The 56,150-nt window shown below is 67.7% G+C and carries 50 protein-coding genes and 1 pseudogene (1 of these 51 running past the window's edge); 25 read left to right on the top strand and 26 right to left on the bottom strand.

The window, feature by feature from the left end:
• Window positions 1–228, top strand: partial view of a RidA family protein gene (locus tag KHO18_RS10990; RefSeq protein ID WP_144196441.1) — the end only. It extends 249 nt beyond the left edge of the window; only the last 228 of its 477 coding nucleotides appear in the window; its start codon lies beyond the left edge, outside the window; it ends in the stop codon at window positions 226–228.
• 66 nt (window positions 229–294) lie between these two features.
• On the opposite strand, the gene KHO18_RS10985 is transcribed toward KHO18_RS10990, so the two are convergent.
• Window positions 295–1,458 carry an MFS transporter gene (locus KHO18_RS10985; protein WP_211943169.1) on the bottom strand — a complete coding sequence of 388 codons (1,164 nt, stop codon included), beginning with the start codon at window positions 1,456–1,458 and terminating at the stop codon, window positions 295–297.
• Window positions 1,459–1,493: 35 nt separating this feature from the next.
• The gene (locus KHO18_RS10980; protein WP_211943168.1) at window positions 1,494–2,507 is read right to left on the bottom strand and encodes an aldo/keto reductase; all 1,014 of its coding nucleotides are present in this window, start codon (window positions 2,505–2,507) and stop codon (window positions 1,494–1,496) included.
• Window positions 2,508–2,614: 107 nt separating this feature from the next.
• Here KHO18_RS10980 and KHO18_RS10975 point away from each other — a divergent pair, with 107 nt between their 5' ends.
• Window positions 2,615–3,511: a LysR family transcriptional regulator gene (locus tag KHO18_RS10975; protein ID WP_144196777.1), complete on the top strand. Its 897-nt coding sequence runs from the start codon at window positions 2,615–2,617 to the stop codon at window positions 3,509–3,511.
• Between the two features lie 62 nt (window positions 3,512–3,573).
• Here the strand turns inward: KHO18_RS10975 and KHO18_RS10970 are convergent, their stop codons facing one another.
• A complete protein-coding gene (locus tag KHO18_RS10970) occupies window positions 3,574–4,578 on the bottom strand; it encodes a porin family protein (protein ID WP_144196444.1) in 1,005 nt (334 codons plus the stop codon).
• 123 nt (window positions 4,579–4,701) lie between these two features.
• Between KHO18_RS10970 and KHO18_RS10965 the strand changes: the two genes are divergently transcribed.
• Window positions 4,702–5,406, top strand: coding sequence for a dihydrofolate reductase family protein (locus KHO18_RS10965; RefSeq protein WP_144196445.1), 705 nt, complete (start codon window positions 4,702–4,704; stop codon window positions 5,404–5,406).
• Between the two features lie 282 nt (window positions 5,407–5,688).
• Here KHO18_RS10965 and KHO18_RS10960 read toward each other — a convergent pair whose 3' ends face one another.
• A complete protein-coding gene (locus KHO18_RS10960; RefSeq protein WP_144196446.1) occupies window positions 5,689–6,630 on the bottom strand; it encodes a LysR family transcriptional regulator in 942 nt (313 codons plus the stop codon).
• 111 nt (window positions 6,631–6,741) lie between these two features.
• Here KHO18_RS10960 and KHO18_RS10955 point away from each other — a divergent pair, with 111 nt between their 5' ends.
• From KHO18_RS10955 to KHO18_RS10945, 3 genes are all read left to right on the top strand, one after another.
• On the top strand, window positions 6,742–8,571 hold the full coding sequence (locus KHO18_RS10955; RefSeq protein ID WP_144196447.1) for a gamma-glutamyltransferase family protein: 1,830 nt from the start codon (window positions 6,742–6,744) through the stop codon (window positions 8,569–8,571).
• A 96-nt stretch (window positions 8,572–8,667) separates the two neighbouring features.
• Entirely contained in the window at window positions 8,668–9,651 is a 984-nt protein-coding gene (locus KHO18_RS10950; RefSeq protein WP_144196448.1) for a Bug family tripartite tricarboxylate transporter substrate binding protein, read from the top strand.
• 6 nt (window positions 9,652–9,657) lie between these two features.
• Window positions 9,658–10,179 carry a GAF domain-containing protein gene (locus KHO18_RS10945; RefSeq protein ID WP_186296772.1) on the top strand — a complete coding sequence of 174 codons (522 nt, stop codon included), beginning with the start codon at window positions 9,658–9,660 and terminating at the stop codon, window positions 10,177–10,179.
• Between the two features lie 51 nt (window positions 10,180–10,230).
• Here KHO18_RS10945 and KHO18_RS10940 read toward each other — a convergent pair whose 3' ends face one another.
• The 8 genes from KHO18_RS10940 to KHO18_RS10905 form a co-directional block, all read right to left on the bottom strand.
• The gene (locus KHO18_RS10940) at window positions 10,231–10,953 is read right to left on the bottom strand and encodes an MgtC/SapB family protein (protein ID WP_149138121.1); all 723 of its coding nucleotides are present in this window, start codon (window positions 10,951–10,953) and stop codon (window positions 10,231–10,233) included.
• A gap of 45 nt (window positions 10,954–10,998) precedes the next feature.
• Window positions 10,999–11,949 carry a pyridoxamine 5'-phosphate oxidase family protein gene (locus tag KHO18_RS10935; RefSeq protein WP_211943167.1) on the bottom strand — a complete coding sequence of 317 codons (951 nt, stop codon included), beginning with the start codon at window positions 11,947–11,949 and terminating at the stop codon, window positions 10,999–11,001.
• Window positions 11,950–11,985: 36 nt separating this feature from the next.
• On the bottom strand, window positions 11,986–12,597 hold the full coding sequence (locus KHO18_RS10930) for a glutathione S-transferase family protein (RefSeq protein ID WP_144196450.1): 612 nt from the start codon (window positions 12,595–12,597) through the stop codon (window positions 11,986–11,988).
• Window positions 12,598–12,720: 123 nt separating this feature from the next.
• Window positions 12,721–13,620 (bottom strand): LysR family transcriptional regulator, encoded by a 900-nt coding sequence (locus KHO18_RS10925; protein WP_211943166.1) that lies wholly within the window; start codon window positions 13,618–13,620, stop codon window positions 12,721–12,723.
• Window positions 13,621–13,681: 61 nt separating this feature from the next.
• Window positions 13,682–14,674, bottom strand: a complete 993-nt coding sequence (locus KHO18_RS10920) for a Bug family tripartite tricarboxylate transporter substrate binding protein (protein ID WP_144196452.1) — start codon at window positions 14,672–14,674, stop codon at window positions 13,682–13,684.
• A gap of 32 nt (window positions 14,675–14,706) precedes the next feature.
• Window positions 14,707–16,428, bottom strand: a complete 1,722-nt coding sequence (locus KHO18_RS10915) for an AMP-binding protein (RefSeq protein WP_211943165.1) — start codon at window positions 16,426–16,428, stop codon at window positions 14,707–14,709.
• A 55-nt stretch (window positions 16,429–16,483) separates the two neighbouring features.
• Entirely contained in the window at window positions 16,484–19,789 is a 3,306-nt protein-coding gene (locus tag KHO18_RS10910; RefSeq protein ID WP_211943164.1) for a carboxyl transferase domain-containing protein, read from the bottom strand.
• A 151-nt stretch (window positions 19,790–19,940) separates the two neighbouring features.
• Complete coding sequence (locus KHO18_RS10905; RefSeq protein WP_149138116.1) at window positions 19,941–20,837, bottom strand: LysR family transcriptional regulator; 897 nt, start codon at window positions 20,835–20,837, stop codon at window positions 19,941–19,943.
• A gap of 105 nt (window positions 20,838–20,942) precedes the next feature.
• Here KHO18_RS10905 and KHO18_RS10900 point away from each other — a divergent pair, with 105 nt between their 5' ends.
• From KHO18_RS10900 to KHO18_RS10880, 5 genes are read left to right on the top strand one after another with little or no spacing between them, the layout of a single operon-like run.
• Window positions 20,943–22,142 (top strand): CaiB/BaiF CoA transferase family protein, encoded by a 1,200-nt coding sequence (locus KHO18_RS10900; RefSeq protein ID WP_144196456.1) that lies wholly within the window; start codon window positions 20,943–20,945, stop codon window positions 22,140–22,142.
• A 36-nt stretch (window positions 22,143–22,178) separates the two neighbouring features.
• Complete coding sequence (locus KHO18_RS10895) at window positions 22,179–22,640, top strand: MaoC family dehydratase (RefSeq protein WP_144196457.1); 462 nt, start codon at window positions 22,179–22,181, stop codon at window positions 22,638–22,640.
• 41 nt (window positions 22,641–22,681) lie between these two features.
• The gene (locus KHO18_RS10890) at window positions 22,682–23,683 is read left to right on the top strand and encodes a tripartite tricarboxylate transporter substrate binding protein (protein ID WP_211943163.1); all 1,002 of its coding nucleotides are present in this window, start codon (window positions 22,682–22,684) and stop codon (window positions 23,681–23,683) included.
• 15 nt (window positions 23,684–23,698) lie between these two features.
• The gene (locus KHO18_RS10885) at window positions 23,699–24,859 is read left to right on the top strand and encodes an acyl-CoA dehydrogenase family protein (RefSeq protein WP_211943162.1); all 1,161 of its coding nucleotides are present in this window, start codon (window positions 23,699–23,701) and stop codon (window positions 24,857–24,859) included.
• 12 nt (window positions 24,860–24,871) lie between these two features.
• The gene (locus KHO18_RS10880) at window positions 24,872–25,849 is read left to right on the top strand and encodes an acyl-CoA dehydrogenase family protein (protein ID WP_144196460.1); all 978 of its coding nucleotides are present in this window, start codon (window positions 24,872–24,874) and stop codon (window positions 25,847–25,849) included.
• Window positions 25,850–25,854: 5 nt separating this feature from the next.
• Here the strand turns inward: KHO18_RS10880 and KHO18_RS10875 are convergent, their stop codons facing one another.
• The 3 genes from KHO18_RS10875 to KHO18_RS10865 are packed head-to-tail and all read right to left on the bottom strand — an operon-like array spanning window position 25,855 to window position 27,365.
• Window positions 25,855–26,466: a glutathione S-transferase family protein gene (locus tag KHO18_RS10875; RefSeq protein WP_244844701.1), complete on the bottom strand. Its 612-nt coding sequence runs from the start codon at window positions 26,464–26,466 to the stop codon at window positions 25,855–25,857.
• Between the two features lies 1 nt (window position 26,467).
• Window positions 26,468–26,794, bottom strand: coding sequence for a tripartite tricarboxylate transporter substrate-binding protein (locus tag KHO18_RS10870; RefSeq protein ID WP_144196461.1), 327 nt, complete (start codon window positions 26,792–26,794; stop codon window positions 26,468–26,470).
• A gap of 16 nt (window positions 26,795–26,810) precedes the next feature.
• Entirely contained in the window at window positions 26,811–27,365 is a 555-nt protein-coding gene (locus KHO18_RS10865) for a carboxymuconolactone decarboxylase family protein (RefSeq protein ID WP_144196462.1), read from the bottom strand.
• 154 nt (window positions 27,366–27,519) lie between these two features.
• On the opposite strand from KHO18_RS10865, the gene KHO18_RS10860 reads away from it, so the two are divergent.
• Window positions 27,520–28,410 carry a LysR substrate-binding domain-containing protein gene (locus KHO18_RS10860; protein ID WP_211943161.1) on the top strand — a complete coding sequence of 297 codons (891 nt, stop codon included), beginning with the start codon at window positions 27,520–27,522 and terminating at the stop codon, window positions 28,408–28,410.
• Between the two features lie 13 nt (window positions 28,411–28,423).
• Here KHO18_RS10860 and KHO18_RS10855 read toward each other — a convergent pair whose 3' ends face one another.
• The 4 genes from KHO18_RS10855 to KHO18_RS10840 form a co-directional block, all read right to left on the bottom strand.
• Window positions 28,424–29,218 carry an SDR family NAD(P)-dependent oxidoreductase gene (locus KHO18_RS10855; RefSeq protein ID WP_144196464.1) on the bottom strand — a complete coding sequence of 265 codons (795 nt, stop codon included), beginning with the start codon at window positions 29,216–29,218 and terminating at the stop codon, window positions 28,424–28,426.
• Window positions 29,219–29,372: 154 nt separating this feature from the next.
• Entirely contained in the window at window positions 29,373–29,504 is a 132-nt protein-coding gene (locus KHO18_RS10850) for an MFS transporter small subunit (RefSeq protein ID WP_144196465.1), read from the bottom strand.
• A 21-nt stretch (window positions 29,505–29,525) separates the two neighbouring features.
• Window positions 29,526–30,953 (bottom strand): L-lactate MFS transporter, encoded by a 1,428-nt coding sequence (locus KHO18_RS10845; RefSeq protein WP_144196466.1) that lies wholly within the window; start codon window positions 30,951–30,953, stop codon window positions 29,526–29,528.
• Between the two features lie 539 nt (window positions 30,954–31,492).
• Window positions 31,493–33,481, bottom strand: coding sequence for a PhoX family protein (locus KHO18_RS10840; protein ID WP_144196467.1), 1,989 nt, complete (start codon window positions 33,479–33,481; stop codon window positions 31,493–31,495).
• 365 nt (window positions 33,482–33,846) lie between these two features.
• Between KHO18_RS10840 and KHO18_RS10835 the strand changes: the two genes are divergently transcribed.
• The 3 genes from KHO18_RS10835 (at window position 33,847) to KHO18_RS10825 (ending at window position 37,850) form a co-directional block, all read left to right on the top strand.
• Window positions 33,847–35,712, top strand: a complete 1,866-nt coding sequence (locus tag KHO18_RS10835) for a PhoX family protein (protein ID WP_144196468.1) — start codon at window positions 33,847–33,849, stop codon at window positions 35,710–35,712.
• A 199-nt stretch (window positions 35,713–35,911) separates the two neighbouring features.
• Window positions 35,912–37,231, top strand: coding sequence for an NAD(P)/FAD-dependent oxidoreductase (locus KHO18_RS10830; protein WP_144196469.1), 1,320 nt, complete (start codon window positions 35,912–35,914; stop codon window positions 37,229–37,231).
• 55 nt (window positions 37,232–37,286) lie between these two features.
• Window positions 37,287–37,850 (top strand): J domain-containing protein, encoded by a 564-nt coding sequence (locus KHO18_RS10825; protein ID WP_144196783.1) that lies wholly within the window; start codon window positions 37,287–37,289, stop codon window positions 37,848–37,850.
• 12 nt (window positions 37,851–37,862) lie between these two features.
• Here KHO18_RS10825 and KHO18_RS10820 read toward each other — a convergent pair whose 3' ends face one another.
• The 5 genes from KHO18_RS10820 to KHO18_RS10800 form a co-directional block, all read right to left on the bottom strand.
• A complete protein-coding gene (locus tag KHO18_RS10820; RefSeq protein WP_144196470.1) occupies window positions 37,863–38,852 on the bottom strand; it encodes a Bug family tripartite tricarboxylate transporter substrate binding protein in 990 nt (329 codons plus the stop codon).
• A 123-nt stretch (window positions 38,853–38,975) separates the two neighbouring features.
• The gene (locus KHO18_RS10815) at window positions 38,976–39,770 is read right to left on the bottom strand and encodes an SDR family oxidoreductase (protein WP_211943160.1); all 795 of its coding nucleotides are present in this window, start codon (window positions 39,768–39,770) and stop codon (window positions 38,976–38,978) included.
• A 9-nt stretch (window positions 39,771–39,779) separates the two neighbouring features.
• Window positions 39,780–40,745 (bottom strand): tripartite tricarboxylate transporter substrate binding protein, encoded by a 966-nt coding sequence (locus KHO18_RS10810; protein ID WP_144196472.1) that lies wholly within the window; start codon window positions 40,743–40,745, stop codon window positions 39,780–39,782.
• Between the two features lie 62 nt (window positions 40,746–40,807).
• On the bottom strand, window positions 40,808–41,752 hold the full coding sequence (locus KHO18_RS10805; protein WP_144196473.1) for a hydroxymethylglutaryl-CoA lyase: 945 nt from the start codon (window positions 41,750–41,752) through the stop codon (window positions 40,808–40,810).
• Entirely contained in the window at window positions 41,749–42,948 is a 1,200-nt protein-coding gene (locus tag KHO18_RS10800) for a CaiB/BaiF CoA transferase family protein (RefSeq protein WP_211943159.1), read from the bottom strand. Before KHO18_RS10800 ends, KHO18_RS10805 begins: the two co-directional genes overlap by 4 nt.
• Window positions 42,949–43,167: 219 nt before the next feature.
• Between KHO18_RS10800 and prpR the strand changes: the two genes are divergently transcribed.
• Together prpR and KHO18_RS10790 are read left to right on the top strand one after the other, a co-directional pair.
• Window positions 43,168–45,117 carry a propionate catabolism operon regulatory protein PrpR gene (prpR, locus tag KHO18_RS10795; protein ID WP_144196475.1) on the top strand — a complete coding sequence of 650 codons (1,950 nt, stop codon included), beginning with the start codon at window positions 43,168–43,170 and terminating at the stop codon, window positions 45,115–45,117.
• Between the two features lie 109 nt (window positions 45,118–45,226).
• Window positions 45,227–45,742, top strand: coding sequence for a metal-dependent hydrolase (locus tag KHO18_RS10790; RefSeq protein WP_144196476.1), 516 nt, complete (start codon window positions 45,227–45,229; stop codon window positions 45,740–45,742).
• 17 nt (window positions 45,743–45,759) lie between these two features.
• Here KHO18_RS10790 and KHO18_RS10785 read toward each other — a convergent pair whose 3' ends face one another.
• On the bottom strand, window positions 45,760–46,107 hold the full coding sequence (locus tag KHO18_RS10785; RefSeq protein WP_244844699.1) for a hypothetical protein: 348 nt from the start codon (window positions 46,105–46,107) through the stop codon (window positions 45,760–45,762).
• Between the two features lie 262 nt (window positions 46,108–46,369).
• Here KHO18_RS10785 and KHO18_RS10780 point away from each other — a divergent pair, with 262 nt between their 5' ends.
• The 7 genes from KHO18_RS10780 (at window position 46,370) to KHO18_RS10750 (ending at window position 55,126) form a co-directional block, all read left to right on the top strand.
• A complete protein-coding gene (locus KHO18_RS10780) occupies window positions 46,370–46,780 on the top strand; it encodes an auxiliary protein of the heavy metal cation-transporting efflux system HmyCBA (protein WP_211943158.1) in 411 nt (136 codons plus the stop codon).
• A 250-nt stretch (window positions 46,781–47,030) separates the two neighbouring features.
• On the top strand, window positions 47,031–48,464 hold the full coding sequence (locus KHO18_RS10775; RefSeq protein ID WP_211943157.1) for a TolC family protein: 1,434 nt from the start codon (window positions 47,031–47,033) through the stop codon (window positions 48,462–48,464).
• A gap of 2 nt (window positions 48,465–48,466) precedes the next feature.
• Window positions 48,467–49,639 (top strand): efflux RND transporter periplasmic adaptor subunit, encoded by a 1,173-nt coding sequence (locus KHO18_RS10770; RefSeq protein WP_144196479.1) that lies wholly within the window; start codon window positions 48,467–48,469, stop codon window positions 49,637–49,639.
• A 6-nt stretch (window positions 49,640–49,645) separates the two neighbouring features.
• Entirely contained in the window at window positions 49,646–52,762 is a 3,117-nt protein-coding gene (locus KHO18_RS10765) for an efflux RND transporter permease subunit (RefSeq protein WP_144196480.1), read from the top strand.
• A gap of 108 nt (window positions 52,763–52,870) precedes the next feature.
• A complete protein-coding gene (locus KHO18_RS10760) occupies window positions 52,871–53,272 on the top strand; it encodes a DUF2880 domain-containing protein (protein WP_144196481.1) in 402 nt (133 codons plus the stop codon).
• Window positions 53,273–53,440: 168 nt separating this feature from the next.
• Window positions 53,441–53,938 (top strand): DUF1579 domain-containing protein, encoded by a 498-nt coding sequence (locus tag KHO18_RS10755; protein ID WP_144196482.1) that lies wholly within the window; start codon window positions 53,441–53,443, stop codon window positions 53,936–53,938.
• A 114-nt stretch (window positions 53,939–54,052) separates the two neighbouring features.
• Window positions 54,053–55,126, top strand: a complete 1,074-nt coding sequence (locus tag KHO18_RS10750) for a hypothetical protein (protein ID WP_144196483.1) — start codon at window positions 54,053–54,055, stop codon at window positions 55,124–55,126.
• A gap of 9 nt (window positions 55,127–55,135) precedes the next feature.
• On the opposite strand, the gene KHO18_RS10745 is transcribed toward KHO18_RS10750, so the two are convergent.
• The gene (locus KHO18_RS10745; protein ID WP_144196484.1) at window positions 55,136–55,459 is read right to left on the bottom strand and encodes a hypothetical protein; all 324 of its coding nucleotides are present in this window, start codon (window positions 55,457–55,459) and stop codon (window positions 55,136–55,138) included.
• Window positions 55,460–55,718: 259 nt separating this feature from the next.
• Here KHO18_RS10745 and KHO18_RS10740 point away from each other — a divergent pair.
• Window positions 55,719–56,150 (top strand): annotated as a pseudogene (locus tag KHO18_RS10740) (translesion DNA synthesis-associated protein ImuA); the annotation flags it as partial.

Below are 56,150 nucleotides of genomic sequence, written 5' to 3'. Positions count from 1 at the left end.
AGCTGCGGAACGCTCGACGCCATCCAGGCGGTGCCGCGCATCACCGTATTTGTGCGCAGCGCGCCAGACTTCACGATGCAGAGCGAAGTGGCCGACGGCGCATCCGACGTCCTGTATTCGGTGCTGGGCGACGTCGGCATACACACTCGCTCGTCTGTTGGTGTACTGCAATTGCCAAAAGGCGCGTCGATAGAAGTGGATTTTATTTTTACGATACGGCCTGCGTAGTGGCGTCAATCGTTTGGTGAGATTGCTTGCGGGAAATCCGCAGGAACCACACAAGACCGGCCAGCGTCAGGGCAGAGCCGGCCCACACGGCTGACAGCAGCCCGTGGCCCTGCGCGATGGCCTGCCCGCCCGTCCACGCGCCAATGGCGTTGGCCACGTTGAGCGCGCCAGGTTCATTGCGCCCATCAGCGTCGGCGCATCCGGAGCGGCCTGGGTGAGCCGGACCTGGATGGTCGGGATCGCCACCATCATCGTTGCGCCCACCGCAAACAGGCCCGCCATCAGGACACCGGCGTTCTGGCCGCCCATCGCCAGCAGCGCCATGGCGACCAGCGCGCTGCCGAAGCCGGCTGCCACGCCCCGCGTGGGATGACGGTCGGCCAGCCAGCCACCGAGGACGTTGCCCAGCGTCATGCCGACGCCGAAGAGGGCCAGCGCAATCGGAATCCAGTGCTCGCCGAGCCGGGCGCCGTCGGTGACGAAGGGGCCAATAAAGGTGTAGACGGCGAAGATGCTGGCCACGCCCAGGGCGGCCACGGCCACCATCGCCCAGACGGCCGGGCGGTTCAGGGCCCGAAGCTCCTGCAGCACCGGCCCGCCGTCCAGCGCGCTGGAGCGCGGCACCCAGGCCCATAGCGCCACCAGCGACAACAGGCCCAGTGCCGACACGGCCAGATAGGCATTGCGCCAGCCAAGGGTCTGGCCCATCAGCGTGGCCAGCGGCGACCCCACGATGGTGGCGACGGTCAGGCCCGTCATCACCAGCGCAAAGGCCCGCCCACCCTGACCCGGCCCGACGATGTAGGAGGCCACCACGGCGCCCGCGCCGAAGTAGGCCCCTTGCGGAATGCCGCTCAGGAAGCGCGCCAGCGTGAAGCTGACCAGGCCGGTTGCCACCGACGACAGCACATTGCCCAGCACGAAGACCCCCATCAAGGCCAGCAACAGGTGCTTGCGGTTCAGCTTGGCGGCCAGGATCGTGACGGCGGGGCCGCCCAGCACCACGCCCAGGGCATAGGCCTCGATGGCGTGCGTGGCGGTGGTCAGGTCGAGTTCCAGGCCCGCGGCAAACTGCTGGAGCAGGCCCATGCTGGCGAATTCGGACGTACCGATCGAGAAGGTGCCGAGTGCCAGTGCCAGCAGCGTCAAGGTCCTGCGGCTGATCTGGCGGGCGTCGGTGCAGTGCGTCTTCGTCGAGTTGCACTGGGGTTCGTAGGCTTGGTTGTGCATGGCGGTTCTCCCGGGCGGTGGTTCAAGACAGGGTGTCAGACGCCATGCGGCAGCGGTGCATCCGGATGCACCAGTCCGGCCTGGCGCAGTTCGCGCCAGAAGTCGGCCGGCACCTGGGCCGCCAAAGCGGCGCGGTCTTCGGCGATGCGTTCCGGCCGGCTGGCGCCGGGGATCACGGCTGCCACGGCCGGATGAGCCAGCGAGAACTGCAGGCCGGCCGCCTTCATGGTCACGCCGTGGCGATCGGCGATTGCCTTGATCGCCTGCACCCGGTCCAGGATCGCCGGCGTCGCCGGGGCGTACTCGAAGTTGGGGCCGCCGACCAGCGCGCCGGAGCTGTAGGGTCCGCCGACCACGATGCCCAGGCCGCGGGCGGCCACCTGCGGCATCACCCGCTGCAGGGCCCGCGAATGGTCCAGCAGCGTGTAGCGGCCGGCGAGCAGGAAGCCGTCCGGCCGCGGGCCCTGCAGGTCGAGCAGCAGCTCAATGGGCTCGACCCGGTTCACGCCCAGTCCCCAGGCGCGGATCACGCCTTCGTCACGCAGCCGGTCCAGCGCCTTGAAGGCCCCCTTGCGTGCGGTCTCGAACACGCCGAGCCACTCGTCACCGTAGAAGTCCTGCGCAACATCGTGCACCCACACGATGTCGAGCCGGTCGGTCTTCAGGCGCTGCAGGCTGTCCTCGATCGAGCGCAGCGTCGCCGCCTCGGAGTAGTCGTTGACGATCCGGTTGGCGCGGCCGTGCCGGAACACGTCGCCCTTCTCGCCCAGGTCACGGGCGGTGACGTCCTCCACCTCGTCCAGGACCAGGCGCCCGACCTTGGTGGCCAGCACGACGCTGTCGCGGTCGCGGCCGGCCAGCGCGTCGCCCAGGCGCGCTTCCGCCAGGCCGGCGCCGTAGAACGGCGCGGTGTCGAAGAAGCGGATGCCGTCCTGCCAGGCGGCATCGACGGTCGCCTGCGCCTCGGCTTCGGGAATGGCGCGGAACATGTTGCCCAGCGGTGCGGTGCCGAAGCCCAGGTGGCCGGGGATGAGGTTCTTGAGGGACATGGTGCTCTCCGTTTCGGTGGTGGTATGAGCGAATGATCGGCGGTAGCCAGTGATTCATCCAATTTATTTCCTATAATTCAGTTTTATTGACGACGATATATGTCCGGATGCGGTACGACCTGAACCTGTTGCCGATCTTCGTGGCGCTGATGGAGGAGCGCAGCGTGACCCGCGCCGCCGACCGCCTGGGCATGACGCAAGCGGCGCTTTCCAACGCACTGTCGCGCCTGCGCATCGTGCTGCAGGACCCGCTGTTCATCCGTGAGCGCTATGGCATGCGGCCCACCGCGAAGGCCGAGCAACTCGCACCCGCGCTGACCCAGGCGCTGGCTGCGATGGACACGGTGGTGCTGGGGCAGCGGGACTTCGACCCGTCGCGCGCCGATGAGGTCGTCACGATCGCCCCGAACAGCTACGTGGAGTTTGTGCTGGTGCCCGCGCTGGTCGCCCGGCTGAGCGTGCTCGCGCCAGGCATTCAACTGCGCACGCTGCCCTTCGGCACCGACCTCGCCGAGACGGGCGTGACCTCAGGCACCACCGCGATGGTGCTGGGCCGGATCAGCGATGCGCCAGACAATCTCGTCGTACAACACATTGCGGACGATGGCCTGGCCTGCGTGGTGCGCGCTGATCATCCGACGATCGACAGCCGGATCACGAAGGCGCAGTACGAGCGACTGAAGCACGTCAACGTGCTGCCCCCGGGCCGCCTGCGCGCCGGCCTCTTCCAGGCCCTGGACCGTCAGGGGCTCAAGCGTGAAGTGGTGGTGTCGGTCACGCACTTCGCGACCATCTCCGAGATTGTCGCGGCCACCGACTACTGCGCTACGCTCCCCCAACTAATTTGCCGACGCCTGGCCCACGACCCGCGCCTGAAAGTAGTGCCTGCGCCGGTCGACCTCGGAACGTTTCCGCTGCACATGGCATGGCACGTGCGCTATCGGCAGGACCCGGCGCACATGTGGCTGCGGACCCTGGTCGCCGAGGTGGCGGGTTCACTATGATGGTTGGGGCGGTCAGCCGCCGTCAGCCGCCGTCAGGAACAGTCAGAAGCCATAAGAAGCCGTCAGAAGCGGTAGCCGAGCCCGGCGAGGAACATGTCCGTATCGCGGTTGTATCCGGTCAGGGTTCGGTTCCATGACAGGCGTGCCAGCCAGTGATCACCGACCCGGTAGCTCGTGGACAGCGTCAACAGGCCGGCCCAATGGGACGGCGAGGGGTCCGCGCCGGGGCCGCTGACCTGCAGGCTGGTCGCGTAGTAAGGCCCGGCACCGAAACCCAGCGTCAGCCGGTCTCCCAGGAAGGCCCCGGATACCCAGGCCTGCGATGCCACGCCCCGGCGCCGGACGGCGTTGGCGCTGCCTTCGTCGAGGTAGCTGACCGTCCCTTCCACATAACGCCAAAGCTGGCGCCGATATTCGAGCGCACCGCCAAAGACCATGTCCGAATCGAAGTCGTTGACGACAACGCCACCCAGCAGGACGGTCAGTTCGTTGGGCGTGGCGTCTTTGCCGCGGGAAGCCGATCCCACGACGGGCCCTGGCAGGTGGTCGCGGTCGAGCTGATAGCCCACGCCAAGGAGGAGCGTGTTGGACTGGAAGCCCGAGGTCTGCCACGTCCGGTTAAAGCGCACCTGCAACATCCAGGGGCCCCCGACGTACCAGGTGGCCGCCGCGCTGGCCAACACCCCGACGCCGTGCTGGTTTTCGTAGCTGCCATCGGGCTGGTGGCTGGTGGTGTCGAAATAGAGATAGGGGCCGGCGCCCAGCGAGAGCGCCAACTGCCTGTCCAGCGCGAGGTAGCGCCACCAGAGCTGGGCACTGTGCCCGTCGCGGTGATGGCCGGTGATATGGCCCTCGTTCAGGTAGGTATAGCTGGCGTACCAGTGCTCCGTCAGGTTTTGCTGATAGACGTAGGCATAGGCGTAGCTACGGTCGTCGTCGGCCTGGATTGGCGGGTGGGTGTAGAAGCCGCCGAGCAGCAGCACTTCCTGGCCATGTGCGGCAAGGGGTGCCAGCCACAGGAGTCCTGCGGCGAAGGGCGTCAACCAATGACAACGGGCGCTGGACATCGGTCTCCGCCTTGACGTGGTGTGAACTCGAATTATCCTAGCAGCGGAAAATGGGGAACCCCAAGAAAGTGGCGTATGCTCCACCCTTCATTCACCTGTCAGGCGTCTACACGGAGGACAACCATGGCACGCGTTCGCGTTGAGGGCTTCACTATCTCGCTCGATGGATACGGAGCAGGTCCGGATCAGGACATCAACAATCCGCTCGGCGTTGGCGGGACGGATCTGCACCACTGGCTATTCCCAACACGCACCTTTCAGCAGACCTTGTTCGGCAAGGACGGCGGTACGGCCGGGGTGGACGACGATTTTGCTGCCCGCGGCTTTCAGAATGTCGGGGCATGGATTCTTGGGCGGAACATGTTCGGGCCCATTCGCGGGGACTGGCCGGACGCAAACTGGAAAGGCTGGTGGGGAGATAATCCGCCGTATCACGTTCCAGCCTTCGTCTTGACCCATCATCCTCGTCCTTCCATCGAGATGGAGGGCGGCACGACGTTCCATTTCGTAACCGGAGGCATTCACGAGGCGCTCCGCCGTGCACGCGAGGCCGCTGGCGGAATGGACGTGCGGATCGGCGGTGGGGCGGACACAATCCGGCAATATCTTCGCGAGGGCCTTGTTGACGAACTGCACATCGCCATCGCGCCGGTCTTGCTCGGCCGGGGAGAATCGCTGTTCGGAGGGCTCGACTTGCGGGCGCTGGGATACGCATGCGTTCAATCCGTAGCGTCGGAGAAGGCCACGCATGTCGTGCTACGGCGCCAAGGGCCCAAGGACGCCGCAACGGACGCCGCAACGGACGCCGGCTTGCCGCTGTCTTCCTGAGAGGATTCCGTGAACATTCGTCGGTTCGTCAGCAAGACGGCCGAGCTTTTTTCGCGCGCCACGGCTTTCATGTGGTCGAGCGAAACTTTCCAGTCTGTCGGGGCGTGACGCTGGAAAACGCCCTGATGCGAAAGGTGCTTTGACCAAAAAAAATCCCGCGACGAAGCCGTCGCGGGTGCGGGTACAAATGTCGAGGGGTCAATCACGACAGGCTCATTGTCCATGAATGTATGAGACATTGTCGTCCCCACGCACGGAGGGCACGCACTCCAAGTTAAGTGATTATTTGGCCGCTTCTCTCAGTGCCTCCACCAGCGACGTCATCAGTTCGTTGTCTTCCAGCCCCCGCCGCCACATGATGCCGACGGGCGGCAAGTCCCAGCTCAGCGCAAAGGGCAGGGTAGCGGCGCCGCCCAGCTCCACCAGTTCGGCCGCCACCGAGCGCGGCACGATGGTGATGGCGTCCGGCTGGCGGCGCAGCAGGGTGGCCATCGGCTTGATCGAGTAGGTCTCCACCGTGGGCAGCGGCGGGGCCACGCCGGCCACCGCGAACATCGTATTTATCGTGCGGCGCACCGGCGTATGCGGGGGCGGCAGGATCCAGTCCCGTTCCGCCAGCCGCTTCCAGTCCAGTCCGGCACGGGAGAGCCGCGCGGCGGCGTCCGCCGGCACTACCAGCACCGGCTCCTCCCGATACAGCGGCTGCTGGGCGATGTCCTCGCCGGCCAGGTAGAACGAGCGCGCGATCACGCAATCGAGTTCGTGCTGGCGCAGCGCGTTGACCAGTTCATCGGTGGTCCCTTCCCGCACCAGCATCGAGATACGCGGCGTGTGGCGCAGGCCGAAGTCCAGCGCGGCATCGAGCACGCCGCGCGCCACGTAGGGAATCACGCCGATCCGCAGCCGCCCGCGCAGGCCGGCTTCGATCACCGTCAGCTCGCGCCCCAGCGCCTCCGCGTCGGCCAGCGCCGTGCGCGCGTGGGCCAGCACGGCCACACCGGTGGGCGTCGGCTCCAGGCCCTGGCGCGTGCGGGTGAACAGCGGTGTCAGGAAGATGTCCTCGATCTCGCGCAGCGCCTTGGTCACGGCCGGCTGGGAGAGATTGAGTTCGGCGGCCACGCGCGAGACGGAACGCTGGCGCTCGAGCGCCAGCAGCAGCGGCAGATGCCGCAGGCGCAGGCGCGAAACGACGTTGTGGAGCAGCTTGTCGGACGAAATCGGCATGATGGGCGAAGGAGCGATATAACCAAATGGTAATGCAACAATAATTTTTTCGCCGTTTGCAGTTATTCCGGACTCCTATACTCAAATGCATTCGATACCAGTCATTACGCCATGTTCACCACCCGTCCGGAAATCGTTGGCACCTTCGGCGTTGCCGCTTCCACCCACTGGCTTGCCACGCAGACCGCGATGGGCGTGCTCGAGCGCGGCGGCAATGCCTACGACGCAGCCGTGGCCGGCGGCTTCGTGCTCCAGGTGGTGGAACCGCACCTGAACGGCCCGGGCGGCGAAGTGCCGATCCTCTATTGGGATGAAAAGACACGCGCGATGCGGTCAGTCTGCGGCCAGGGCCCGGCGCCCGCGCTGGCGGACCCCGAGGCGCTGCGCGCCCAGGGCATGGAACTGATGCCCGGCATCGGCCTGATGCCCGCCACCGTGCCCGGCGCGTTCGGCGCGTGGCTGACCATGCTGCGCGACCACGGCACGTGGTCGCTGGCGGACGTGCTCGCGCCTGCCATCGGCTATGCGCGCGATGGCTTCCCGCTGGTGCCGCGCATCTCGCAGGCCATCCTGGCCGTGCAGGCGCTGTTCCGCGACGAATGGCACAGCTCTGCCGACACCTGGCTGCCCGATGGCAAGGTGCCGCGCCCCGGCGCGCTCCATCGGCTGCCGGTACTGGCCGATACCTATACGCGTATCGTCGAGACCGCCCAGTCCAGGAGCGACTCCCGCACGGGCCAGATCGACGCCGCCATGGATTGCTGGTACCGCGGCTTCGTGGCCGAGGCGATCGACGCCTACTGCCGCGACACCCCGGTGCGCGACACCACCGGCGAGAAGCACACCGGCCTGCTGCGTTACGACGACCTCGCCCAGTGGGCGCCCACGGTGGAGGCCCCGGTAACGCTGGACTTCGGCCGCTACACCGTGGCCAAGTGCGATATCTGGAGTCAGGGGCCGATGTTCCTGCAGCAGCTCGGCATGCTGCGCCACGCCGGGCTGGAGGCCCACGCGCCCACGTCCCCCGAATTCGTCCACAAGATTGCCGAGGCCGCCAAGCTGGCGATGGCCGACCGCACCGCCTGGTACGGCGACCCGCGCTTTACGGAAAGCCAGCTCTGCGCGCTGCTCGATCCGCACTACCTGGCCGCGCGCGCGGCGGGCATCGGCGAGCAGGCCGCGCTGACCATGACGGCGGGCACGCTGAACGGCCAGGCGCCGCGCATGCCGGACCTCGACGTGGCCACGCGCACGCTGGCCACCGCCGACGTGCGCTTCGGCGTGGGCGAGCCCACCTTCGCCGCGCTGCCGCCCGTGACCGAATGGGCCGAGCGCGAGCTGTTCGTGGGCGATACCTGCCATATCGACGTGATCGACCGCCACGGCAACATGGTGGCGGCCACGCCGTCCGGCGGCTGGCTGTCGTCGAGCCCGACGATTCCGTCGCTCGGCTTCGCGCTGAACACCCGCCTGCAGATGACCTGGCTCGAGCCGGGCCTGCCGAACACGCTGGCACCGGGCAAGCGCCCGTGCACCACGCTGTCGCCGTCGATGGCGCTGCGCGACGGGGAGCCGTACATGGTTTTCGGCACGCCCGGCGGCGACCAGCAGGACCAGTGGTCCCTGGCATTCTTCCTGCGTCATGCCGTGCATGGCATGAACCTCCAGGAGGCCATCGACGCGCCGGCCTGGCATATCGATCATTTCCCGGGTTCGTTCTGGCCGCGCCAGACCGTGCTCAACCGCATCAGCATCGAGTCGCGCTTTCCGGCGGCCACGCTGGAGGCGCTGCGCGCGCGCGGGCACGAGGTGCGCGTGGGCGACGACTGGTCCGAAGGCCGCATGTCGGCCTGCTCGCGCGAGCGCGATGCCCAGGGCCGGCTGGTGCTGCGCGCGGGCGCCAATGCGCGTGGGATGCAAGGCTATGCCGTGGGCCGCTGACGGGGCGGCAGGCATGGGAAGTATCGCGGAAGCGGTATCGCACAAACAGTCGGCCCGCACGGGGCGGTCCGCACGAAGACAGAGGGAGTTGCAGTCATGAGGTCCGTAGTCAAGAACCTGCTGCGCGGTGCCGCCGCGCTGGCATTGTCGTTCGCCGCCATCTCGGGGGCTGGTGCCGCCGATGCCTATCCGACGAAGCCGATCACGCTGATTGTGCCCTGGGCCGCCGGCGGCTCCACGGACATCCTGGCGCGCGTGCTGTCCGAACACCTGACCAAGTCGCTCGGCCAGCCGGTCATCGTCGACAACCGCCCCGGCGCCTCGGGCAATATCGGCTCGGCCACGGTGGCGCGCGCCCAGCCGGACGGCTACACGCTACTGGTCGGCTCGATGAGCACCCACGCGATGAACCCCTCGCTGATGCCCAACATGCCGTTCAAGGGCGTGGAGGACTTCACCCCGCTGGGGCTGCTGGCCTATGTGACGAACACCATGGTGGTGCATCCGTCCGTGCCGGCGAAGAACGTCAAGGAGCTGATTGCCTACGCCAAGGCCAATCCGGGCAAGCTGGCCTACGCCAGCGCCGGCTCCGGCTCCACCAACCACCTGAGCGCGGTGCTGTTCGCCAAGATGGCCGGCGTGGACATGCTCCACGTGCCTTACAAGGGCGGCGCCCCGGCCGTGGTGGACCTGGTGGCGGGCCAGACGCAACTGCTGTTCTCCGCCGGCACCCAGACGCTGCCGCACGTGAAGGCCGGCAAGCTGCGCCTGCTGGCGGTGACCGAAGCCAAGCGCTCGCCGCTGCTGCCGGACGTACCCACGGTGGGCGAGACCCTGCCCGGCTATGAGCTGTCCGTGTGGTACGGCGCCTTCGGCCCGAAGAACATGCCGGCCGAGCTGGTGACGCGCCTGAACAGCGAGATCAACCGGATCATGACGCTGCCCGAAGTGAAGGCCAAGATGGACAGCATCGGCGTGGAAACCACCACGTCCACGCCGCAGGCGTTCGGCAAGATCCTGCGCCGCGACGCTGACCGCTACGGCAAGCTGATCCGCGAGCTCGGCATCAAGGCGGAGTAAGGGTCGATGGTTGCGAATGTCGCGATGGTCAATCTAGCCAATCTGGCGCGGCTTAACACGCTGTGCGACCAGTTGCGCCACGCGGCGACGCCGGTGGCCGTGCTGGATGCGGTGGGGCAGGCCACGCTGGACCTGCTCGGCCCCGGCCTGCTGACGATCAACACGTGGCAGGCCGAGACCGGCGAAATCGGGCGGCTGTGGTCGTCCGACCCGGCCGCCTACCCGGTGGGCGGCAAGAAGGTCAAGGGCGACACCGCGTGGACGCGCCAGCTGCTGGTGCGCGGCGAGGTCTTCGTCGGCGAGGGCGACGCGGCGCTGGCCGCCGTCTTCGACGACATCGCCGTGATCCGTGGGCTGCGCCTGAATGGCGTGGTCAACGTGCCGCTCTGCGAGGGTGGCCGGGTGATCGGCACCTTCAACTACCTGACCGCCGTGGAAAGCTGGACGGGCGACCAGATCACCGTGCTGCGGGTGCTCGGCCAGATGGCCCTGCCTGCGGTGGCGGCACTGGCCCCGGCCAGCCGCTGAGCCGGCCGCCGAGCCAGCCGCCGAGCCAGCCGAACCCCGGCGCCGGCACCGCTACTCGGTAGTGCTGGCGCTCCAGAAGGCCTGGCTGACCACGCTCGTGGCGCCCAGCCTGGCGACCATCGCGTCGAGCGCGTCGCCATCCACCGACGCAGCGGCCAGCACCGCTTCGATCTCCACATCCTGTTCGCCGAACGCCCGCACCTCCAGGTCGCGGGTGGGGTAGGCGGCCGCTTCCAGCGCTTCTTCCAGCAGCCGCATGGCGAGTTTCTGGTGCTCGCGCGCGGTAATCACGTGCACGGTATGGGTGACTTCCACGGCGGGCGTGTCGATGGGCTGGCGGTTGATGCGGTCCACCACGGGCCGCAGCAGCGTGTTGGCGGCCAGCACGAACAGCGCGCCGATAGCCGCCTCCATGATCAGGTCCGCCCCGGCGCACGCGCCGACCGCCGCCGACCCCCACAGCGTGGCCGCCGTGTTCAGGCCACGCACATTGCCTTCCTCGCGCATGATCACGCCGGCGCCCAGGAAGCCGATGCCGGACACCACGTAGGCCACCACGCGCACCGCCCCATCGTGGCCGGCAAGGTGGTTGGCCATATCCACGAAGATGGCCGCACCCACGGCCACCAGCACGTTGGTGCGCAGCCCGGCCGTGCGCTGGCGGTACTGGCGCTCGTAGCCGATCATGCCGCCGAGCACGAACGCGGCGGCGAGGCTGATCGCGGTATCGAGCAGCGATTGCGGATTGATGTTTTGCAGCGCTTCCAGGGACATGATCGCGGACTCCGGGGCCAGGCGTCGCGCGATTGTGTCACAGGGCTATGGCCGGGGCAAAGCGTCCGGGGCGTGCCAGACCAGCGGCAGCGCCGCCTCGCGCCAGATCACGCGGTCCGGTATCACGCGCCAGAGGCGCTCGGCGCCTTCCCAACCCGGGTGTAGGGCGATCTCCGGGGAGTCGGTCAGCACCTCGGCCCGGCCCGAGAGCTGGAGCAGGTTGCCCGTGGTGTAGTCCACGAAGGCCAGCCCGGCGATCGGGTTGGCGGCCAGGTTCCCGAGCGTATTGAAGAAGCGGTTGCCCGAGAAGTCAGGAATCGTCAGCCCGCCGTCCGCATCGAGCCGCACGAAGCCGCGCGGCCCGCCCCGGTGCGACACATCCACCTGCCGGCTGCCATCGGCCAGATCCACGTAAGACGCCACGAAGAAGGTATCCGCGCCGGCGATCAGCGCGCGCGCCCGCTCGTCCAGGGCGGGCAGGACCTGCGGCGGCTGGTCGGCCGCCACGCCGGGATCGCGCGTGAAATCGAACGCGCGCTGCTGGATGTACTGCGGGCAGTTGCCGAAGCTCTGGCCCACGGCCAGCCGGAAGCCGTCCGGGCCGGTGCGCTCCACCCGGCCGTTCATGCGGTTGCGGCGCCGCGTCATGGGGTCGATGCCGAGCAGGCCGAGGGCGTTGCCGTCATCCATGCCGGCGTCGGCCGGGTCGGCGGGCTCGCGCGCCACCGCCACGTTCAGCGCGCGCGGGTCCGGCGAGTGCAGGAAGCCGGGCGCCCCGGCGCGCAGCGTGGCCCAGACCCGCCCATCCGGCGCCACCGCGCCGAGCACGACCAGCGGCAGCTGGGCGAAGAAGTCGCGGTGCTGGTCAGGCATGTAGTCCCGCACCACGCGCGGGCCGATCTCGGCCATGCGCGCCTGCACGCCGGCGCGCGCCTGGAGCAGGCGTTCGCCGGTGTGCCAGGGCAGATCGGGGAGGAGGGCGGCGTGGGGGGGCATGTTGGGCTCCGGTAGGGTGGACAGCGGGGGCAGCAATCAGGCGGCGAGCCCGACGGCGGTCTTCTGGAACGGCACGAATCCGGGCAGCGCTTCCACGCGGGCCAGCCATTGCCGCACGTGGGCGTAGTCGGCCAAGTCCACAAAGCCTTCGGGCGCGCTGGCGGTGTAGCTGTACAGCGCCACGTCGGCAATCGTCGGCTGATCGGCGGCAATCCACTGGCGGCCGGCCAGCGCGCGGTCCATGCGGCCCAGCACCAGATGCGCCCGGGCAATGACCTGCTCGCTGTTCAGCGGCGCGCCGAACACGGTAATCAGCCGTGCCGAGGCCGGCCCGGCCGCGAGGTCGCCCGCCGCCACGGACAGCCAGCGCTGCACGGCGGCGGCGCCGGCGGGGGTCTCAGGGAGCCAGTCAGTGCGGCCCAGCGTCTTGGCCAGATAGACCATGATTGCGTTGGAGTCCGGCAGCACGGTGTCGCCGTCCACCAGTACCGGCACCTGGCCGAACGGGTTCAGGGCCAGGAATTCGGGCGTCTTGTGCGCACCGGCGCGCAGGTCCACGTCGATGAGATCGACCGGCTGGCCGATCAGGCCGAGGAACAGCCGAACGCGGTGGGAGTGGCCGGAGAGGGGGTAGGCGTACAGTTTCATGTCGGATCCTGGTTGGGGATGCTTCCGACTATAGGTGCCTTCCAGCGCACGAAAAACCGCCGCCGCCAGAAGGCACTCTTGCGCCAACGCGAAGAATGCCGGGTTGCCGCCTGCCGAGCCGCCCTAGCGCAGGGACGGCGCGGCGCGCAGGGTCTCGATGGCGAGGTCCAGGAAGGCGCGCACCTTGTGCATCGCGTGGCGGCCCTCGCGATGGATCACGTTGATCGGCAGCGGCGCCGGCTCGAAGTCCGCCATCACGATCTGCAGGCGGCCGTCGCGCAGTTCATCGGCAATCTGGTACGAGAGCACGCGCGCCAGCCCGAAGCCGTCCACGGCCGCCGCGATGGCGGAATCGTTGGTGGTAGTGGCCATGCGCGGGGAGAGCCGCGTGGGCGTGATCTCGCCGCCGGTCAGGAAGCGCCATTCCGGCAGGGTGGAGATGCCGGTGGTCTGGATCACGGTGTGCGCCGCCAGGTCCGCCGGCTTTGCCGGCACGCCTTGCCGCGCCAGGTAGGCGGGCGACGCGCAGACCACGCGCCGCACATGGCCGACCGCCACCGCCTGGAGCGAGGAGGCGGGCAGGTCGCCAATGCGGATGCCGACGTCGATGCCCTCGTCCACGAAATTGACGATGCGGTCGATAAACAGGCAGTTGACGTCCACCTCCGGGTAGCGCCGCAGGTACTCGACCACGATCGGCGTGACGAAACGGCGCCCGAACAGCACCGACGCCGTGATCGACAACTGCCCGCGCGGCGCCAGGTGTGCGCCCGTGGTGGCCAGTTCGGCCTCGTCGATCTCGGCCAGGATGCGCCGGCAGTTCTCGTAGTAGGCGGCGCCGGTGTCCGTGGGACGCACCAGCCGCGTGGTGCGCGTGAGCAGCCGCACGCCCAGGTGGGCTTCGAGGTCGGTGACGATGCGGCTGACCACCGACAGCGAAATATCGAGCTTGCGCGCGGCCGCGGTGAAGCCTCCGCTTTCCACCACGGTGACAAAGGTCTTCATGGCCTGCAATCGATCCACGCGTGCTCTCCCCGAAACGATCCGGGGAGTATATCGGGAGACGCGGGCTTACAGCGTGGCCTTACGAAGCCACCTTGATCCCCGACTGGCTGACCAGCGCTTGCCACACCTGCTGGTCGCGCTTGAGCAGGGCGCCAAACTCCGGCGCCGTGGTGCCGCGCGGCAGCATGCCGCTATCCGCCAGCATCCTGGCGCCGGCCGGGGACTTGACGATGGTCGCGATCTCGGCGGACAGCCGCTGCACCAGCGGGGCGGGCGTTTTGGCCGGGGCCAGCATGCCGATCCAGCCGATCGACTCGAAGCCCGTGAAGCCGGCTTCGGTAAAGGTCGGCACGTTCGGCATGGACGGCACGCGCGCCGGTCCCAGCGTGGCGAGCACCTTGATCCGGCCGGCGTCGCCATAGGTCTTGGCCATCACCGTGGAGACGAAGCCGGCGGGCAACTGCTTGGCGAGCAGATCCGCGATGGCGGCGGTGTCGCCCTTGTACGCCGCGTGCACGATGTTGAGGTTGGCCTTGCGTTTGAGCAGTTCGCCGTACAGATGGCCGGTGGAGCCCACGCCGAGGCTGCCGTAGGCCGAGCCGGGGTTCTGGCGCGCGTACTCGACGTACTCCGCCAGCGTTTTGGCCGGCGTGGCATCGCTGGCGACGAAGACCTGCGCGGCATCGGCCACCAGCGTCAGCGGCTCGAAATCGGTCATCGGGTTGTAGAGCGGCTGCGGCTGGATCAGGGGGCTCTGGATCAGCGCGGTGTTGGTGAACAGCAGCGTGCGCCCGTCCGGCGCCGCCGAGGCCACGGCTGCCGCGCCGATCATGCCGGCTGCGCCGGGGCGGTTGTCCACGATCACGCTGGTCTTCAGCGAGGCGCCGAGCTTGTCCGCGATAAAGCGCGTGATGGCGTCCGTGGAGCCGCCGGGCGGGTAGGGCAGCACGATCCGGATCGGGCCGCTGGGCGCCGTGGAGGCGGGCTGCTGCGCCCAGGCGGGGCGGCCGAGGGCCAGGCCGCCGAGCGTGGCGGCGGACAGTTTGAGCAGGGTGCGTCGCGGCGTGTTCATGGGTGTCTCCTCTTGATCTTGTTGTTCCGGGCCTACTGTTCGAGCTGCGCCTGCAGTTCCACCTTGCGGACCTTGCCGGTGGCCGTCATCGGCAGCTCCGCCACCACGCGGATCTCCGGCACCTTGTAGCTCGCCATATGCTCCCGGCACCAGGTAAGGAGGTCGTCGCCGGAGACGGCGGCATGCTCGGGGCGCAGCCGGATGAATGCCACTGGCACCTGCCCGCGCTCCGGATCGGGGCGCGGCACCACGGCCGAGCCGAGCACAGCCGGATGCCGGCCCAGCAGCACTTCCAGCTCGGACGGAAACACGCTCATGCCGCGCACCTTGATCATCTCCTTGCGCCGGCCGAGGAAGTGGAGATAGCCGGCCTCGTCATAGGCGCCGATGTCGCCGGTATGGAACCAGCCGTTGCGGAACACCTCGGCGTTGGCCTCCGGGCGGCCCCAGTAGCCCTTGAACAGCGAGGGCGTGCTGACCACGATCTCGCCTTCCCCGCCCACCGGCAGCACTGCGCCGGTCTCGAAATCGCAGATCTTGATGCGGGTGCCGGGCACGGGCAGGCCCACGAAGATCGGGCGGCCGTGCAGGTCCATGTCGTCGGTCTGCATGCCGGTGGTGAAGGTGTCGCTGGTGTGGGTCTCGGTCATGCCCCAGGCGCCTTCGGCCAGGATGCCGCCGGTCAGCGCCAGCCACTGGCGGCGCAGGTCTGGCGTGAGCTTGCGGATGAACGACGCCACGCGCGTGTGTTGCAGCGTGCGCAGGTCGTGCCGGGGGAGGTCCGGGTGCTGGAGCAGTTCGACGATGCTGTCCACCACCATGAAGGTCCGGTTCACGCGGTAGCGCTCCACGGCGGCCATCACCGCCGCGGGGTCCCAGCGCGCCAGCAGCACCAGCGTGGCGCCGCTGAAGATCGGGTAGATCAGGCCGAGGTTCTCACCGGCGATCCAGAACATCGGCAGGAAATTCAGCATCACGTCCGGTGAGGGCTGGGCCGGGTCGCGGCCCGCCTGCCCGCTGGCCACCGCCAGCGAGGCAGCGGCGGTGTACAGCATGTCCCGCTGCGTATGCATGCAGCCTTTGGGCATGCCGGTGGTGCCGCCGGTGTAGTTGAGCGCCGCCAGGGCGTCCAGGTCCACCTGCGCGTCGCGCACGTTGCCCGTGCACAGGCGCACGGCGGTCATCAGGTCGATGGTGCCGGCGTGCTCGACGGGCGGCGCGCCCAGTCCGGCCGGCACCGGCAGCGTGGGCTCGGCCGGCAGGAACTCGCCCGGCGCGGTGCGGAACACCGTGGCCACGGGCGTCTGCGCCTTCACGGCCATCAGCATCGGCACCAGCGAATCGAGGGCGATGACGGTGGTGGCGCCGGCATCGTTCAGTTCGTAGGCCAGCTCGTGTTCCTTGAACAGCGGGTTGACCGGCACGTACACCGCGCCAATCTTGAGGATCGCGTAGAACACGATATGGAACTGCGGGCAGTTGCCGAGCAGCACGGCCACGCGCTCGCCCGGTCCCGCGCCGTGGCCGCGCAGCAACTCCGCGCAGCGTTCGCTGAGGTCGTCGAGTTCGGCATAGGTGAGCGTGGTGCCGTAGTAGACCAGCGCCGGGCGGTCTGGCTGCACGCGCGCCCAGGCGCGCAGGGTGTCACCCAGGCCGATCTCGCCGTGCGGGTAGTGCGGCGCGGTGGGCAGGCCCGCCGGCCAGATGCGGGCGTGGCGGGCGTCCAGGTCGGCAAAGAAGGCGGTCTCTTCCATCGTGTCTCCGGGGCGTTGGACGAACAAGCGCAGGGGAAGGGGGCTTCCCCGGGGGTTACCAGGCGTCTACGTAGCGGCGCGGCGGGGTGTCGCGCGGGGCGGGCTCCAGTCCCGCCAGCAGCCAGCGGCGTGTCTCGGCGGGATCGATCACGGCGTCGATCTCCAGCCCGGCGGCGGCGTTGATCGCGTGGCCGCGCTCATACATCTGCGCCACCAGCTGTTGGTAGAGCGCGTCGCGCTCGGGGCCTTCGGGCAGCGCTTCGAGTTCCTTGCGGAAGCCGAGCCGCACGGCGCCCTCGATCCCCATGCCGCCGAACTCGCCGGTGGGCCAGGAGATCGTGAAGGCCGGCGCGCGGAAGCCGCCGGCTGCCATCGCCATCGCGCCGAGTCCGTAGCCCTTGCGCAGCACCACGGCCATGAACGGCACGCGCAGCTTGGCGCCCAGCACGAACAGGCGGGACACGTGCCGCACCTGCGCGCGCGCCTCGATCTCGGGGCCGACCATGAAGCCCGGTGTGTCGATCAGGGAGACGATGGGCAGCCCGTGCGTGTCGCACAGTTGCATGAAGCGCGCGGCCTTGTCGGCGGCGTCCACATCGATGGCGCCGCCGAGGTGGCGCGGGTTGTTGGCGACGATGCCGACCGGGCGCCCCTCGATGCGCGCGAGCGCCGTATGCACGCCGGTGCCGTACCCGGCGCGTAGTTCCAGCAGGCTGTCCACGTCCGCAATGCCCTGCATGGCCGCGCGCGTGTCGTACACGCGCAGGCGGTTTTCCGGCACCACGCCGCGCAGCAGCAGCGGGCCCGGGGCCTGCCAGTCGCGCGTGCGGCCCTGGAACATCGACAGGTAGTGCTTGGCGGCCTGCACGGCAGCGGCCTCGTCGTCGACGAGCAGGTCCACTACGCCGTTCTGGTACTGCACCGCAGCGGGGCCGATGTCCTCGGGGCGGTACACGCCCAGCCCGCCGCCCTCGATCATCGCCGGGCCCGCCATGCCGATGTTGGCATCGCGCGTGGCGATGATCACGTCGCAGCAGCCGAGCAGCGCGGCATTGCCGGCAAAGCAGCGGCCCGCCGCGATGCCGATCACCGGCACTTCGCCGCTCAGGCTGGCGAATGCCGCGAACGAGGGCTGGTAGAGGCCGGCCACGGTCGGGAAATCGACGTCGCCGGGCCGGCCGCCGCCGCCTTCGGCAAAGATCACCGTGGGCAGCTTCTGGTCGGCGGCGACTTGCAGGATGCGGTCGGTCTTGATGTGGTTGCGCTTGCCCTGCGTGCCGGCCAGCACGGTGGCGTCATAGGCCAGCACCGCGCAGCGGGCTGCCTCGGGTGCGAAGCGGGCGCCGTTGACGCGCCCCGTGCCGGTGATCAGGCCATCGGCAGGGGTGTTGGCGATCAGGTCCTCGGCGCTGCGCCGGCTGGCCTGCGCCGCCACCGCGTAGGCGCCGTACTCGACGAAGCTGTCGGCATCGCACAGGTCCGCCACGTTCTCGCGCGCGGTGCGCTGGCCACGGGCGTGGCGCTTGGCCACGGCGTCAGGGCGGGCGGTGTCGGCGAGGTAGGCGTCGCGGTCGAACACGCGTTGCAGGTCTGGCCGCACCGCGCGCGGATCGGCGCCTGCCGTGCGGTGCTGCTGCGCCCCGGTGGTTTCCATCGGCTCCAGCACCAGCAGGATCTGGTTCTCGGTGGTCTGGGCGCCGGCCCCAAGGCGCACGTCGATCACGCGGCCGGCGGCTTCGGCGACGATGGTGTGCTCCATCTTCATGGCGTCGAGGATGGCCACGGTCTGGCCCGGCTGCACGATGGCGTCCTCGTTGACGCGCATCTCGACCACGCGCCCGTTCATCGGCGCGCGGATGGCGATGAGGCCTTCGCCGGGCGCTGCTTCGCTGCCCGCTGCCAGCGCACTGGCCGGTACGCCGGCAGGCTGGCCGCTCGTGGCATCGCGGGTGGCAGCCGTGGCAGCGATGCGTTTCGCGTGCTCCAGCAGTTCCGGCAGGATCGCCTCGAAATGGCGCGTATGCACGTGCTGCGTGGCGAAGTCCTCGCGCGCGACCAGCGCCCGCAACAAGTTGATATTGGTCGGCACGCCGTCGATGCGGAACTCGGCCAGCGCGCGGCGCAGACGCCGTACCGCGTCGTCGAAGCGCGGCGCGGCGGCGGTGACGATGAGCTTGGCCAGCAGCGAGTCATAGCCGGGCGGCGGGGCATAGCCGGTATAGCCGTGGGTATCCACGCGCACGTCCGGGCCGCTGGGCGGATCGAAGCGCTCGAGCCGGCCCTGCGCGGGCCGCGCGAAACCCTGGGCGTCGGTGGCCTCGGCATTGATCCGCAGCTGGATGGCAAAGCCGCGCGGTGCCGGCGGCGCCTGCGGGTCGAGCCCCGCCTCGCGCAGCGAGCGCCCCTGGGCAAGGGCAAGCTGCGTCGCCACCAGATCCACGCCGGTCACCTGCTCGGTGATCGTGTGCTCCACCTGGAGACGCGGGTTGGCTTCGATAAAGACGAAGCCGCGCGGCTCGCCGGCCTCCGTGGTCTCCACGAGGAACTCGAACGTCCCAAGGCTGCGGTAGCCCACCTCGCGCGCCATCACCGTGGCGGCATGGAGGATACGCTCGCGCAGGCCCGCCGTGAGTACCGGGCTCGGCGCGATCTCGACCAGCTTCTGGAAGCGCCGCTGCAGCGTGCAGTCGCGCTCGCCCAGCGCCACCACGTCGCGCCCATCGCCAACGATCTGTACTTCGATGTGGCGCGCGCGTTCCACCAGCCGTTCCGCGTAGATCTGGTCCACGCCGAAGGCGCTGCGCGCCTCGGAACGGCAGCGCGCGTAGGCTTCCGCGAGCCCCTGCGCCTCCCGCACGATGCGCATGCCGCGCCCACCACCGCCGCCCACGGCCTTCAGCACGATCCCGTTGCCGTGCTGGGCGTGGAAGAACGCGGTGATGGCGTCGAGGGTGGCCCCGCCCGGCGTGGCCGGCATGACCGGCACGTCGCACTGCGCCGCCAGCGCCAGCGCGCGTCCCTTGTCGCCGAACAGCCCGAGCTGCTCGGGCGTAGGGCCGACGAAGAGGATGCCCGCATCCGCACATGCCTGCGCAAAGTCGGCGCGCTCGCTCAGGAAGCCGTAGCCGGGGTGGATCGCATCGGCGCCGCTGGCGCGCGCGGCGTCGAGCATCGCGTCGATATCGAGATAGGCCGCCGGGCCGCAACCGGGCAGCGCCACCGATTCGTCGGCCAGCATGCGGTGGCGGCACTGGGTGTCGTCGGCGGCGTGGACGGCCACCGTGGCGATGCCAAGATCCTGGGCCGCCCGCTGGACACGCAGCGCAATCTCGCCGCGATTTGCAATCAGAAGCTTCTTCACTGGCTGGATTCCCGAGGTTGACGACGTGGGATGCAAGCCAGACTGTAAGGGGCGGCGGCCACGGTCCACAACGTGAACCGGACACCCATGGCGCAAGTTTCATTACGGCCATGCACGGCCTGTATGACCGGTGCTGCGCTGCGGAACGGCCTCAGCCGTCCTGCATCATGCCGCGCGCCACGGTGGTGAAGTGCTGCACGTGGCGGTCATCGGCACCCTCGCGCGTGGCCAGCGCAATGCCGATGCGCGCGGTGGGCCGGGGGCTCGACAGCCGCAGGAAGCGCACGCGCCGATTGGTGTAGCGCGCCGTCACGCCGGGCACCAGCGCCACGCCAAGTCCGCTTTCCACCAGACTGACCATGGTCTGCACCTGCACCGCCTCCTGCGTTACGCGCGGCACAAAGCCGGCCTGCTGGCACAGCAGCATCGCCACGGCCTGCTGGTTGGGCACCTCGGCGCTGGGATGCATGATGAAGGGCTCGTCGGCCAGTGCCTTGAGCGCGATGGACTCCTGCGCGGCGAAGCGGCTGTCGGCCGGCACGGCGGCCACGAAGGTGTCTTCCTCCAGCGGCGTCAGCGTGAACGGTCCGGCGCTCAGGATCGGGAAGCGTACGAGGCCAGCATCCACCTGGCCACGTTCGAGCCGGTCCAGGATCGAGGCCGACGTCGACTCATGCAGGATCAGCTCGATGCCGGGATGCGCCGCGCGGAAAGCCGGAATCAGCCGGGGCAGCAGCGCGTAGGTGGCCGAGCCGATAAAGCCCACGCGCAGCGCGCCACGCTCGCCATGTGCGGCGGAGAGCGCAGCCGCGCGGGCCTGTTCGGCGTGAAACAGCGCACGCCGGGCGTCGGCCAGCGCCGCCTCCCCGGCCTGGGTGAGGCGCACCCCGCGCGTGGTGCGCACGAACAGCGGCGTGCCCAGATCCGCCTCCAGCTTGCGGATGGAGATCGATAGCGGCGGCTGCGCCATATGCAGGCGCTCGGCCGCCCGGTGGAAGTTGCCGGTCTCGGCGAGCACGACGAATTGCTGGAGTTGACGCAGGTCCATGGTGATATCCAATCGATATCGGTTCCTAAAAAACTAATATTAGACGGAAAGGTGCCGCCGGCGGTAACCTCGTCGCTCAAAGCCAAAAGATATAAGGAGACGCCCATGCTGCCGCTGTCTGGCATTCGCGTGGTAGACCTGTCCACGGTCGTGATGGGCCCGTACGCCAGCCAGTGGCTGGCCGACCTGGGCGCCGAGGTCATCAAGGTGGAGCCGCCCGAGGGGGATTCCACGCGTCGCACCGGCCCCGCCACCGAAGACGGCATGTCGGCCATCTTCCTGGGCGTAAACCGCAGCAAGAAGAGCGTGGTGCTGAACCTGAAGCTGCCGGCCGCGCAGGCCGCGCTGCACCGGCTGCTGGCCACGGCTGACGTGTTCATGCACAGCATGCGGCCGCAGAAGCTGGCCAAGCTCGACCTGGACCCCGCCAGCGTGATGGCGCGGCATCCGCAACTGGTCTACGTGAGCCTGCTGGGCTTTGCGGAGGAGGGCCCCTATGGCGGGCGCCCCGCGTACGACGACATCATCCAGGGCCTGTCCGGCAATGCCGCGCTGATGGCCGCGCAGACCGGCACGGTGCGCTACTTCCCGACCATTGCGGCGGACAAGACCAGCGGGCTGGTGGCGGCGCTGTCGATCTCGGCGGCGCTTACCGGGCGCGCGCGGCAGGGTGGCAAGGGGTCGATGGTGGAAGTGCCGATGTTCGAGTCGATGGTGGCCTTCAATATGGTCGAGCATCTCTACGGCCAGCATTTCGAGCCGCCGCGCGGCACCGCCGGCTATCCGCGCGTGCTGGCGCCGCTGCGCCGGCCCTACCAGACCGCCGACGGCTACGTCTGCATGATGCCGTACACCGACGCGCACTGGCGTGACTTCTTCCGCAGCGCGGGGCGTGACGACCTGGCCGCCGACGCGCGCTTCACTGACATCGCGGCGCGCACGCGCCATATCGAAACGCTCTACGAAATCACCGGCGAACTGGTGCGGGAGCGCTCCACGGACGACTGGCTCGAGATCTGCGAGGGCCTGCAGATTCCCGTGGCGCGCGTGAACGACCTCGACGAACTGATCGACGACCCGCATTTGCAGGCCACCGGCTTCTTCGAGCAGGTCAGCGATCCGTCGATGGGCACGCTGCGCTTTCCGGGCGCGCCGGTGCGCTTCGACGGTGAACGCGCCCGTGCGGCGCTGCCGCCCCGGCTCGGCGAACACACGCGCGCCGTGCTCGGTGACGCGGGGCTGGACGCCAAGGACATCGACGCCCTGACGCGCGATGGCGCGGCGTTCGCGGCCAAGCCGCGCTGACACCCCATTCCAGACAAGATCCACAAGGAGACGAACATGACCCAAGCGCAGCCCCAACGCCTCGGGCAGGGCTACTACTGGCAGGACATCGAGGTCGGGCAGGTTTTCGAGACCTTCCGCCGCACGGTGACGGAGACCGATCTGGTCAACTTCATCTCCACCACCGGCATGCTGGAGGCCATCTTCATCGAGGCCGGCTACGAGGGCGGTGCGATTCAGGGCCGCCCGGTCCCGGCCGCGCTGACCTACGCGCTGATCGAAGGCTTCATCCTGCAGACCATGATCCAGGGTACCGGGCTGGCGATGCTGGAGCTGACGCAGAAGATCCACGGCCCGGTGGTGGTGGGCGACACGATCCGCGCCACTGTGACCGTGACCGGCATCCGCCCGACGTCGAAGAGCGGCCGCGCGGTGGTGGATTCGAGCATCGAGGTCTTCAACCAGCGCAACGAGCTGGTGATGACCTACACCGCGCGCCGCCTGCTGGCAGGCAGGTAGCCCGCTGGCGGCGGCCCCACGCATTTACAGGAGGAGACAACATGCCAGTTCAGAGCAAAAATGCCAGGCATCACCGTACGCTGCGACGCCTCTGCGCCGTAGCCGCGCTGGTCTGCGCGCCGGCCGCCATGCCGGCGCACGCAGCGGAATTTCCCGATCATCCGATCAAGCTCGTGGTGCCGTTCCCGCCGGGGGGGCCGACCGACCTCGTCTCGCGCGTGATTGCCAAGAAGATGTCGGAAGACCTCGGCCAGCAGGTGGTGGTGGACAACCGCCCCGGCGCCAACGGCAATATCGGCGGCGAGATGGTGGCCAAGGCGACTGCCGACGGCTACACGGTGCTGTACAACACCTCGTCCATCGCGCTGAGCCCCGCGCTGTACAAGAAGCTGCCCTACGACGTGAAGCGTGACTTCGCGCCGGTGGCGATGACCGCCATGGTGCCGCTGGTGCTGGAGGTGAACGCGAAGGTGCCCGCGAACACCGTGGCCGAGTTCGTCAGCTGGCTCAAGGCCAACCCCGGCAAGATGACCTACGGGTCGGCCGGCAATGGCAACGTCACGCATCTGGCCGCCTTCCTGTTCCTGCAGGCCAACGGGCTGGACGCTGTACATGCACCCTACAAGGGCAGCGCGCCGGCCCTGACCGACCTCGCCGGCGGGCAGGTGCAGTTCATGACGGACACCATCAACTCGTCGCTGCCGTTCATCCGCGACAAGCGCATGAAGGCGCTGGCGGTGACCAGCCTCACGCGCAGTTCCCAATTGCCTGACGTGCCGACCGTGGCCGAGACCGTGATGCCCGGCTTCGAGGTAGGCGCCTGGCAGGGGATGATGGTGCCGGCCAAGACGCCGCCCGAGATCGTCAGGAAGCTCAATGCCGCCACGCTGAAGGCGCTGGCCGCGCCCGAGGTACGCGCCAGCCTGGCTGCGCAGGGCGCCGAGCCGCGCGGGACCAGCCCGGAGGCCTACGGCAAGTACGTGGCCCAGGAGCTGGAACGCTGGCGCAAGGTGGTCAAGGATTCCGGCGTCACGCTGGATTGAAACAGGAGTGTCGATGTGAGTGCGCTGTTTGCAACCTTCCAGCTCACGGCGCTGCCGCCACAGGCGGCGGCCTTCCGTGCCGAGGTCAAGGCCTTCCTCGCCGAACATCTGCCGGCGCTGCCGCCCGATGTGCGCGCGCGCTCGTGGATGGGCTTCGACGCCAGCTTCAGCCGCGCGCTGGCGCGGCGCGGCTGGGTGGGCATCACGCTGCCCGCGGCCCACGGCGGCGCCGGGCTCGACGCCTTCTCGCGCTTCGTGCTCGTGGAGGAGTTGCTGGCCTGCGGCGCGCCGGTCTCCGCGCACTGGATCGCGGACCGGCAGAGCGGGCCGCTGATCCTGCGCTACGGTAACGACGCCCAGCGCGACTTCTACCTGCCGCGCATCTGCCGGGGCGAGGCGTTCTTCTGCATCGGCATGAGCGAGCCGAACGCCGGCTCCGACCTGGCCAGCGTCAGCACGCGCGCCGTACCGCTGCCCGAAGGCGGCTGGAGGCTGAATGGCCGCAAGATCTGGACGACCAACGCCGACCGCTGCCAGTACATGCTGGCGCTGGTGCGCACCTCCGGCGAGGCGGGTGACCGCCAGAAGGGCCTGTCGCAGGTCATCGTGGACCTTGCCGCGCCGGGCGTGACGATCCGGCCGATCCACGACCTGGCTGGTGACGCGCATTTCTCGGAGGTGAGCTTCGACGATGTGACCCTGCCGCCCGATGCGCTGGTGGGGCAGGAGGGCGCGGGCTGGGAGCAGGTCAACGCGGAACTGGCGTTCGAGCGCAGCGGCCCGGAGCGGCTTTATTCGAGCGTGGTGCTGCTCGACGCATGGATTGCCGCGCTGCGCCGCCTGCCGTCGATTCGGCGCGACACGGTCACCGTTGGCCGGCTGGTCGGCAGGCTGGCCACGCTGCGCGCGATGTCGCTGGCGGTAACGGCGCGGCTCGCCGCCGGGGAAAGCCCGCTGGTGGAGGCCGCGCTGGTCAAGGATCTCGGCACCGAACTGGAGCAGTCCGTGGGCGCGCTGGCGGAAGCGGCGCTCGGGGATGAACCGGAGCTGGCCGCCGACACGGCGCTGTATCGCACGGCGGCTTACGTCAGCCAGACTTCGCCGACCTATTCGCTGCGGGGCGGTACCCGCGAGATCCTGCGCGGCATGATTGCGCGCGGCCTTGGCCTGCGCTGAAGGAGTTTCGAGATGGATAACGCCTATTCCGACGCGCTGACAGCCCTGCTGCGCGACCACTGCACGCCGGCGCATGTGCGCGCCGTGGAAGCCGGGCAGGGTGCGGCGCCGCTGTGGAGCGTGCTGCGCGACAGCGGCTTTGCGGACTGCCTGCTGCCCGAGGATGCCGGTGGCGCGGGGCTTTCGCTGGCGGAGGTCGCCCCGCTGCTATTTGCGATGGGCTGGCACGCAATGCCGCTGCCGCTGGCCCAGACGATGTTCGCGCGGGCGGTGCTGCATCAGGCCGGCATCGACATACCGGAGGGCCCGATTGCGCTGGCGACGTTCGACGCCGCGCCGCGCACCCATGCGCCGTGCGGAGCCGCCGCCGCGTGGTTCCTCGTGCAGGACGGCGGCCAGGGGGCGCTGGTTGCCCGCGCAGCCGCGGATCTGGCAGATACCGGCGTGCACGGCGACCTGACGGTCTCCATCGGCCGGTCCCCGTCCGCCGCCTTTCCGCTGGCGCCGGGGCTGCTGCGTACGCTGGGCGCCTGCCTGCACGCCGCCCAGATGGCCGGTGCGATGGCCCGCGTGTTCGACATGACCTTGCAGTACGCCAACGACCGCGCGCAGTTTGGCCGGCCCATCGGCAAGTTTCAGGCGATCCAGCATCAAGTCAGTGTGATGGCCGAGCAGGTGGCGGCGGCGCGCGTGGCGGCGCAGATCGCGTGCGCGTCCGACGACGCCTGGCCGGACCGCATGCGCGCGGCGGTGGGCAAGCTCAATGCCTGCGAGGCGGTGACTCCGGTCACTGGCAGCGCCCATGCCGTACACGGCGCAATGGGCGTCACCGGGGAATACGACCTGCAACTGTTCACGCGGCGCCTGCACGCGTGGCGGCTGGCCGATGGCTCGGAGCGCTACTGGGGCCGGGAGATTGGCGAGGCGGCCTGCGCGGCGGATGCCGGCACGGTCGATCTGATCCGGTCTTGGAGTACCGACGCGGCCTGACGTCGCTACGCCGACGGCATGGTCTCCCGCATCGACAGGCGCTGGTCGAACGTCGCGAACCACTGCGCCAGCGCCGGCGCCTGCGCGCGCCAGTCGAGTTCCTTAAAGCGGAAGTCCAGATAGCCCAGCGCGCAGCCGATGGCGACATGCCCGAGCGACACGGCTGAGGCGCGCAAGGTGGCCGCTTCGGCATCGAGTACCGACAGCGTGGCCGCCAGCTTGGCGGCCCAGGCGTCGAGGATGGGCGCCGACTGCTGCGCCGCCGGCCGCAGCCGCTCGTTGCGCCACAGCACCAGCAGATCGGTCAGGCCATGGCCCATCCCGTGCCAGCGCAGCGCGCGCAGGCGGGCGGCGCGCTCGCCCGGCACCAGCGCGGAGCCAGCGGCAAGGTACTCGCAGATCAGTGTCGATTCCGACAGCACGCTGCCGTCCTCAAGCACCAGCGTCGGGATCTTGTTGAGCGGGTTCATGCGCATCACGTCCGCGTTGCAGCCAGTCATGGCCACCACCGCGTCCGTGCAGCGGATGCGGTCGGCGATGCCCAGTTCGTGCGCGGTCACCATCACGCGCCGCACGAACGGCGAGCGGGGCGACCAGTACAGCGTCATCGTGCCCATGTCATTCTCCGTGGATGTTGTGTTCCTTGACCACGCGGCCCCACTTGGCGGTGTCGTTGCGGATCAGCGTGGTGAACTCGGCGGCGCTGCCCGGGGCGGGGACCAGGCCCAGTTGTTCGAGGTTGGTGCGCACGCCGGGGTGGTCGAGCGTGCGGCGCAGGGCCTCGTTCACGCGCTTCACCACGTCAGGCGGCGTGCCGGCCGGCCCCATCATCCCGTACCAGTTGCTGGCAACGGCGCGGCCGTTGCCCCAGCCCGGGCCGACGCAGCCCGCGCCGGTCACGATGACAACTTTTCCTTCGAGCCTCTTGGGCGAATTGGATGACATGTTGCGGATTTCCTGTTCAGAGCGGATCGAGTTCGTTGGGCGTGCCTGCCGGCGGCACCACCTCGAACGCGTTGATGGTCATCGAGATCAGCGTGTAGTAGCCGGCGAGGCCGACGAGGTCCACCACGCCGTCCTGGCCGAGCACGTCGATGGCGTGCTTGTAGAGCGTGTCGGGAATGCGGCGGGTCTGGTCGAGGCTCTGCATCACGGCGTGGACCACGGCCTCGTCCTCGTTGGCGAAGGCCGGGGTGCGGCCGGTGCGGATGGCCTCGACCACCTCGGGCTGCACGCCGGCCTTCAGCGCCAGCGGCTTGTGGGCGTACCACTCGTACTCGGCGCGCCAGGCGCGGGCCATGCAGAGGATGGCCAGCTCGGACAGGCGCGGTGGCAGGGAGGAGTCGTAGCGGCAGTACTGACCCAGCGCCTGGGCGGTGGCGGCCAGCTGGGGGCGTTGCAGCCAGACCGCCAGCGGCCCGCGCACGCCGCCGCGCGGGCCGCCGGCAATGGTGTCGTGCACGGCGCGCTGGGCAGGGGTCATGGCGTCCAGCGCCGGGGTGGGGATGCGTGGCATGCGCCTGTCTCCGGAATCTTAGGGTTGTTGTCTTGGAATCCGGCCATTGTGCGAATGGCGTTTGGATGCGTCCAATATATTTTTGGGAAGAGACTGATTCCAAAATAGAATGACTGGCGCTGCCGTCTGGCGGCGCACGCAAGGGGGCGGAAGCATGAAAGCGACGATGGAGATTCGGGACCTGCGCATGTTCATGGCGCTGGCGGAGGAGTTGCATTTCGGCCGCGCGGCGGAGCGGCTGCGCATCTCGCAGCCGCCGCTGACCAAGCACATCCAGCAGCTCGAGGAACAACTCGGCGTCATGCTGTTCGACCGCAACAAGCGCAGTGTGCGGCTGACGCCGGCCGGCGCGGCGCTGGTGCAGGAGGCGCGGCGCATCCTGAACCAGGCCGAGGTGGCCTTGCAGGTGGTGCGGCGCGCACAGCAGGGCGAGACTGGCACGCTGCGGATTGGCTTCGTGGCAGCGGTGGTCTATATCGGCATCGAGACGCTGTTCGCCCGGCTGCATCGGGAGCTGGCGGGTGTGGAGACGGTTTGGGAGGAAATGGGCTCGTCAGAGCAGGTGGAGGCGCTGCGCAAGGACCGCATCGACCTGGGCTTCGCGCAGGTGCCGATGGGGGTGGGCGAGATGGCGGCGCACCTTGTGGCCAGCGTGCCGCTGGCGGCGGCGCTGCCTGCCACGCACCGGCTGGCGGGCCGCGCGAAGATCGATGTGGCGGCGCTGGCCGACGAGCCGTTCATCGTGATTCCGCGGGAGAGCGCGCCGGGGTATTTCGACCTGACGGCGGCCACCTGCCTGGCCGGCGGCTTCAGCCCGAACTTCCGCCACTACGCCAAGCACCTGCTGTCCGTCATCAGCCTGGTGGCGCTGGGCCGGGGCGTGGCACTGGTGCCGCGCACGCTGGGCACGGCGGCGGTGCCCGGTGTGGTGCTCAAGCCGCTCACCGGGGCGCCGGCGCACGCGCAGTACTCGGCAATCTGGCATCCGGAGAACCCGTCGCCGGTGCTGGCGCGTGCGGTGGCGTTGCTGGGCGCGGGCGGCTGAGCCGGCTGGCTGTTCAGATGATCGTATCGACCACGCCGCCATCCACCCGCAGCGCCGCGCCGGTGGTGGCCGATGCCTGCTTCGAGCACGCATAGACGACCATATTGGCCACTTCCTCCACCGTGGCCGCGCGCTGGATCAGCGACGAACTGCGGTGCGCCTTGACGAAGTCAGCCGCCACTTCCTCGGCGCTCTTGCCGCTCTTGGCAATCTCGTCCTTGAGCATTGCCTCCACCCCTTCGGACAGCGTCGGTCCCGGCAGCACCGCATTGACCGTCACGCCGGTCCCCGCCAACTGCTTGGCCAGCCCGCGCGAGACGGCCAGCTGGGCGGTCTTGGTGACCCCGTAGTGGATCATTTCCACCGGGATATTGATGCCGGATTCCGACGCGATGAACACGATCCGGCCCCATTTCCGGGCGGCCATGCCCTTGGCGTAGGCGCGCGAGAGCCGTACGCCGGTCAGCACGTTGACCTCGAAGAAGCGCGTCCACTCGCTGTCGGGGATGTCGAAGAAGTCCTGCGGCTGGAAGATGCCAAGGTTGTTCACGAGGATGTCGATGTCGGGATGGGTGCCGACCAGCTTGTCGCACACCGCCGCATCGACCAGGTCGCCGGCAAAGCCTACCGCCTGGGCGTCTGGCACGGCGGCTTTCAGCTTGGCCAGCGCCTGCTCCACGCTGGCGCTGCTGCGGCCGTTGACGATAACGCGTGCGCCGGCCTCGGCAAGCCCCTTGGCCGTGGCAAAGCCGATGCCGGCCGTGGAACCCGTGACGAGGGCGGTCTTGCCCGATAGATCGATCTTCATGGCGACTCCATTCAACTGGGTGGGAAGGGGCGAGGGGGGAAGGGGCCCCGCGCGGGGCAACCCGACAAGTGTAGGAGGAAATGAAAAGGGCCGCGGTTGCCGCGGCCCTTTCGTCACTGCCTCACTGCGTCACTGCCTCATTGGCTGTCCGGTGTTACTGGAACAGCTTCAGCGCCTGGGTAATGGTGTTGGACACCCCCCAGACCAGCGGCACCAGCACATAGAGCCAGAACACCGCCAGCAGACCGGTGTTGGTCGGTTGCGCGTCAAGAGATTGGTTTTCCATGGATGACTCCGTTCTAGGTGCTTAGTGCGCGCCGCCCGCCACACCGGCCATGCCGGCTACTTCGGCGTCGCTCATGTGGTGCTTGTCGCTGACGCGCGAGACCAGCAGGTTGGCCAGGAAGCCGATGACCAGCAGGCCAGCCATGATGTGCAGCGTCATGGTGTACGCCGCGCCACCGGTTACGCCGTGCGCCACCTGGTATTCGCGGATGTAGTTCACCAGCACCGGGCCGGCAATGCCGGCGGCGGCCCAGGCGGTCAGCAGACGGCCATGGATACCGCCCACGTAGGCCGTGCCGAACATGTCGGCCAGGTAGGCCGGGATGGTGGCAAAGCCGCCGCCGTACATCGACATGATCACGCAGTAGGCCAGCACGAACAGCGCGATGCTGCCGGCGCCACCCAGTTGCGGCACCAGCCAGTACAGCACGGCGCCCAGCGCGAAGAACACGAAGTAGGTGTTCTTGCGGCCGATCCAGTCCGACGACGAGGCCCAGAAGAAGCGGCCGCCCATGTTGAACAGCGACAGCAGCCCCACGAAGCCCGCGGCGGCGGCCGGCGTGACCGAGCCCTTGAAGCTTTCCTGGATCATCAGCGAGGCCTGGCCGAGCACGCCGATGCCGGCGGTCACGTTCAGGAACAGCACCACCCACAGCAGGTAGAACTGGGGCGTCTTCAGAGCCTGGTCGATGTGCACGTGGTTACGCGTGATCATCTTGTTGGTGGTGACCGGCGGGGTCCAGCCGGCGGGCTTCCAGCCGGGCGGCGGGACGCGGATCGCCAGCGAGCCGATGGTCATCGAGATGAAGTAGCCCACGCCCATGACCAGGAAGGTCTGGGTCACGCCGACCGAGGTGGCGCTCTTGAAGGTGTTCATCAGCGCCACGGACAGCGGCGCGGCGATCATGGCGCCGCCGCCGAAGCCCATGATGGCCATGCCGGTGGCCATGCCGCGGCGGTCCGGGAACCAGCGGATCAGTGTGGAGACCGGCGAGACATAGCCGAGGCCCAGCCCAATCCCGCCGAGCACGCCATAGCCGAGGTAGAGCAGCACGATCTGGTGCGTATAGACCCCGAGCGCGGAGATCAGGAAACCGCCGCCAAAGCAGCAGGCCGCCGTGAACATGGTCTTGCGCGGGCCCACGCGTTCCAGCCATTTGCCGGCGAAGGCGGCTGAAATGCCGAGGAAGAAAATGGCCAGCGAGAAAATCCAACCCAGCGTGGTCAGTTTCCAGTCGTCAGGTGCGGATTCGGTAATACCGATTACCCTGGACAGGGGGGCATTGAATACCGAGAAAGCATAGGCCTGGCCAATGCAGAGGTGCACCGCCAACGCGGCGGGCGGGACCATCCAACGGGAAAATCCCGGTTTGGCGTAGGTCGCTTCCTTGGAAAAGAACGGCGCTCGCCCGTAGGACGGGCTGCCACCATCGTTGATCACGCTGCTCATTTTGAACATTCTCCGGGACATGGGAATACCGGGTAGTTCGTCCCCACTGGCCTGGCGCGCCCGGCTGCTCTGGCGGCAGCGCGGTTGACCCCGTCACGCCCTGGACGAATTACCCCCAGCTATGTCGGTGCCCCCGGGCTTTGAGAGGGTTTGTGGCCCCGGGGCAGTCCGACTAGTTACTACGCGGTGGAAACGGGGGCGGCGCACACTGGACGTGCGTGTGCAACGGACCTGGGCGGTCCGGCATCGAGGGCAAACAAAGACGTGCTGCGTCCCGTTTCGAAAAGACTCATTTGGATTTCCAGATTGGGGCGTGCAATATATGTCGCGAATAACATATATCACCGTGGAAAATATTATTCGCCGAACCTTATCCGCCCTTATTCAGGACTTCAATAGGCTAAAGATGACATATTCCCGTTCCGCGTGAATTGCGGGCGTTGATCGGGAATGAGACTGGGTGGTGCCCGTGGGGCGTGGGATTTTTGCCACATGACCGGGCCACCCGGCAGTGCGGATGGCCCGGGTACTTCAGGACATCAACCCAGCTTGACGCTGGTGGCATCCGCGGTCAGGTAACCGACGGCGGAGCCGAACTTGTCCTTGTAGTTGGCGCGCACCAGCGGATCGAGCGTGGTCTTCACGCCGGCGGGCATGGTGCCGATGAATTCGCCCGCGTGCTGGAAGTTGCTCATGATGTAGGTCCAGCCGTTGAGTTCGTCCACGGCGTGCAGGCCCGTCGATTCGCCGCCAGCCGGTACCGACATCAGGCGGCTCAGCTTCTTCGTATCGATGTTGTACGCCCACAGGAAGTTGTTGGCGTGCTGGCCGCTGTCTTCGCCGATGAACAGCGTGCGCAGCTTTTCCGAGAACTTCAGGTTGTCCGGGTTGCCAATCGTTTCCGGATCTGCCGTGTTGCCCAGCGCGTCAGCGGCGATGTCCTTGCCGGCGATCAGCGCCTTGGTGTGCACCGGCACCCATTCGCTGCGGATGGCAGCGCCGCTGGTGTCGGTCTGGCCACCGGTCAGGTTGTGCTGCATCACCACGCCAGCCTTCAGCGCGGCCGGCAAGCTGATGTTGCTGGCGGCGTTCCAGCCCTTGGCGTTGTTCAGCACCATCGAGTCCTGAACGTTTTGCAGGGCGGAGTAGGCGATCTTGTCCTTGATGTTGACAGTGGTGCCTTCCATCTTGGTGAAGCCCATGCTGCCGCCGGCCAGGTAGGCGTAGCGGTGGGTTTCCAGGAACGCGGCCACGCGCTCCTTGCCCGGTACGACCTTGACCCACTGGGCAATGCCGTTCGCGAAAATCTTGGTGTAGCTGGTGTCCACCGGGTCTGCCCACTTCACGTCCATGATGTCCTGCGGACGGTGGGACTTGGCCATCGCTTCCACTTCGGCGCTGGTGGCGTGGCCGAGCTTGATCCAGGTCAGCGCGGCGCCGGCGGCAGCCGGATCGACCGAGAAGCCCGAACCCACCTTCGCCACGTACAGCGTGCCGGCGGACAGGTCCTTCTCCTTGTCGGCGATGAACATGAACATGGCGCTGTTGGTGGCGTCATCGCCCATCAGCACGGTGCGGTTGTCCGGCATTACCTGCACGAGTTCGTGCGAGATGCGGCCCAGGCAGTAGTGCTTCTTGATCGAGCCCGTGCCGTCCGCGTTCACCGTGACTTCCGGCAGATGGCCGTACAGATAGTGGTTCAGCGGAATGCTCGCGTTGCCGTACAGGTTGGTGGCATAGGCGGTGTACTGCGTGAGCAGGGCGGCGTCCGCGGTCCACGGATCCGGCTCGTACTCTTCGCTGGAGAGGTGGGTGTTCCACGGCGACAGGCTCGCGCCGCAGGTGATCCACAGGCCGTTGGCGCTGGAGGTATCGACGTTGTGGTACTTGACCAGCGTCAGTTTGCCGGTGGTCGGGTTCTGGTCGAGCGTGAGGACGGCGATCGGCGACGGCAGGCAGCCGTAGGTGGAGACGCCGGCCTGGTCGGCCGTGTTGTATTCGAACTGGACCACGGCGAACACGGTGTTGCCGGTGACGCCGGCCACCTTGGCGCCGTCGATCTTCAGCAGCGACGTGCCATCCGGCGAGTCGGAGAAGAACTGGCGTTCCTTGCCGGCCACCGAGCGGTCGATGATCGGCTGGTTGTTGATGTCGACGTAGCCGCCGGCCAGGATCTTGCCGCCGTTGCCGTCGGACACTTCGTCGCCGGTGATGAAGAACGGCTGGTAGGCCAGCTTGTAGGTCTGGCTGGTACCGTCGCTCATGGTCACCTTGAGCGACGAGCCCACCGTGGTGGTGGACATCGCGGCCGGGTCGGCCAGCGTCGGCGCGGCCATGCCCGTGAATTCGGCGGAGGCGAACGTCGCGGGGGTGGCGCCCGGCGTGGCGGGCGTGCCCGGCGTGGCAGCGTCGCTGTCGCCGCCACAACCGGCCAGCAGGGAAACGGAACCCAGGCCCAGCGGCAGCATCGGCGCGCCGGCGAGGAGTTTCAGGGCCTTGCGGCGCGATGCATTGAGTTTGTCCAACATTTTCTCGTCCTTTTTTGTGTGGGTCGGCAACCGGATGGCAAGGCTCGCCATGTCGCCGCAGTGGGAACGACCTCTAATCGTTCAGGCCGGACGCCATCCTATGAACGGACTGTGACAAGGTGTTGAAAGCGCAATAACCATCACTTGGACTACCGCCGGGCGCTGGCGGAGCGTCGCAAAAATGCAAAAAAGGGCTGCGATCATCGCCGCTGAAATGTCTCTCAACCTCATTTGCCGGGAATGCATCGCTGTGCAGACATGATGTAACGAAACCGTCATTTGTGATCGCTAGTATCTGGGCCGGCAAGTCGCCTCCGGGACATCAGAAGCCCGGTGGTTTCCCATACAACTGGAGGTCTCTACTCATGTCGTACATCACCGATAAGTTCCGCGCGCCGCGCCGTGAAGCCCAGGGCTCGGTCACCGTTCCGGGCCAGACGCTGGAGGAAATCGTCGCCGCCAACCCCGAGCGCCGCAAGGTACTGCGTGGCGGTCTGGGCCTGTCGCTGCTGTCGGCCTTCGGCGGCGGCAGCCTGCTGGCGGCCTGTGGTGGCGATGATGATCCCGCTCCGGCGCCGGCACCGGCCCCGGGACCCGGCGCGGCCCCCACGCCGACCCCGGTGCAGCCGCTGGACTACAGCATCAATTTCACGCCGGTGGCCGACAAGGTGACCGCTGACACCGTGACGCTGCCGACCAACTATTCGTATACCGTGCTGTTCTCGGCGGGCGACCCGGTGGAAGCGGGCTCGGTGGGCTACACGGGCGCGTTCCAGTCGTCGGCGGAAACCGAACGCCAGGCCGGCGGCAACCACGACGGCATGCACTACTTCGAGATCCCGGGCACGGACCCGCAGAAGGGCGGCCTGCTCGTGATGAACCACGAGGCCATGGACAGCGCCATCCTGTTCTCGGGCTCCTACAACGCCGGCACCGCCACGCCCGAGCAGAAGCGGCTGGCGCTGTCGTCGGTTGGCGTGTCGGTGATCGAGGTCGAATTCGTCGCCAATGCCTGGCAGGTCAAGAAAAACTCGACGTACAACAAGCGCTACACCGGCAACTCGCTGTATCGCGTCTCGGGCCCGGCCGCCAGCGTGGTGGGCGGCACCGTGGTTGGCACGCTGAACAACTGCTCCAGCGGCCATACGCCGTGGGGCACCTACCTGACCTGCGAGGAAACCACCGACAACTACCTGGACCCGACGCAAGCCGACGAAGGCTACGGCTGGGTGGTGGAGATCGACCCCCTCCAGCAGATCTCGGGCATGCCGGTCAAGCGCACCGCCATGGGCCGCTTCGACCATGAGAACACCGCGTTCATGACCGATTCGAGCAATCGCGTGGCGTTCTACATGGGCGACGATGGCACGCCGGGCTGCATCTACAAGTTCATCCCCAGCGCCGCCTTCGACGCGACCAACCGCCTGAACAACGCCAGCCTGCTCGACAACGGCACGCTGTACGTGGCCAAGTTCAACGCCGACGGATCGGGCGACTGGGTCGAACTGACCCAGGGCAAGAACGGCCTCGTGGCGGGCGCCTCGGACCCGGGCAACTTCACGCAGTCGGTCGTGCCGCCGGCGCCGGTAGCCATCGACTTCAACACCCAGGCCGACGTGCTGATCAACACCAAGGCCGCCGCCCGCGTGGCCGGTGGCACGCTGATGGACCGCCCGGAGTGGATCACGGTGGGCCTGGACAAGACCGTCTACTGCACGCTGACCAACAACGGCGGCCGTCAGGTGACGGACGCGGCCAACCCGCGCGTGACCAACTCCCACGGCCATATCGTCCGCTGGAAGGAAACCGGCGATTCGCCGCTGGCGGTCAAGTTCACGTGGGAAATCCTGCTGCTGGCCGGCGACCCGTCCATCGCGGCGGCGAACCTGAAGGGCAACATGGTGGGCGACACGTTCTCGAGCCCCGACGGCATCCGCGTGGACCCGAAGGGCCGCCTGTGGGTGCAGACCGATGCGGGCACGGGCACCAGCACCACCGACATCTTCGGTGCCAATTCGATGCACTACGTGGACCAGGTCACGCGCGAGGTGAAGCGCTTCCTGGTCGGCCCGCACGGCTGCGAAATCACCGGTCTCGCATACACGCCGGATCTGACGACGTTCTTCGTGAACATCCAGCATCCGAACGACAAATGGCCGAGCGCCAGCCTCCCGGCACGCTCATCCACGGTCGTCATCCGGCACAACCAAGGCAAGCCGATCGGCGCCTGATGCAGGCGCGAAGGGCGGCATAGTGGGTGCCGCCTGATCGGCAATTGACACGCCGCGGTCCGCAGGGATCGTGGCGTTTTTTTATCTTCCCTCGACTTTGGCGGAGACCAGCTCCGCAGCGCCGCCAACTCAGGGTCTGGGCCCCTTGCCGCGCCAACGCCTTACAATGCCGTTCGCGCCTCACGCGCAGATCGACGCCATGCCCCAGATTCGCAAACTTCCCGCCATCGACGGCCAGCTCGGCTGGTTCGAAACATCGCCTTCCCGTCACGCGGCCATCGGCCAGCGGCTGCGCGGACATCATCATTTCCATTACGCCGTGGTGGGCGCCGGCTTTACCGGCGTGGCGCTGGCACGGCGCCTGGCCGAACTGCATCCGCAAGCGCGCATTGCGCTGGTGGATGCGCTGGAAGTGGGGCAGGGTGCATCGGGCCGGAACGCTGGCTTCATCATCGATGTGCCGCACAACGTGGATGGGGGCGAGGCGGACGTCGAATCGAACCGCAAGCTCCACACGCTGAACCTGTTCGCCATCGAGCGGCTGCGCAGCCTCAAGGATCGCCATGGCATCGATTGCGCATGGCAGGACGCCGGCAAGTACATGGCCGCCCATGAAGCGCGGCACATGGACGCGCTGGAACGCTTCGCGCAAGGCCTGAAGCGGGCCGGCTTTGACTACGAGTTGGTAGAAGGCGCCGCGCTGTCGCGGCGGCTGGGCACGGCGTACTATCAGGCCGCCGTCTACACACCCGGCAACGTGCTGGTGAATCCGGCATCGCTGGTGCGCGGCCTGGCGGCAAGCCTTCCTGAATCGGTCACGCTGTTTACAGGCAGTCCGGTGACGGCATGCCATGACGGCCCTCCGCATGTGCTGGAATTCGCCGGTGGCACCGTGCGGGCGGACAAGCTTGTGCTGACGGTGGGCAGCTTCAGCGAGACCTTCGGCAAGGTGCGTAACCGCCTGGCCACCGTCTTCACCTACGCCAGCCTGAGCGAGCCGCTGACGCCCGATGAGATGGGCCTGTTCGATGATGTGGCGCCCTGGGGCACCACATCCGCGCATCCTGCCGGCACTACCGTCCGCTACACCCCGGATCAGCGGCTCTTCGTGCGCAACACATTCCACTACCGTCCCGCGCTGCTTGCGTCTGACGCCGACCTGCGCCAGGCCATGCACCAGCACCGGCTGTCATTTGAGGCGCGTTTCCCGGCACTGGCGACCAAGCCATTCGCACACACCTGGGGTGGCATGATCAGCGTGACGCGAAATCATCATTCGATCTTCCGGCAGGAAGCGGAGGGCGTCTACAGCGTGGTGGGCTGCAACGGTGTGGGTGTGGCCAAAGGCACTTACCTGGGCCATTACATGGCGGAGTTCATGGCCGGCATGCAAAGTCCCGCGCTCGACTTCATCCTCGCCAACAGCCAGCCCAACTGGATTCCGCCCGACCCATTCAAGCGAATCGGGGCTGCCATGCGGATGCGCAAGGAACTGGCGGGGGCCGGCGGCGAGATTTGATGCAGTGCGGCATGCTAGGATGGACACCTCCGTTTTTCGCCCTGCCCCGCTCCCCATGAATACGCTCTACGCGACGCTTGGCGTACAGTCCGATGCCACCCTCGACGAGATCAAGCTCGCCTATCGCCGCGCGGCGATGAAGTGGCATCCGGACCGCAACCCCGGTCGCGAAGCCGAGGCGCATGCGGCCTTCCAGCAGATTCGCGATGCCTATTCGATCCTGTCCGATGCCGAGCAGCGGCAGGTCTACGACGACGTCTTCGAACGCGAAATGCGCCGCTGGGAAGCCGAGCAAGCGGCCGAGGAAGCCGAGGCGCGCGAGGCACAGGAAGCGGCCAGGCGTGCGGCGCAGGAGCACTACGAGAAGATGGTCGCCATCGCCATGCGCTTTGCCGACGATGGGCACACCCGCGACGTCCTGTTCGGTGTGCTGCTGGGCCGGGATTGTGAGGCGGACCTTGCCGGACGCATTGCCGACAGCGTCTGGGCGCTGCATGAGTCGCGCAGGGCGGTGGACAAAGCCGGGGTCGCCCCGTCACCCGGGGCCGCCCCAGCGGAAGCGGAAAAACCCGTCAGTGCGTTCGAGACGTTCTGGCAAGGGATGTTCCGGTTCCGCTAGCCGCGCCGCGTCTCACTCGACCTTGATGTTGGCGGTCTTGACGACCTCGCCGTACTTCTTCAGGTCCGCCTGGATCTGCTTGCCAAACGCCTCCGATGAATTGCCGACCGGATCGATGCCCAGCGTGGCGAGCCGTTCGCGCGTCTCGGGCTGGTTGACCACGACATTCAACTCCTTCGACAGCCGGTCGACGATCTCCTTTGGCGTCTTGGCGGGGGCCAGCAATCCCACCCACGAGTCGCTGACCAGACCTGGGGCGCCTGATTCCTCCAGCGTCGGCACATCCGGCAGCGTCGATACGCGGCTCGCGCCGGAAACTGCAATCGCCGTGGCCTTGCCGGTTTTCACGTATTGCTGCGCGCCGGCCACGGCCGTGTACAGCACCGGCAGCGTGCCGCCCACCAGATCCCCCATCGCCTGGCCGCCGCCCTTGTAGGGGATGTGCGTCATCTTCAGGCCGGTGCGGGCCTTGAGCAGCTCCCCGGCCAGGTGCGGCGTGCTGCCGGTGCCGGCGCTGCCATATGACAACCCTTCGGGCCGGGTCTGCGAATACGCGACGAGTTCCTTCAGGTTCTTCGCCGGGACGGACGGGTGGGTAATCAGGATCAGCGCCGCATCGCCAATCTTTCCGACGGGCACGAAGTCCTTGACCGGGTCGAATGGCACCTTGGGAAAGACATGCGGATTGATGACGATGGTGCCGTCGAACCCGAGCAGCAGCGTGTAGCCATCGGGCGCCGACTGGGCCACCATCGCGCTGCCGATATTTCCCGAGGCACCGGGCTTGTTGTCGACCACGATCTGCTGGCCAAGGCGCTGGCCCAGCCTGTCCGCAATCACACGGGCGCTGGTATCCGAAACGCCGCCCGGCGCGAACGGCACGATCAGCCGGATCGGGCGCGACGGGTAGTCTTGCGCGAAGGCGCTGGTGCCGGATATGGCCGGCGTGGCGACGGTGACGGCAACGGCGCATAGCGCCTTGACGAGGGTACGGCGGTGCATAGGGTCTCCTCCTGCTGCAACAGTGAGTTCGGCGTTATTCGCCTGTTATCTGCAATCTGGTACTGCGGAACGACGGGTACGGCTTCGGTGCAATCAGACGACATCAGACGACATCGGGCGACATCAGACGACGATGGGCGTGGTGGCGCCGTCGATCGACAGGATCGCCCCCGAAATGTAGGACGCGCGTGCCGACGCGAAAAACAGCACGGCATCGGCGATCTCTTCGGGCGCGGCAAGCCGCCCGAGCCCGGTGCGTTCGTTGGCTTTGCCGAGGGCCTCCTCGACGGTTGTGCCAGCCAGTTTCGCTTCGGCTTCCAGGCCCTGTTGAAGCCGCTCGGTGCGCGTGGCTGATGGGTTGAGGGCGTTCACCCGCACCCCGAACCGGCCGTACGCGCTGGCCAGCCCCGCCGTTGCCAGCATCAGGGCGGCATTGGCGGCGCCGCCGGGCAAATGGGTCGGGCTCGCTACCTTGCCGCCCATGCCGACGACGTTGACGATGGCGCCGTGCCCAGCCTGGGCCATGCGCTTGATGACCGGGTCGATGACGTGCATGTAGCTGAAGTATTTCGCGTCCATCGCCTCGCGCCACGACTGGGGCGTCAGCTCCGCAGGCGGGGTGCGGCGCGCGCCACCGGCGGACGTGACCAGGATGTCGATGCCGCCCAATGCGGTGGCTGCGGCGTCAACGGCGTGCGCGGCCTGCGCCGCGTCGCTCAGGTCAGCCGCAACCGTGAACGGATCGGCGCCCGGCGCATCGGCCACCAGTGCGGTCCGCGCGGCGGCGAGATTGGCCTCGCTACGTCCGATGATCGCCACCTTGGCACCTTCACGCAGGAACGCGCGGGCGCAGGCGAGGCCAATGCCGCGGCTGCCGCCGGTGATCAGCACGCGCTTGTCAGTCAGTTCAAGATCCATGGGGATTTCCTATTCGGGCTGGATGCCACCGCGTTTGGCCACGTCGGCCCATTTCCGCGTTTCCTTGTCGAGGAAGGCGCGAAACTCCGTCGGTGGGGTCAGGACGATGGTAGCCCCCTGGTCTTTCATCTGCTTGGCGAGCGCCGGGTCCTGCGTGACCTGCTGCAGGTCGTGATGGATCTGCTCCACGATGGCCGGCGACATGCCCGCCGGCCCGAACAGGCCATACCAGTTCAGCGATTCCACGCCATCGAGTCCGGCTTCCTTGAACGTCATCGCATCGGGGAAGAGCGACATGCGCTGATCCGCCGCCACGCCAATCACGCGCAGATTGCCGCTTTGCACGTGGGGCAATGCCGTCAGCACGCTGGTGAATCCGGCGCCCACATGGCCGCCGATCACATCGACCATGATCTGTGCGCCGCCCTTGTACGACACCGGAATGGTCTTGAGATTGCCCGCCTGGCGCAGCAGTTCGCCGGTCAGTCGCGTCTGGCCTTCTGAGTAGCCGATGCCAAGCGGCTGGCTACGGGCGGCACTGACGAGGTCGGTCAGGGATTTCGCAGGGTTGGACTTCGATACCACCAGCACCATCGGCGAGATGGCGAGGCGCGTGATCGGGGAGAAGCCACGCACCGTGTCGTAAGGCAGGCTTTTCATCAGCACAGGATTGATCGCGTGCGAGCCCACCACCATCAGCAGCGTGTAGCCGTCCGGGGCGGACTTGTGAACGTGGCTGGAGCCGATCACGCCGTTGGCGCCGGGCCGGTTGTCCACCACTACCGACTGCCCCCAACGCTCGGACAGCTTCTGCGCGACCAGGCGGCTGACGATATCGGTGCCGCCACCGGGCGCATAGGGCACCACCAGCGTGACGGTCTTTTCCGGCCACTTCGCAGCCGCGTGGCCAGAAGCCAGCGCGGCGGCGCAGGCCATGGCGCCCAGCACGCCTCGAATCCAGCGAGTGTTCTTCATCGGGTGTCTCCTTCCTTTATGGGTCTTGTGTGACCGGATGCTCGGCGGCATCCGTGCCGGCCTTACGTGCAGCTTTTGCCGCGAGGGTTCTGCTGGCGCCGCAGCCATGCAATGGAGCGGCCGCCAAGGGGGCGATCCAGCAGCGATTCGGCGAATGTCACCGCGTCGAGCAGTCCATCGAGCGAAATCCCGGTACGCAGGCCGCATTGCTCGGCCATCAGCACCAGGTCTTCGGTGGCCAGGTTGCCTGCGGCGCCCGGGGCAAACGGACAGCCGCCAATGCCGCCCACGCTGGCGTCGAAGCGGCGCACGCCGGCTTCCAACGCGGCCCATGCATTGGCGACGCCCAGGCCGCGCGTGTCATGCAGATGCACGGCCAGCGTGCCGGGGTCGAGTGCTTGTGCCAGCGCAGCCATGCGCGATTTGACGGCGGCGGGCGCTGCAGCGCCGATGGTGTCGGCGATCACGATTTCTTCCGCGCCGGCGTCCCGCATGCGGCAGGCCAGACGCAACACCGTATCGAGGTCGACCGGCCCTTCGAACGGGCAATCGAACGCAACCGCCACATAGGCACGCGTGCGCAGGCCGAGTTCGCGCGCCCGCACCAGCGTCTGTTCGCTGACATCGGTGGCGGCGTCCAGCCCCATATTGATGTTGCGCTGGTTCATCGTCTCGGTGGCGGAGAGCACCACCGCGATCTCGGTGGCCCCGGCGCTGTGCGCCCGTTCCAGCCCCTTGAGATTCGGCACCAGCGTGGAGAGCCGCAGGTCCGGGCACTGTGCCGCAGCGCGCTGGACCACGTCCGCCGCGTCGGCCATCTGCGGCACGGCCTTCGGCGAGACGAAGCTGGTGGCCTCGACGCTGCGTACGCCGGCACGCGCCAGCAGGCGGATCAGTTCTACCTTGGCATCGGTGGAAATGGCGACGGCCTGGTTCTGCAGCCCGTCGCGCGGTGCAACGTCCGTGATGACGATGTCCGGCGTGGCATGGCGTTGTGCGTCGCTCATGCTACGGCCCCAGCTTCGCGCAGCCGCGCAATCTGTGCGTCGTCATAGCCCAGCGTGTCACGCAGCACCGTGGCCGTGTGCTCGCCCAGCGCGGGCGGACAGGTATAGGCCGGCGTGGTCACCCCGGAAAGCTTCACCGGATTGCCGGGCATCCGCACGGTCTCGCCGGTCTTCAGTGGCACCTCGACAATCATGTCGCGTGCCTCCACCTGCGGCTCGCGCAAGGCGTGCGCGAAATCGTTGACGGGGCCGCACGGAATGCGAGCCTGCCGCAAACGGGCCAGCCAGTAGGCCGACGACTCGGCGCGCAGTTCGTTGGCGATGATGGCGTCGATCCGCGCCTTGTCGGCATAGCGGCCCGGCTGCTTCAGGTACTCGGGTGCGCGCAGTGCGGGATGGTCGATCACGCTGAGGAAGCGTTCGAAGAACGCGTCGCCGATGCAGGCAATGATGATGTGGCCGTCGCGGGTCGGATAGGTGTTGTACGGCACGTGCACGAAATGGCTGTTACCGATGCGTTCGGGCACCAGGCCGGACATCAGGTGCATCGTCGCCATGTAGTTCAGCAGCGAGATCTGGGCGTCCAGCATGGAGATGTCCACGTGCTGGCCCACCCCGGTCTGTTCGCGCGCCGCCAGCGCCGCCAGCACGCCGATGGCGCCGAACACACCGCCGCCCAGGTCACCCACGGGAATGCCGCTGCGTACCGGCGGGCCATCCGACATGCCGGTGATGGACATGCCGCCACCCATGGCCTGCACCACCTGGTCGAACGCGGGCTGCTGCCGGTCTGGCCCGGTCTGGCCGAAGCCGGTGACGGAGCAGGTGATGATGCGCGAATTGACCTTGGAGAGCGATGCGTAATCGATACCCAGGCGCTCCGTCACGCCGGCGCTGAAATTGTCGAAGACCACGTCGGCATGGCGCACCAGATCCAGAAACACCGCCCGGCCTGCCTCGGACTTCAGGTCCACGCACACGCTTTCCTTGTTGCGGTTCAGGGTGAGGAAGTACGCGCCCATGCCGTCGCGGGCGTAGTCCTCGCTCTCCGCAAGCAGTTTGCGCGTGCCTTCCCCGGTGCCAGGGGGCTCCACCTTGATCGTGCGTGCGCCCAGGTCGGCCAGCAGCATGGTGCCGTACGGGCCCGAGAGCATATGGGTCAGGTCAAGTACGGTGATGTGTCCGAGCGCCTGCATTGCTTCCTCCGTGTTCGTATTGATTGTTCAGTGCAATCGGTATGCCAATGCATGGGGGAGTTGCTAAATGACTGATTTTTAATGGAATGAGGAGGGAGGGGTGACGTGGCGCACGTTTCATGAAACACTCATGAGACATTTCATGAAACCGCCGTGAAACACGCGTGCAACGTACACGAGAGGCGCCGCAGCGCCTGGAGGCGGCCGACGAGGAGACCCATGCGCAGCACCTCCCCCGAACGCGGCAGCCTGCCGCGTCTCTGCTTTATCAGCTACAAGCACCTGAGCCGCTTCGCCATGACGGTGCTGGACGAGTTCGCCGACCGCGCGACGATCGAGGTGGTCAATGGCTCGTTCGAGGCCGCACTGGACGCCGCGCACGATCGCCTGCGCGATGGGTCGGCCGACGTCTTCGTCAGCGCAGGGGCAAACGCCACGATCCTGCGCAACGCGCTCGATGCACCCGTGGCCACCATCAAGCTCAGTGGCTTCGACATCCTGGTGGCGCTCCTGCAGGCACGGCATATTTCGAACCGGGTAGGCGTGGTGATGTACGGCGAATGCATTCCCGAGCTGGATGCCGTCCGCGAGTTGCTCAATATCGAGGTGGCGCAGTACGCGTACCGCACCCCGGACGAGGCGCGGCAGTGCTTCGAGCGGCTCGTGCGTGATGGCTATGAGGTGGTGGTGGGTTCCAGCATCGTCATGGAACTGGCGGAGCAGTACGGCATCCAGGGGCGCCTGGCCTATTCGATCAATGCGGTGCGCCAGGGGATTGAAGACGCCATCGAACTGGCGCGTGTGGCCCGCCTGGAAGCGGGCCGATATGACCAGCTCAACGGGGTACTGCACAATCTGCAGGAGGCCGTGCTGGCCGTCGACCGCGACAATCGCGTGATTGCCGTCAACCCGCCGATGGAAATGCTGCTGGGCCGCGTCAAGGCGAGAATGATCGGCCAGCATCTGGAAGACATCGAGCCGGCGCTGTCGCTGCAAGCCACGCTGGCCAGCGGCATGCAGGAGCGGGGCAGCGTGTTTCGCTTCGCGCAGCGTGACTGGATCGCCAATCGCACCCCGATCCGCGAGCATGGCGATACGGTGGGTGCGGCCATTACGCTGTATGACGCGCGCAATATCCAGGATGCGGATGCCAGCCTGCGCAGCCAGCAGCGCCGGCATCCGCGCAATGCGCGCAACCGCTTCGACAACCTGATCGGCGCCAGCCCGGCCTTCGAACGCGCCTGCGCAACGGCGCGGCGCTATGCCAGAACGGATCTCACGGTGCTGCTATCCGGCGAGAGTGGGGTGGGCAAGGAGCAGTTTGCACAGGCGATTCATAACGAGAGCAAGCGCGCCGCCAAGCCGTTCGTCGCCATCAACTGTGCGGCCTTTCCGGAGGCGCTGCTGGAAAGCGAGCTGTTCGGCTACGACGAGGGCGCCTTCACCGGATCGCGCCGTGGGGGCAAGCGCGGGCTGTTCGAATCGGCCCATACCGGCACGCTGTTTCTTGACGAGATTGGCGACATGCCGGTCTCGCTGCAGACGCGGCTGCTGCGCGTGCTGCAGGAGCGCGAGATCCTGCGTCTGGGCGGTGCCATACCGATTCCGGTCGACGTGCGGATTATCGCGGCGACGCATCAGCCGCTGCCGCAGTTGATCGCATCCAGGCAGTTCCGTCAGGATCTCTACTACCGCATCAACACGCTGCAACTGGCGTTGCCACCGCTGCGCGAGCGCCGCGAGGACATCGCCTTGCTCGCCACGTTCCTGCTGCGGCGCTCGCTGGACCGGCTGGACTCGCGCCTCGACGCACCGGCCCTGGTCGCGCGCCTGCTGCCAAGGCTGCAGGCCCATGCCTGGCCGGGCAATATCCGTGAGCTGGAGAATATCTGCGAGCGGATGGCGGTGTTCTTCTCGCAATGGGAGGATCTGGCGCGCATTGCGTTCGACGAACTGCATCACGACTGCCCGGAACTGTTCGGGGCGGCCAGCATCATGGCGCCGCCACAACCGGAGCTTGCGTCGCCGCCATCGACCGCACCCCGCGCGCGCGTGCTGGAAGTGCTGGCCGAGTGTGGCGGCAATCGTCAGCAGGCGGCGCAGCGGCTGGGGGTGAGCCGCGCGACGTTGTGGCGTTGGGAGAAGGCGGCCACGGCACAGGTTTCATAGAGGCGCGCCCCGCCCCCCCACGACGTGGTCGATCCAGCGCTGGTGTTTCTCGCGCACATCTGCCAAGATTGCGCCCCCTCATGGATCACCGGCGTACACGCGCAGTCTCATGGCCTCAAGCAAAGCTCACCACGCCACCGGATGGGCGGCGGCCGTCATCGCTGCAGTGGTCATCGCGAAGGGCGGCGGCGAAGGGTGGGGATGGGCCAGCATTGTGGGGTTTGTGGCGGCGGTGCTGGGCAGCACCGCGCCAGACTGGATGGAAGTGGCATGGTGGTCGAGGTCGCGGCGCCTGTGGATTACCCATCGCACCTGGACGCATTGGGGCATCGCGTGGATTGGCCTGATGCTATGGGCCTACCACGCGCTGGGCACCCATCCCTGGGCTGCACCCGCATTCGGCTTCGCCTGCGGTGGCGTCATGCACTTGCTGGCCGACTGGCCGAACCCGCTGGGCGTACCGTGGATCGCGGGGCGCCATTCGCTGAACTGGTGGAAGAGCGGGCGGTGCGACCTTCTCGTCGTTGCGGCTTCATGGCTGATTGCCCTGGCGGTATCCCATGAGTTCTGGCTGCAGGGCGGCCATCACCTCGCGCTCGTCCGGCATCTGCGGACGCACTTCTGAGCCGGTCAAGGCCAGCATCACGGCTTGCGCCCCCTGACCGCGCCGGCCTTCTGCTTCCACCCCGAAAACACCGTATCCAGGCACTCCAGGGACGTGCACGCATCGCGCTGCTTGCGGAAGGCCACAACCTCCGCGTCAGTAATCCTCTGCTCGCGCAGCAGCCGCTGCTGGTCCGCGAAGATCCGGCGGTAGCCCATGGAGAGCAGCGCGTGGTCGTAGATCAGGCGGTGGGCGGGCAGGGCGGTGGCGGCCAGTGCGGGGTCGCAGTCCAGGTCGATGCCTTCGGCATGGGTGGCCAGGGTGGCAGTGGCGAAGCTCAGGAAAATGGTCAGCCGGATCAGGGATCTACGGGAAATTCGATGCATGTGACGATAGCGACGCGTGCGGGCGTGGGCGCGCTGCGGGTTCCAAAGCGGCGATCGTAGCACCGTCGCGGCGGATGGCCGCGCGCAGGGGGACGTCATTCCTAGGGGAACTACTACCCCACCTGACCTGTCAATTGTTGCGTTCGGTTACAATGCTGTACCGCAGCAACCCCGGCGCTGGTGCAGGTTCTGCAAGAACCCGGCGCCGTCCCGGTTTGTGCCCCAAACGTCCTAACGCCCCAACCCTCATCGCGCCCCCGTTTTGAGACGCTTCATCCTCTTTCTGCTGACTGCCCTGTGGCTGTCCGCGCTGTCCTTTACGGCAGCGGCGGGTGCGCTCGCGTCCACGCCGAAGGTGGAGGCGGCCATGCCGGACTACGACGCGATGCTGGCCACCGGTGACGACCTCGCCCAGATCGTCCTGCCCGGCGATGCCGCGCTGGAGACCGAGGCGCTGTTCGACAACGCGCCGCCGCCGGGCTACTGCAATATCTGGTCGGCCGACCTGCTGGATCCGCTGGATCTGCTCGATGAAATCGAGGAATCCAGCGCGCTGTTCGATCTCCCCGACATGAAACTGGCCCAGTCGATCGACGACGTGGCGCCCATCCTGCCGGGACGCTCCGCGTCCCAACCGGACGGCCTGTTCCGGCCGCCCAATCTCCTCGCCTGATCTTCCGGGCCCCCTCGCGCGCTGTCTCTGACGTTGTCGTCTCTGTCGCCTCTGCCGCCATGGCGTTGAGCGACTACTCTTAACCAGCCGTGCGTCGTCCCGTCCATTGCCCCTGAGCGCCCCCAAGCGTCCGTGACCCGAGCCGTCACGGCGTGATGCCTTGCAGTCCTCCCGCAGCCCAGCCGCAGCCGAGGACACGCCTGGCCATCGTGGTGGCGTCGGGCAGTTGTATCGCTCGATTGATTCCGACATGACTATCCATAAAACGCTGACCTGGGTCGCGTCGCTATCGCTGGTAGCGGCGCCGGCAATGGCCGCGCAGCCTGTGCCCGGCGCCGCCGCCGCCGCACCCAAGGTGGCGCAGCCCGCTACCACCAAGCCTGCCGCGCCGTCCGGTCCTGTGACGTTGCCGCGCGCCGCCTCACCGGCCACGATGGCCGCCGCCGACAGTTTCGACCTGCCTTATTTGCTCTCGCTGGCCCAGTCCACCAACAAGGGCGTGGAGGCCGCGCAGGCCAATGTCGATGCGGCCTCCGCCGCCATCAGCACCGCGCGGGCCTATCCGAACCCGCAGGTAGAAGTGATGTATGGCCGACTTCACGGCAAGGAGGCCGGTGTCGCCAGCGGCAACGCGCCGTCCTACGCCTTCGTCCAGAAGTTCGACTATCCGCAGCAGCGCAGCCTGCGCCAGGAGATGGCCGGCCGCGGGCTGGAAGCGTCGCAGGCCGTGCGCCAGGCGTTCCGCAGCGACCTCTCCGCCCGCGTGAAGACCACGTACTACCAGGTGCTGCGCCGCGAGACCGAGCTGGCCGCCGCGCAGGAAGACCTGGCCCTGATGCGCCAGATCCATTCCCGCGCCAAGGTGCGCGTGGACGTGGGCGAAGCGCCGCGCTACGAGCTGATCAAGGCCGAAACCGAACTGCTGGCTGCCCAGAAGACGCTCCAGACCACGGAGCTGCGCGTCGAGCAGGCCAAGACCGCGCTGCGCCAGCAGGTGGGCGGCGCGCTGCCGCCGAACTTCCGCCTGACCGGCACGCTGGGCAACGCCCCGGACGTGCCGATGCTGCCCGTGCTGCGTGACACCATGCAGGCCGGCAACGCCGAACTGGCCCAGCGCCGCATGGAACTGGAGCGCGCCCGGCTGGGCGTGGACTACCAGCGCTCGCTGCGCTGGCCGGAAGTGGCCGTGCGCGCCAGCACGGACCGCCAGCCCGACAACAACGTGTCGCAGATCGGCCTGGTGATGACGATTCCGCTGTGGGACCGCCGCAGCGGCCCGGTGGGCGAGGCGGCGGCGCAGGCCACCCAGGCCCGCACCGCGCTGGAGGCGCGCGAGTTCGAGCTGAACCAGGAACTGGAAACCGCCTACCGCCAGTACGAGATCACCCAGGCGCAGGTCACGGCGCTGGAGTCCGGCATCGTGCGCGAGGCCGAGTCCGCGCTGGGCGTGGCCGAGGCCGCCTACCGCTTCGGCGAGCGGGGCATTCTCGACTACCTGGACGCGCAGCGTGTGCTGCGCAATGCCCGCAGCGAACTGATCGCCGCGCAGTACGAACTCCAGGTTGCCGCCATCCAGATTGAAAAGCTTATGTCGACTGCCCCCGGCACCGCCGCCGGTGTCGCACCCGGTGCCCCCGGTGCGCCGTCGATGTCCGACTCCCCGAATCCGCCGACTCCGAACTGATCATGCGCCCCCATCATCCCTATCGTCCACGTGGCCTGCTTTCCCTGACCGCCGCCGCGGTCATGCTGATGGCCGTGGCCGGCTGCTCCGATAAACCCGAGCCGACCGCCGAGGCGCCCAAGCTGCCGCCCGGCATCGTCAAGCCCGAAGAGAACCTCCAGAAAACGCTGAAGGTGGCGCCCGTCGCCACGTCCCCGTTCAGCGAGATGCTGCGCGTGTCCGGCCGCATCGATTTCGACGAACAGCGCGTGTCCCGCATCGGCGCCAGCGTGACTGGCCGGGTGACCGACCTGTACGGCATCCTCGGCCAGGAGGTCAAGGCCGGCCAGGTGCTGGCCCGCCTGCACAGCAGCGAGCTGGGCGCCGCCCAGATGGCTTTCCTGAAGGCCGAGGCGCAGAGCGCGCTGCAGGCGCGCAATGCCGAGCGCGCGCGCCAGCTGTTTGCCGCCGACGTGATTGGCCGTGCCGAACTGCAACGCCGCGAGAGCGAATACGCGATTGCCGCCGCCGAAATGCGCGCCTATCGTGATCAGCTGCGCGTGCTCGGCATGTCCGTGGCCTCGATTGCCACGCTGGCCAAGAACGGCAGCATCGACTCGTACTCGCCGGTCTACTCCAGCATCCAGGGCACCGTGGTGGAGCGCAACGTGGCCCAGGGCCAGGTGGTGCAGCCCGCCGACGCGCTCTACACCGTGGCCGACCTGTCGCGCGTGTGGGTCGTGGCCGAAGTGCCCGAGCAGCAGGCCGCCCAGGTGGCCGAGGGCCAGAGCGTGGATATCGAGGTGCCGTCGGTGGCCAACGGCGCCGGCCGCATCACGGGCAAGCTGATCTACGTCGGCCGCACCGTGAACCCGCAGTCGCGCACCGTGCTGGTCCGCACGGAACTCGAGAACAAGGAAGGGCGCCTGAAGCCAGCCATGCTGGCCAGCATGCTGATTGCCGGCAAGCCGGTGGACCAGCTGGTGGTGCCGGAGTCCGCCGTGGTGCGCGATGGCAACGACGAGCAGGTCTACGTGGAAACCTCCCCGGGCCAGTACCGCATCACCAAGGTCAAGCTCGGCGCCGAGAGCGACGGCATGCGCGTGGTGCAGGGCGGCATCAAGCCGGGCGACCGCGTGGTCGTGGAGGGCGCGTTCCATCTGGACAATGAACGCAAGCGCCTGGAACAGGGGTAAGCGGCCATGATGACATCCCTAGTTGAAGCCGCGATCAAGCAGCGGCTGGTGGTGTGCGTGATTGCCGTGGTGCTGTTCTTCTTCGGCCTGCGCGCCGCCGGCAAGCTCTCGGTCGATGCGTTCCCGGACGTGACCAACGTCCAGGTGCAGATCGCTACCGAAGCCACCGGCCGTTCGCCCGAGGAGGTGGAGCGCTTTGTCACGGTGCCCATCGAAATGTCGATGACCGGCCTGCCCGGCCTCGAGGAAATGCGCTCGCTGAACAAGGCGGGCCTGTCGCTGATCACGCTGGTGTTCACGGAGAAGACCGACGTCTACTTCGCGCGCCAGCTGGTAATGGAGCGGCTGATCGAGGTGGGCGGGCGCATGCCGGCGGACGTGACGCCGGTGCTCGGCCCCGTTTCCACGGGCCTGGGCGAGGTCTACCAGTACACGCTGGACCGCGCCGACGATGGCAACCGCGAACTGACGCAGGAGGAGCTGTCCGAGCGCCGTATCGCCCAGGACTGGGTGGTGCGGCCGCTGCTGCGCTCGATTCCCGGCGTGGCGGAAATCAACTCGCAGGGCGGCTACGTGCGGCAGTACCAGGCACTGGTCAACCCGGAGCGGATGCGCCACTACGGGGTCAACATCCAGCAGGTCTACCAGGCGCTGGCGCGCAACAACGCCAACTCGGGCGGTGGCGTGCTGCCGCACTATGCCGAGCAGTACCTGATTCGCGGCGTGGGCCTGGCCAAGGGCGTGGACGACATCGGCAGCATCGTGCTGAAGGAGGTCAACGGCACGCCGGTCTACCTGCGCGACGTGGCGCAGGTGACCATCGGCCACGAGGTGCGGCAGGGCGCGCTGGTCAAGAACGGCCAGACCGAGGCCGTGGGCGGCATCGTGATGATGATGCGCGGCGGCAACGCCAAGGAAGTGGTGAGCCGCGTGAAGGCCCGCGTGGCCGAGATCAACGACCGCGGCATGCTGCCCGGCAAGCTGCAGATCGTGCCGTACTACGACCGTAGCGAACTGGTGGATGCCGCGCTGTGGACCGTGACCAAGGTGCTGCTGGAAGGCGTGGTGCTGGTGGTGATCGTGCTGTTCCTGTTCCTTGGGGACGTGCGCTCGTCGGTGATCGTGCTGGCCACGCTGGTGCTCACGCCACTGATGACCTTCATCGTGATGAACAAGGTGGGGCTGTCGGCCAACCTGATGTCGCTGGGGGGGCTGGCCATCGCCATCGGCCTGATGGTGGATGGGTCCGTGGTGGTGGTGGAGAACGCGTTCGAGCGGCTGGGCCACGCCGAGAAATCGGGGCTGACCCGGACCGAGATCCTCGTCAAGGCGGTGCAGGAGGTGGCCACGCCGGTGATTGTGGGGGTGGGCATCATCATCCTGGTGTTCCTGCCGCTGATGACGCTGTCCGGCATGGAAGGCAAGATGTTCGCGCCGCTGGCGTTCACCATCTCGATTGCGCTGGCGATCTCGCTGTTCCTGTCGCTGACGCTGTCGCCGGTGCTGTCCGCCTACCTGCTCAAGGGCGGCGCCGAGCATGACACGAAGATCATCGCGTTCATGAAGCGCAATTACCTGCGCCTGCTGCACTGGGCGCTGCAGAACAGCAAGACCACCGTGCTGTCGGCGGTGGGGCTGTTCGTTGCGACGATCCTGATCGTGCCGCTGCTGGGTACCTCGTTCATCCCCGAGATGAAGGAGGGCTCCATCGTGCCCGCCATCGACCGCGTGCCGAACATCTCGCTCGAGGAGTCGATCAAGCTCGAGAAGATGGCCAACAAGCTGGTGCTGGAGGTGCCGGGGGTGAAGTCCGTGGTGTCCGGTGTGGGCCGGGGCGAGAGCCCGGCCGACCCGCAGGGCCAGAACGAGTCCACCCCCATCGCCAGCCTGAAGCCGCGCGACGAGTGGCCGGACGGCTGGACCCAGGACGACATCGCCAACGCCATCCGCGAGAAGCTCAAGGCCATTCCGGGCGTGCAGATCGTGATGGCGCAGCCGATCTCGGACCGCGTGGACGAGATGGTCAGCGGCGTGCGTTCCGACGTGGCGGTGAAGATCTTCGGCGACGACCTCGACAAGCTGCGCGAGCTGGCCGGCGAGATCGCGCGGGTGGCGGGCGGCATCCAGGGCTCGCAGGACGTGCGCATCGAGCGGATCTCGGGCCAGCAATACCTGTCGATCGAGATCGACCGGCAGGCGATTGCGCGCTACGGGCTGAACGTGTCGGACATCCACGACATCATCGAGATTGCCATCGGCGGCAAGCGCGCCACGGACATCTTCGAGGGCGAGCGCCGCTTCGCGGCGGCGGTGCGCCTGCCCGAGGACTTCCGTGACAACGTGCAGGCCATCCGCCAGTTGCTGGTGCCGGCGCCGGACGGCGTGCAGGTGCCGCTGGAGTCCGTGGCCAAGATCGAGGTCAGCGACGGCCCCGCGCAGATCAGCCGCGAGATGGCCAAGCGCCGCGTGGTGGTGATGATCAACGTGAAGGATCGCGACCTGGGCGGCTTCGTGGCCGAACTCCAGAGCGCGGCCGAAAGCAAGGTCAAGCTGCCCGAGGGCTACTACTTCGAGTGGGGCGGCCAGTTCCAGAACATGGAGCGCGCCATGGGCCACCTGAAGATCATCGTGCCGATCACCATCGCCGCGATCTTCTTCCTGCTGTTCCTGCTGTTCAACTCGCTGCGCTTTGCCACGCTGATCATCACGGTGCTGCCGTTCGCGTCGATCGGCGGGATCATCGGGCTGTTCGTCACGGGCGAGTACCTGTCCGTGCCGGCGTCGGTGGGCTTTATTGCGCTGTGGGGCATGGCGGTGCTGAACGGGGTGGTGCTGGTGTCGTACATCCGCACGCTGCGCGAGTCGGGCATGTCGCTGCGCAACGCGGTGGTGCGTGGCGCCACGCAGCGTTTCCGCCCGGTGATGATGACCGCGACCATCGCCATGCTGGGCCTGGTGCCGTTCCTGTTCTCGAGCGGGCCCGGTTCCGAGGTGCAGCGCCCGCTGGCGGTGGTGGTGATTGGCGGGCTGATCACCTCGACGCTGCTGACGCTGGTGATGGTGCCGGTGCTGTACCGCTGGTTCGACGACAGCAAGCCGGAGGCGCGCGACATGTCGGTGTGACGTTGGCCCGGACGTTGGCCCGGACGTTGACCCGTACCGTCGCAGTACAATGACAGCCGGCCGGCACGCTACGCGTGTCGGCCGTTTTTCGTTTTTCGGAGAGATCCCATGACTTTGCCGGTTTCACGGCAGGGGCGCCGCCTGCTGGTGGCGCTGGCTGCCGCCACGCTCCCGACGTTCGCCTTCGCTGCCGAGACGGCCGATCCTGCTGATCGGCCTTCCGCGCAGGCGCCCGTCAATATCGAACTGGGCCAGCGCGGCGGACGCCCCGAGGCGCCCGAGGCGCCGGTGGCCTGCATGGAGGCCGTCAAGGCCAAACTGCCGAACCCGGAGCGCTTCCGCTGGGTGCGCGGCACCACGCGGCGCGTGGCGGAGGACTTCTACAGCGTGGTCGGCAACGTCGAGTTCGTGAACCAGGCCGGCGAGGCGCGCAAGGGCGATGTCCAGTGCGATGTCATGCGCGCGCCCGGCAACCAGTTCATCGTGCCGAAGATACGGCTGCCCCAGTAGATACAAGGGTTTGCGAGCCGCCAGGATGACAATGCTGTCATCCTGGCGGCTTTTTCATTGGAGGGCCTTTACACGCACGGGCCCATCTCCTAAGCTATTGTGTACGCTGTACACAACGAGCGCAGCGACATCATCGACAGATCCAGGGATCAACAGGAGACCGTTGCAATGCAGACTGAAACGACCAACGAACACCGCTGGCTGCAGAAGCTGGTGGGCAAATGGATGGCTGAAGGCGAGGCAGTGATGGGGCCGGACACCCCGCCGCAGAAGTGGAAGATTCCCGAGCAGGTAGGCGCCGTGGGCGACCTCTGGGTGCAGGGCCGCTCCGAAGGCGAGATGCCCGGCTGCGGGCACGCCGTCACCGTGATGACGCTGGGCTATGACCCCACCCGCAAGCACTTCGTGGGCACCTTCATCGGGTCGATGATGACCCACATGTGGATCTACGAGGGCGACCTCGAGGCCGATGGCCGCACGCTGACCCTGCGCGCCGATGGCCCCACCTTCACGCCGGAAGGCAAGCTGGTACCGGGCAAGACCTCGAAATTCCGCGACGTGATCGCCTTCCAGGACGACGACAACCGCACGCTGACCTCATTCATGCAGGGCGATGACGGCGAGTGGATGCAGATCATGCAGGCGCGCTATCGCCGGGAAAAGTAGGCATTTCCTCAATCCATGTACTCCTGAAGGGCGGCGTGGAAGCATGGCCATGTCACGCGCCATGCGCCTCCGTGACGACCTTTCGTGGCCAACGCCAACTTCAGGAGTCCATCAATGGCTAACTCTCAAACCGCGGTCTCCGACAAGGAAGACATTCCGGCAAGTCTGGAGGCGCGCAAGGCCTTCCAGCCAGACCTGTACGTCACCCGCCAACAATTCCTGGCGCTCAAGCAGCGTGTCGATGCCTTGACGCTCGAAGACAAGGACAAAGGGGCCAAGTACTTCCGTGCCAACAGCACCGGACCCGATAGCCAGGCCACCGGTCAGGAGGCGGTGGCGATCGGGCCGTCCGCCATTGCCGGGGGCGCGGGCAGTGTCGCGATCGGCGAGGGCGTCTCCTATCCCACTTCAGGCCGGGGCGTGGTGATCGGCTCCCTGGCGTATGTCGGCACAGGAGAGCCCAACGACGGGGTGGTGGTGCTGGGCTGCGACGCCAACGCCTCTGGCGAGCGTGCGGTGGCGATTGGCGGCGGCGCCAGTGCAACGTTTACCGACAACGTCGCCATCGGGGGTGGTGCCATTGCATATTTTTCCGGCGCGTCCGTCGCAGTGGGGGGCGCGGCCTACACAGCCGGAGAGCAATGCGTGGCTGTGGGGTACGGTGCGCGTGCCGAAGGGTCCTGGGGGGTGGCGCTCGGTGGCGGCGCGCAGGTGACTGGCGACGCATCGGTCGGTATCGGGCAAAGTCTGCGCGTCACGAATCGCTGGGCAACGGTCGTCGGATCGGGCGCCAAGGTGGAATTCGACGGCGGCGTGGCGATCGGTGCCTATGCCGTGTGCGACCGCGAGGATTCGGTGTCCGTCGGCAACGTGGCGATGGGCCGCTACATCGCCCACGTTCTGCCTGGCAGGCACGATGACGAGGTCGTGACCGTAGGCCAGTTAAAGGACGCGGGGCTGCTGGTGAACGCGGATGGCGGCCTGGAGAATACGGTCGTGGCGTTCAGCGACACGGGCAGAGGCAAGGTCGCGTTGCCGTCCACACAGGTAAGCGGGTTGCGTCAGGGTGAGGTGAGTGCGCGGAGCACGGACGCCGTCACGGGCAGCCAGCTGTTCCGGGTGATCCGGCGGCAGGACGATCTCGAGGCCCGCATCGCGGCGCTGGAGCGCGGGGCGCGCCGGGCGTAGCGCTGGCCTTCAGACGCGGTCCAGCTCGTCGCTGTTCCACCAGGCGTCGAGCAGGGGCTGGAAGCGGTTGTCGGGCGCGGGCGGCACGCGCGTACTCTTGCGCGCGGGCGGCAGTTCGCGTCCCGTCAGCTGGTAATAGACTGCCGCGGGCAGGGTGCCCGGGCCGTAGGGCACATGGTCGATCACGCTCATCTGCCGCGCGGCCTTCAACGCCCGGGTGGTCTCCTCGGCGGACAGGCCGCTGGCGTCAGCCAGCGCGTCGCGGCGCAGCGGACCCTCGCGCTGCAAACCGGCGATCAGCAGATGCACACATTGACGCGTATTCCGTTTCATAGGGGCGCATTTTTCCGCACCTGCACCGCGCTGCACAATCCGGATTGACATTTGTTTGCAATCCGTTGCGTCGTTTCGTGGCAGTTGCCCCACTGTAGTGGGAGATGTGGGGCCTTTGGCAGCACTTTTTGGCGAATGGGGCGGCGCGCGTTCCACTTCGGCCATACCCCTCTTGCGCCGGCGCCGATACTGTATAAACATACAGTAATCGTCAATCTTCCGATGGCGCACGCCCGCCGCGTGTGCCGGATTCATCACCATGACTGCGCCCCCGCACATCCTGCCTGCCGTGGAGGATGGTGCGTCCCTACTTCCTTCTCCGCCCGAGTCGGCGCCCGTGCCCGTGCCCGATCATCGGGCCTCGGTGGCCGAACTCGAGCATCGCTACCCCGGCCTCTGGCGCGCCGGGCAACTGGGCCATGCCGGCCGGCTGCCCGTGTGCCCGAGCGGCTATGACGCGCTGGCGCAGGAGCTGCCCGGCGGGGGCTGGCCGGCGGGCGCGGTCACCGAGCTGCTGCTTGCCCACGATGGCGTGGGCGAACTGCGCCTGCTGATGCCGGCGCTGCGCACGCTGGCTGCGGCGGGGCGGCGCGTGGCGTTCGTCAATCCGCCTTATCTGCCGAATGCCGCCGGGCTGGCGGCGGGGCTGGCCGGCCTGCCCGCGCGCCAGCTGTACTGGGTGCGGCCGCCG

The organism is Cupriavidus campinensis (assembly GCF_905397395.1).
GTDB lineage: Bacteria > Pseudomonadota > Gammaproteobacteria > Burkholderiales > Burkholderiaceae > Cupriavidus > Cupriavidus campinensis.
Note: the sequence above shows the minus strand (reverse complement) of the source record. Positions and strands in the feature narration are given on the sequence as shown.

Excerpts from the sequence above, each read along its gene's own strand:
- KHO18_RS10985 (WP_211943169.1), bottom strand. The coding sequence starts at position 1,458 with ATGCACAACCAAGCCTACGAACCCCAGTGCAACTCGACGAAGACGCAC.
- KHO18_RS10980 (WP_211943168.1), bottom strand. The coding sequence starts at position 2,507 with ATGTCCCTCAAGAACCTCATCCCCGGCCACCTGGGCTTCGGCACCGCA.
- KHO18_RS10975 (WP_144196777.1), top strand. The coding sequence starts at position 2,615 with ATGCGGTACGACCTGAACCTGTTGCCGATCTTCGTGGCGCTGATGGAG.
- KHO18_RS10970 (WP_144196444.1), bottom strand. The coding sequence starts at position 4,578 with ATGTCCAGCGCCCGTTGTCATTGGTTGACGCCCTTCGCCGCAGGACTC.
- KHO18_RS10965 (WP_144196445.1), top strand. The coding sequence starts at position 4,702 with ATGGCACGCGTTCGCGTTGAGGGCTTCACTATCTCGCTCGATGGATAC.
- KHO18_RS10960 (WP_144196446.1), bottom strand. The coding sequence starts at position 6,630 with ATGCCGATTTCGTCCGACAAGCTGCTCCACAACGTCGTTTCGCGCCTG.
- KHO18_RS10955 (WP_144196447.1), top strand. The coding sequence starts at position 6,742 with ATGTTCACCACCCGTCCGGAAATCGTTGGCACCTTCGGCGTTGCCGCT.
- KHO18_RS10950 (WP_144196448.1), top strand. The coding sequence starts at position 8,668 with ATGAGGTCCGTAGTCAAGAACCTGCTGCGCGGTGCCGCCGCGCTGGCA.
- KHO18_RS10945 (WP_186296772.1), top strand. The coding sequence starts at position 9,658 with ATGGTTGCGAATGTCGCGATGGTCAATCTAGCCAATCTGGCGCGGCTT.
- KHO18_RS10940 (WP_149138121.1), bottom strand. The coding sequence starts at position 10,953 with ATGTCCCTGGAAGCGCTGCAAAACATCAATCCGCAATCGCTGCTCGAT.
- KHO18_RS10935 (WP_211943167.1), bottom strand. The coding sequence starts at position 11,949 with ATGCCCCCCCACGCCGCCCTCCTCCCCGATCTGCCCTGGCACACCGGC.
- KHO18_RS10930 (WP_144196450.1), bottom strand. The coding sequence starts at position 12,597 with ATGAAACTGTACGCCTACCCCCTCTCCGGCCACTCCCACCGCGTTCGG.
- KHO18_RS10920 (WP_144196452.1), bottom strand. The coding sequence starts at position 14,674 with ATGAACACGCCGCGACGCACCCTGCTCAAACTGTCCGCCGCCACGCTC.
- KHO18_RS10915 (WP_211943165.1), bottom strand. The coding sequence starts at position 16,428 with ATGGAAGAGACCGCCTTCTTTGCCGACCTGGACGCCCGCCACGCCCGC.
- KHO18_RS10905 (WP_149138116.1), bottom strand. The coding sequence starts at position 20,837 with ATGGACCTGCGTCAACTCCAGCAATTCGTCGTGCTCGCCGAGACCGGC.
- KHO18_RS10900 (WP_144196456.1), top strand. The coding sequence starts at position 20,943 with ATGCTGCCGCTGTCTGGCATTCGCGTGGTAGACCTGTCCACGGTCGTG.
- KHO18_RS10895 (WP_144196457.1), top strand. The coding sequence starts at position 22,179 with ATGACCCAAGCGCAGCCCCAACGCCTCGGGCAGGGCTACTACTGGCAG.
- KHO18_RS10890 (WP_211943163.1), top strand. The coding sequence starts at position 22,682 with ATGCCAGTTCAGAGCAAAAATGCCAGGCATCACCGTACGCTGCGACGC.
- KHO18_RS10880 (WP_144196460.1), top strand. The coding sequence starts at position 24,872 with ATGGATAACGCCTATTCCGACGCGCTGACAGCCCTGCTGCGCGACCAC.
- KHO18_RS10875 (WP_244844701.1), bottom strand. The coding sequence starts at position 26,466 with ATGGGCACGATGACGCTGTACTGGTCGCCCCGCTCGCCGTTCGTGCGG.
- KHO18_RS10870 (WP_144196461.1), bottom strand. The coding sequence starts at position 26,794 with ATGTCATCCAATTCGCCCAAGAGGCTCGAAGGAAAAGTTGTCATCGTG.
- KHO18_RS10865 (WP_144196462.1), bottom strand. The coding sequence starts at position 27,365 with ATGCCACGCATCCCCACCCCGGCGCTGGACGCCATGACCCCTGCCCAG.
- KHO18_RS10860 (WP_211943161.1), top strand. The coding sequence starts at position 27,520 with ATGAAAGCGACGATGGAGATTCGGGACCTGCGCATGTTCATGGCGCTG.
- KHO18_RS10855 (WP_144196464.1), bottom strand. The coding sequence starts at position 29,218 with ATGAAGATCGATCTATCGGGCAAGACCGCCCTCGTCACGGGTTCCACG.
- KHO18_RS10850 (WP_144196465.1), bottom strand. The coding sequence starts at position 29,504 with ATGGAAAACCAATCTCTTGACGCGCAACCGACCAACACCGGTCTGCTG.
- KHO18_RS10845 (WP_144196466.1), bottom strand. The coding sequence starts at position 30,953 with ATGAGCAGCGTGATCAACGATGGTGGCAGCCCGTCCTACGGGCGAGCG.
- KHO18_RS10840 (WP_144196467.1), bottom strand. The coding sequence starts at position 33,481 with ATGTTGGACAAACTCAATGCATCGCGCCGCAAGGCCCTGAAACTCCTC.
- KHO18_RS10835 (WP_144196468.1), top strand. The coding sequence starts at position 33,847 with ATGTCGTACATCACCGATAAGTTCCGCGCGCCGCGCCGTGAAGCCCAG.
- KHO18_RS10830 (WP_144196469.1), top strand. The coding sequence starts at position 35,912 with ATGCCCCAGATTCGCAAACTTCCCGCCATCGACGGCCAGCTCGGCTGG.
- KHO18_RS10825 (WP_144196783.1), top strand. The coding sequence starts at position 37,287 with ATGAATACGCTCTACGCGACGCTTGGCGTACAGTCCGATGCCACCCTC.
- KHO18_RS10820 (WP_144196470.1), bottom strand. The coding sequence starts at position 38,852 with ATGCACCGCCGTACCCTCGTCAAGGCGCTATGCGCCGTTGCCGTCACC.
- KHO18_RS10815 (WP_211943160.1), bottom strand. The coding sequence starts at position 39,770 with ATGGATCTTGAACTGACTGACAAGCGCGTGCTGATCACCGGCGGCAGC.
- KHO18_RS10810 (WP_144196472.1), bottom strand. The coding sequence starts at position 40,745 with ATGAAGAACACTCGCTGGATTCGAGGCGTGCTGGGCGCCATGGCCTGC.
- KHO18_RS10805 (WP_144196473.1), bottom strand. The coding sequence starts at position 41,752 with ATGAGCGACGCACAACGCCATGCCACGCCGGACATCGTCATCACGGAC.
- KHO18_RS10800 (WP_211943159.1), bottom strand. The coding sequence starts at position 42,948 with ATGCAGGCGCTCGGACACATCACCGTACTTGACCTGACCCATATGCTC.
- prpR (WP_144196475.1), top strand. The coding sequence starts at position 43,168 with ATGCGCAGCACCTCCCCCGAACGCGGCAGCCTGCCGCGTCTCTGCTTT.
- KHO18_RS10790 (WP_144196476.1), top strand. The coding sequence starts at position 45,227 with ATGGCCTCAAGCAAAGCTCACCACGCCACCGGATGGGCGGCGGCCGTC.
- KHO18_RS10785 (WP_244844699.1), bottom strand. The coding sequence starts at position 46,107 with ATGCATCGAATTTCCCGTAGATCCCTGATCCGGCTGACCATTTTCCTG.
- KHO18_RS10775 (WP_211943157.1), top strand. The coding sequence starts at position 47,031 with ATGACTATCCATAAAACGCTGACCTGGGTCGCGTCGCTATCGCTGGTA.
- KHO18_RS10770 (WP_144196479.1), top strand. The coding sequence starts at position 48,467 with ATGCGCCCCCATCATCCCTATCGTCCACGTGGCCTGCTTTCCCTGACC.
- KHO18_RS10765 (WP_144196480.1), top strand. The coding sequence starts at position 49,646 with ATGATGACATCCCTAGTTGAAGCCGCGATCAAGCAGCGGCTGGTGGTG.
- KHO18_RS10760 (WP_144196481.1), top strand. The coding sequence starts at position 52,871 with ATGACTTTGCCGGTTTCACGGCAGGGGCGCCGCCTGCTGGTGGCGCTG.
- KHO18_RS10755 (WP_144196482.1), top strand. The coding sequence starts at position 53,441 with ATGCAGACTGAAACGACCAACGAACACCGCTGGCTGCAGAAGCTGGTG.
- KHO18_RS10750 (WP_144196483.1), top strand. The coding sequence starts at position 54,053 with ATGGCTAACTCTCAAACCGCGGTCTCCGACAAGGAAGACATTCCGGCA.
- KHO18_RS10745 (WP_144196484.1), bottom strand. The coding sequence starts at position 55,459 with ATGAAACGGAATACGCGTCAATGTGTGCATCTGCTGATCGCCGGTTTG.